51 protein-coding genes and 4 pseudogenes (1 of these 55 only partly in view) are annotated in these 56397 nt (G+C 65.8%); 18 read left to right on the forward strand and 37 right to left on the reverse strand.

The annotated features are described in order from the left end of the window. Positions 1–134: 134 nt before the first annotated feature. From ACH0CP_RS12935 to ACH0CP_RS12950, 4 genes are read right to left on the reverse strand one after another with little or no spacing between them, the layout of a single operon-like run. Positions 135–1277, reverse strand: coding sequence for a hypothetical protein (locus tag ACH0CP_RS12935; RefSeq protein ID WP_144037329.1), 1143 nt, complete (start codon positions 1275–1277; stop codon positions 135–137). A gap of 12 nt (positions 1278–1289) precedes the next feature. Continuing rightward, positions 1290–2015: a TniB family NTP-binding protein gene (locus ACH0CP_RS12940; RefSeq protein ID WP_256926792.1), complete on the reverse strand. Its 726-nt coding sequence runs from the start codon at positions 2013–2015 to the stop codon at positions 1290–1292. Between the two features lie 11 nt (positions 2016–2026). Beyond that, on the reverse strand, positions 2027–2212 hold the full coding sequence (locus ACH0CP_RS12945; protein WP_256926793.1) for a TniB family NTP-binding protein: 186 nt from the start codon (positions 2210–2212) through the stop codon (positions 2027–2029). Then, complete coding sequence (locus tag ACH0CP_RS12950) at positions 2209–3687, reverse strand: Mu transposase C-terminal domain-containing protein (protein ID WP_406889347.1); 1479 nt, start codon at positions 3685–3687, stop codon at positions 2209–2211. Before ACH0CP_RS12950 ends, ACH0CP_RS12945 begins: the two co-directional genes overlap by 4 nt. A gap of 45 nt (positions 3688–3732) precedes the next feature. Between ACH0CP_RS12950 and ACH0CP_RS12955 the strand changes: the two genes are divergently transcribed. From ACH0CP_RS12955 to ACH0CP_RS12970, 4 genes are all read left to right on the forward strand, one after another. Continuing rightward, a complete protein-coding gene (locus ACH0CP_RS12955; protein WP_406889350.1) occupies positions 3733–3939 on the forward strand; it encodes a hypothetical protein in 207 nt (68 codons plus the stop codon). A gap of 384 nt (positions 3940–4323) precedes the next feature. Then, positions 4324–6621 carry an AAA family ATPase gene (locus ACH0CP_RS12960; RefSeq protein ID WP_406889352.1) on the forward strand — a complete coding sequence of 766 codons (2298 nt, stop codon included), beginning with the start codon at positions 4324–4326 and terminating at the stop codon, positions 6619–6621. A 227-nt stretch (positions 6622–6848) separates the two neighbouring features. Then, positions 6849–8096, forward strand: coding sequence for an exonuclease SbcCD subunit D (locus ACH0CP_RS12965; protein ID WP_406889601.1), 1248 nt, complete (start codon positions 6849–6851; stop codon positions 8094–8096). Then, positions 8097–11555, forward strand: coding sequence for an AAA family ATPase (locus tag ACH0CP_RS12970; RefSeq protein ID WP_406889355.1), 3459 nt, complete (start codon positions 8097–8099; stop codon positions 11553–11555). It begins immediately after the preceding gene. A gap of 311 nt (positions 11556–11866) precedes the next feature. Here ACH0CP_RS12970 and ACH0CP_RS12975 read toward each other — a convergent pair whose 3' ends face one another. Then, a complete protein-coding gene (locus tag ACH0CP_RS12975; RefSeq protein WP_406889358.1) occupies positions 11867–12598 on the reverse strand; it encodes a Bax inhibitor-1/YccA family protein in 732 nt (243 codons plus the stop codon). A gap of 347 nt (positions 12599–12945) precedes the next feature. Here ACH0CP_RS12975 and ACH0CP_RS12980 point away from each other — a divergent pair, with 347 nt between their 5' ends. The 6 genes and pseudogenes from ACH0CP_RS12980 to ACH0CP_RS13005 all read left to right on the forward strand — a co-directional run. Next, the gene (locus tag ACH0CP_RS12980) at positions 12946–13419 is read left to right on the forward strand and encodes an Hsp20 family protein (protein WP_406889361.1); all 474 of its coding nucleotides are present in this window, start codon (positions 12946–12948) and stop codon (positions 13417–13419) included. 94 nt (positions 13420–13513) lie between these two features. Next, on the forward strand, positions 13514–14020 hold the full coding sequence (locus ACH0CP_RS12985; protein WP_406889363.1) for an Hsp20/alpha crystallin family protein: 507 nt from the start codon (positions 13514–13516) through the stop codon (positions 14018–14020). Positions 14021–14069: 49 nt separating this feature from the next. Continuing rightward, positions 14070–14627 (forward strand): NADH dehydrogenase ubiquinone Fe-S protein 4, encoded by a 558-nt coding sequence (locus tag ACH0CP_RS12990; RefSeq protein WP_406889365.1) that lies wholly within the window; start codon positions 14070–14072, stop codon positions 14625–14627. A 112-nt stretch (positions 14628–14739) separates the two neighbouring features. Continuing rightward, positions 14740–15018: pseudogene (locus ACH0CP_RS12995) on the forward strand (zinc-ribbon domain-containing protein); the annotation flags it as partial. Then, on the forward strand, positions 15016–15858 hold the full coding sequence (locus ACH0CP_RS13000; RefSeq protein ID WP_406889603.1) for a putative zinc-binding metallopeptidase: 843 nt from the start codon (positions 15016–15018) through the stop codon (positions 15856–15858). The pseudogene ACH0CP_RS12995 and the gene ACH0CP_RS13000, both read left to right, overlap by 3 nt. A 114-nt stretch (positions 15859–15972) precedes the next feature. Continuing rightward, a pseudogene (locus ACH0CP_RS13005) lies at positions 15973–16479 on the forward strand (2,3-bisphosphoglycerate-dependent phosphoglycerate mutase); the annotation flags it as partial. Positions 16480–16491: 12 nt separating this feature from the next. On the opposite strand, the pseudogene ACH0CP_RS13010 reads toward ACH0CP_RS13005, so the two are convergent. Both ACH0CP_RS13010 and ACH0CP_RS13015 read right to left on the reverse strand, forming a co-directional pair. Next, positions 16492–17242, reverse strand: a pseudogene (locus ACH0CP_RS13010) (IS5 family transposase). 167 nt (positions 17243–17409) lie between these two features. Next, on the reverse strand, positions 17410–18666 hold the full coding sequence (locus ACH0CP_RS13015) for an IS701 family transposase (RefSeq protein ID WP_406889367.1): 1257 nt from the start codon (positions 18664–18666) through the stop codon (positions 17410–17412). Positions 18667–18755: 89 nt separating this feature from the next. Between ACH0CP_RS13015 and gpmA the strand changes: the two are divergent. Beyond that, positions 18756–18938: pseudogene (gene gpmA, locus ACH0CP_RS13020) on the forward strand (2,3-diphosphoglycerate-dependent phosphoglycerate mutase); the annotation flags it as partial. Between the two features lie 98 nt (positions 18939–19036). Here gpmA and zwf read toward each other — a convergent pair. From zwf to ACH0CP_RS13070, 10 genes are all read right to left on the reverse strand, one after another. After that, positions 19037–20509, reverse strand: coding sequence for a glucose-6-phosphate dehydrogenase (gene zwf, locus ACH0CP_RS13025; RefSeq protein ID WP_406889369.1), 1473 nt, complete (start codon positions 20507–20509; stop codon positions 19037–19039). Beyond that, on the reverse strand, positions 20506–21492 hold the full coding sequence (gene gnd / locus ACH0CP_RS13030) for a phosphogluconate dehydrogenase (NAD(+)-dependent, decarboxylating) (RefSeq protein WP_406889370.1): 987 nt from the start codon (positions 21490–21492) through the stop codon (positions 20506–20508). The genes zwf and gnd overlap by 4 nt, the downstream gene beginning before the upstream one ends. A gap of 15 nt (positions 21493–21507) precedes the next feature. Next, positions 21508–24312 (reverse strand): bifunctional transaldolase/phosoglucose isomerase, encoded by a 2805-nt coding sequence (locus ACH0CP_RS13035; RefSeq protein ID WP_406889373.1) that lies wholly within the window; start codon positions 24310–24312, stop codon positions 21508–21510. 2 nt (positions 24313–24314) lie between these two features. Then, the gene (gene tkt, locus ACH0CP_RS13040; protein ID WP_406889604.1) at positions 24315–26384 is read right to left on the reverse strand and encodes a transketolase; all 2070 of its coding nucleotides are present in this window, start codon (positions 26382–26384) and stop codon (positions 24315–24317) included. 92 nt (positions 26385–26476) lie between these two features. Then, a complete protein-coding gene (locus ACH0CP_RS13045) occupies positions 26477–27409 on the reverse strand; it encodes a YfdX family protein (RefSeq protein WP_406889376.1) in 933 nt (310 codons plus the stop codon). 355 nt (positions 27410–27764) lie between these two features. Then, the gene (locus ACH0CP_RS13050; protein ID WP_406889378.1) at positions 27765–27962 is read right to left on the reverse strand and encodes a hypothetical protein; all 198 of its coding nucleotides are present in this window, start codon (positions 27960–27962) and stop codon (positions 27765–27767) included. A gap of 93 nt (positions 27963–28055) precedes the next feature. Beyond that, the gene (locus ACH0CP_RS13055; RefSeq protein WP_406889381.1) at positions 28056–31319 is read right to left on the reverse strand and encodes an error-prone DNA polymerase; all 3264 of its coding nucleotides are present in this window, start codon (positions 31317–31319) and stop codon (positions 28056–28058) included. Continuing rightward, complete coding sequence (locus ACH0CP_RS13060) at positions 31316–32854, reverse strand: Y-family DNA polymerase (RefSeq protein WP_406889384.1); 1539 nt, start codon at positions 32852–32854, stop codon at positions 31316–31318. The genes ACH0CP_RS13055 and ACH0CP_RS13060 overlap by 4 nt, the downstream gene beginning before the upstream one ends. 163 nt (positions 32855–33017) lie before the next feature. Then, positions 33018–33776 carry an ImuA family protein gene (locus tag ACH0CP_RS13065; RefSeq protein WP_406889386.1) on the reverse strand — a complete coding sequence of 253 codons (759 nt, stop codon included), beginning with the start codon at positions 33774–33776 and terminating at the stop codon, positions 33018–33020. A gap of 146 nt (positions 33777–33922) precedes the next feature. Further along, positions 33923–34228, reverse strand: a complete 306-nt coding sequence (locus tag ACH0CP_RS13070) for an SOS response-associated peptidase family protein (protein WP_406889389.1) — start codon at positions 34226–34228, stop codon at positions 33923–33925. A 303-nt stretch (positions 34229–34531) separates the two neighbouring features. Here ACH0CP_RS13070 and ACH0CP_RS13075 point away from each other — a divergent pair, with 303 nt between their 5' ends. The 3 genes from ACH0CP_RS13075 to ACH0CP_RS13085 all read left to right on the forward strand — a co-directional run bounded on the left by ACH0CP_RS13075 (position 34532) and on the right by ACH0CP_RS13085 (position 35906). Further along, a complete protein-coding gene (locus ACH0CP_RS13075) occupies positions 34532–35224 on the forward strand; it encodes an SOS response-associated peptidase family protein (protein ID WP_406893919.1) in 693 nt (230 codons plus the stop codon). A gap of 80 nt (positions 35225–35304) precedes the next feature. Beyond that, on the forward strand, positions 35305–35538 hold the full coding sequence (locus ACH0CP_RS13080) for a hypothetical protein (protein ID WP_406889393.1): 234 nt from the start codon (positions 35305–35307) through the stop codon (positions 35536–35538). A 74-nt stretch (positions 35539–35612) separates the two neighbouring features. Next, a complete protein-coding gene (locus tag ACH0CP_RS13085; RefSeq protein ID WP_406889395.1) occupies positions 35613–35906 on the forward strand; it encodes a hypothetical protein in 294 nt (97 codons plus the stop codon). Between the two features lie 848 nt (positions 35907–36754). Here the strand turns inward: ACH0CP_RS13085 and ACH0CP_RS13090 are convergent. The 4 genes from ACH0CP_RS13090 to ACH0CP_RS13105 are packed head-to-tail and all read right to left on the reverse strand — an operon-like array spanning position 36755 to position 42634. Beyond that, the gene (locus ACH0CP_RS13090) at positions 36755–36961 is read right to left on the reverse strand and encodes a hypothetical protein (protein ID WP_406889397.1); all 207 of its coding nucleotides are present in this window, start codon (positions 36959–36961) and stop codon (positions 36755–36757) included. Between the two features lie 41 nt (positions 36962–37002). Continuing rightward, entirely contained in the window at positions 37003–40047 is a 3045-nt protein-coding gene (gene mobF / locus ACH0CP_RS13095; RefSeq protein ID WP_406889399.1) for a MobF family relaxase, read from the reverse strand. Between the two features lie 3 nt (positions 40048–40050). After that, a complete protein-coding gene (locus tag ACH0CP_RS13100) occupies positions 40051–42357 on the reverse strand; it encodes a type IV secretion system DNA-binding domain-containing protein (protein WP_406889402.1) in 2307 nt (768 codons plus the stop codon). Beyond that, positions 42347–42634: a hypothetical protein gene (locus tag ACH0CP_RS13105; RefSeq protein WP_406889404.1), complete on the reverse strand. Its 288-nt coding sequence runs from the start codon at positions 42632–42634 to the stop codon at positions 42347–42349. The genes ACH0CP_RS13100 and ACH0CP_RS13105 overlap by 11 nt, the downstream gene beginning before the upstream one ends. 659 nt (positions 42635–43293) lie before the next feature. On the opposite strand from ACH0CP_RS13105, the gene ACH0CP_RS13110 reads away from it, so the two are divergent. Continuing rightward, positions 43294–43512, forward strand: coding sequence for a hypothetical protein (locus tag ACH0CP_RS13110; RefSeq protein ID WP_406889405.1), 219 nt, complete (start codon positions 43294–43296; stop codon positions 43510–43512). Positions 43513–43627: 115 nt separating this feature from the next. Here ACH0CP_RS13110 and ACH0CP_RS13115 read toward each other — a convergent pair whose 3' ends face one another. Next, a complete protein-coding gene (locus tag ACH0CP_RS13115; protein ID WP_406889407.1) occupies positions 43628–43852 on the reverse strand; it encodes a hypothetical protein in 225 nt (74 codons plus the stop codon). Between the two features lie 664 nt (positions 43853–44516). Between ACH0CP_RS13115 and ACH0CP_RS13120 the strand changes: the two genes are divergently transcribed. Then, positions 44517–44693 (forward strand): hypothetical protein, encoded by a 177-nt coding sequence (locus ACH0CP_RS13120; RefSeq protein ID WP_406889408.1) that lies wholly within the window; start codon positions 44517–44519, stop codon positions 44691–44693. 87 nt (positions 44694–44780) lie between these two features. Here the strand turns inward: ACH0CP_RS13120 and ACH0CP_RS13125 are convergent, their stop codons facing one another. Both ACH0CP_RS13125 and ACH0CP_RS13130 read right to left on the reverse strand, forming a co-directional pair. Then, positions 44781–45359, reverse strand: a complete 579-nt coding sequence (locus ACH0CP_RS13125) for a hypothetical protein (RefSeq protein WP_406889410.1) — start codon at positions 45357–45359, stop codon at positions 44781–44783. Between the two features lie 189 nt (positions 45360–45548). Further along, positions 45549–46526 carry a DUF2493 domain-containing protein gene (locus tag ACH0CP_RS13130; RefSeq protein ID WP_406889412.1) on the reverse strand — a complete coding sequence of 326 codons (978 nt, stop codon included), beginning with the start codon at positions 46524–46526 and terminating at the stop codon, positions 45549–45551. Between the two features lie 479 nt (positions 46527–47005). Between ACH0CP_RS13130 and ACH0CP_RS13135 the strand changes: the two genes are divergently transcribed. Together ACH0CP_RS13135 and ACH0CP_RS13140 are read left to right on the forward strand one after the other, a co-directional pair. Then, on the forward strand, positions 47006–47425 hold the full coding sequence (locus ACH0CP_RS13135; RefSeq protein ID WP_406889415.1) for a DUF2513 domain-containing protein: 420 nt from the start codon (positions 47006–47008) through the stop codon (positions 47423–47425). Next, positions 47425–48888 carry a restriction endonuclease gene (locus tag ACH0CP_RS13140; RefSeq protein WP_406889417.1) on the forward strand — a complete coding sequence of 488 codons (1464 nt, stop codon included), beginning with the start codon at positions 47425–47427 and terminating at the stop codon, positions 48886–48888. The genes ACH0CP_RS13135 and ACH0CP_RS13140 overlap by 1 nt, the downstream gene beginning before the upstream one ends. A gap of 120 nt (positions 48889–49008) precedes the next feature. Here ACH0CP_RS13140 and ACH0CP_RS13145 read toward each other — a convergent pair whose 3' ends face one another. From ACH0CP_RS13145 to ACH0CP_RS13205, 13 genes are all read right to left on the reverse strand, one after another. Beyond that, positions 49009–49329: a single-stranded DNA-binding protein gene (locus tag ACH0CP_RS13145; protein WP_406889419.1), complete on the reverse strand. Its 321-nt coding sequence runs from the start codon at positions 49327–49329 to the stop codon at positions 49009–49011. 557 nt (positions 49330–49886) lie between these two features. Then, positions 49887–50285: a type II toxin-antitoxin system VapC family toxin gene (locus ACH0CP_RS13150; protein WP_406889606.1), complete on the reverse strand. Its 399-nt coding sequence runs from the start codon at positions 50283–50285 to the stop codon at positions 49887–49889. A gap of 11 nt (positions 50286–50296) precedes the next feature. Continuing rightward, complete coding sequence (locus tag ACH0CP_RS13155; RefSeq protein WP_406889421.1) at positions 50297–50563, reverse strand: antitoxin; 267 nt, start codon at positions 50561–50563, stop codon at positions 50297–50299. A gap of 186 nt (positions 50564–50749) precedes the next feature. Next, positions 50750–51250, reverse strand: a complete 501-nt coding sequence (locus ACH0CP_RS13160; protein ID WP_406889423.1) for a DUF736 domain-containing protein — start codon at positions 51248–51250, stop codon at positions 50750–50752. A gap of 171 nt (positions 51251–51421) precedes the next feature. Beyond that, positions 51422–51958, reverse strand: coding sequence for a MucR family transcriptional regulator (locus ACH0CP_RS13165; protein WP_406889608.1), 537 nt, complete (start codon positions 51956–51958; stop codon positions 51422–51424). Further along, positions 51858–52361 (reverse strand): hypothetical protein, encoded by a 504-nt coding sequence (locus tag ACH0CP_RS13170; protein WP_406889425.1) that lies wholly within the window; start codon positions 52359–52361, stop codon positions 51858–51860. Before ACH0CP_RS13170 ends, ACH0CP_RS13165 begins: the two co-directional genes overlap by 101 nt. Continuing rightward, positions 52351–52845 carry a hypothetical protein gene (locus ACH0CP_RS13175; RefSeq protein WP_406889427.1) on the reverse strand — a complete coding sequence of 165 codons (495 nt, stop codon included), beginning with the start codon at positions 52843–52845 and terminating at the stop codon, positions 52351–52353. The genes ACH0CP_RS13170 and ACH0CP_RS13175 overlap by 11 nt, the downstream gene beginning before the upstream one ends. Before the next feature lie 93 nt (positions 52846–52938). Beyond that, complete coding sequence (locus ACH0CP_RS13180; protein ID WP_406889430.1) at positions 52939–53325, reverse strand: hypothetical protein; 387 nt, start codon at positions 53323–53325, stop codon at positions 52939–52941. 173 nt (positions 53326–53498) lie between these two features. Next, positions 53499–53849, reverse strand: coding sequence for a DUF3768 domain-containing protein (locus tag ACH0CP_RS13185; RefSeq protein ID WP_406889432.1), 351 nt, complete (start codon positions 53847–53849; stop codon positions 53499–53501). After that, a complete protein-coding gene (locus ACH0CP_RS13190) occupies positions 53846–54811 on the reverse strand; it encodes a hypothetical protein (RefSeq protein ID WP_406889433.1) in 966 nt (321 codons plus the stop codon). Before ACH0CP_RS13190 ends, ACH0CP_RS13185 begins: the two co-directional genes overlap by 4 nt. A gap of 69 nt (positions 54812–54880) precedes the next feature. After that, complete coding sequence (locus tag ACH0CP_RS13195; protein WP_406889436.1) at positions 54881–55252, reverse strand: hypothetical protein; 372 nt, start codon at positions 55250–55252, stop codon at positions 54881–54883. Then, positions 55245–56069: a hypothetical protein gene (locus tag ACH0CP_RS13200; RefSeq protein WP_406889438.1), complete on the reverse strand. Its 825-nt coding sequence runs from the start codon at positions 56067–56069 to the stop codon at positions 55245–55247. The genes ACH0CP_RS13195 and ACH0CP_RS13200 overlap by 8 nt, the downstream gene beginning before the upstream one ends. Positions 56070–56087: 18 nt before the next feature. Continuing rightward, a protein-coding gene (locus ACH0CP_RS13205; protein ID WP_406889440.1) for a transposase crosses the window boundary here: on the reverse strand, positions 56088–56397 show its 3' portion. The gene runs 14 nt beyond the window's last position; 310 of the gene's 324 nt are visible here — the last part of the coding sequence; the start codon falls outside the window, past its right edge; the stop codon is at positions 56088–56090.

Consider the following 56397-nt stretch of genomic DNA (forward strand, 5'->3'; position numbering starts at 1 on the left):
TGGTGTTGCAGACAAGATACCGGTGGAGAGATGCTCGCTCACAAGAACCGCGGGCGCTTAACATAATGTATATTATCAGACTGGCGGATTTCTGTTCCGCTGCGGGCACTTACCTGCCCTCGCCGCGGTCGCGATCACCCGATCAGCGACGTTCGCTCACGCTGCCGCTGGTCGCGCTCGGTCCGCCACGCATCAAACTGCGCCAGAACGTCGTCCACGTCCATACCCGTCTGTCGGCGATGGGCATCGACGCGCGCGCGCAGCGGCTCGGGCCAAGCCACGCTGCTTCGGATCAGCATCGCTTGCACCCAGCGAGGCACGTAATTGAGCAGCTTCTCAAGTGTCTGGTGCTCGCGGAACGGCAGATGCGCGCCCGACATCAGTCGGCCGACGGGCTCGTCGGCCAGGAGCGCCACCACCGCACTGAGAACCTGAGCTCGAGCGGAGGGTGACAGCTCGTGGTAGGGCTGTTCGTCCCAGGTCTGCGGTTTGTGCTCCGGCATGATCGGCAGCAAGGGGCAGTCGAACAGATTGATGTAACTGGTCCTGAAGAGGCTTGGCGCCAGCAGCGCCCGGGTGAGATCGCGCAGCACGATGAGGAACTGACGGGCCGGCACCGGCTGTACCCCTAACAAGCGTGCCGGATGGCCGAGCAGCGCGTTACGGACCTCGCCGTCGAATGCGAAGAGGATTGAGAGCGCCGCGGCCGTTTCCTCCGGCTCGAAATAGGCCGCTGGCGTCGGCTTTGCCCAGCGGCTCGTCCTGAGCGGCGTGCCGCAATCTTCGCACACGAACTCGATGCCGACTGACCAAGTGAACCGCGGCGAGTGACTCGGCCGGCAACGCCGACAATAGTCCTGACGCCAAGCGCCATGCCGATGACAGAAGACGAGCGGCAGCGCCGCCTCTGCGTCGAGATAAGCCCCGCCGGCCTCGTGCGCTTCGGCAAGGCAATGGCGGCACCAGGCGAGATCGAGCTCACCTCGCGCTCGGCCGAAGCCGTCGGTACTTGGCAACCAGTCGACCGCGAGCCCCGGCCAGCGGCACTTAAGCCCGAGGTTGAGCACGACCTCCGACGCGACCCGTAGACCGGCCACGACGCTTTTCGCCTCGTGCAGATCCCAATGGACATCGGGCCGTCCCTTCATGCTCGGGCCAGCCTTCCATAGAACCTGCCGGAGCTCGGCGACCGATACATCGTAGCAGGCCGCGGTCCGCCCGAGCCAGGACGACGGCAACTCGTCGGGACGAGGACGGGGCGCGATCGGCAGCGCCACCCCAGCCACGGCTCAAGCAGCCGCCTTCGCCCGCCCGCGTCCACGACGCTGGGCCAACGCCTTCATGCTGACAGACGGGAGCACGAGGTCATCGGCGTCCAGATCTCCTACCTCGATCCGCTCGGTGCCGTTCTCGATCGCTCTCACGGCTAGCGTTTCGACGAGCCGGAAGATGCGGCCGGTGTTCCCATCGCAGAGGTCGAGGATGGCGGTCCGGCACCGCTCCTCCTCCAGCTGAGATGGCTTGCGCAGGGGCAGGATCGCGGCGAGCGTAACCATCAGCAGCCGAAATGGCTCGTCGTTCTGCCACCGGACGAGCTCGACCGCGTCAAACCGCTCGGCCAGCGCCGCGTCCGTGAGCAGCGCCGCGCGCGCCTCGTGATTGCCGGTGCAGACGAGCGGGATCTGCAGGTCGTTGGCCAGATACCGAAGCGTGTTAAGGAAGACGCGCTGCTGCCGTGGCGTGCAGGCCAGCATGTGGTTGATCTCGTCTAGGATAAGCATACGAGCACCCACCTGCCCCATGATCCGGCGGGTAAGCTGCCGGGCTCGCTGGACGTCGCCGCGCCCCGCAAAGCCGGCGCCGAGCTTCTCGAGAACCTCCCCGTAGAACTCGCCATCGGTCGGCTGTGGCGGCAGCTGAACGGCCACGACCGGGATCGTCGCCGTTCCCGTTGTGTCGTTGAACCCGCGCGGGTTCTCTGCCTCGAAGCGCTCGACGATGCGGGACTTCCCCATCCCGGTCTGGCCTAGATCAGGAGGCACGGCATGCGCGTGCGCGGCGGGTAGCGTAGCATCGCATCCAAGGTCTTGCGCACGGTCTCCGCCTTCGGGAAGCCAAGCCAACGATCCATGCGGATCCAGGCGATCCGCTCCTCGTCGGCCCACGTCGCGCGCTCGCGGTAGTCCTCGGCAAGATGCGACAGATCGCTCACCTGGGCATCTCCTCGACGAGGTACGGTAGCGCCTGCCGATCACCGCTCTTATCCGTACTCGAGGCGCCCGGCGGAGCTGTGGGTCTGTCGTCCTCGATGGTGGGCTTGCCGCTGCTTCTGGCGCGCCGTGCATCGGCCAAGGCCGCCCTGGTCCTCTGGAGCGCGAGCCGTGCGGCCTTTGTCTTGTGAGCGGCTTCTGCCACGATCAGGCGCTGTGTCTCCACCGCTTGGAAGATCAGCGTTTCATCAACCGCGTGCTGACCACGCTCGCGCAGGGTGCGAACCGCCTCCTTCTGTTCCCAGCGGGTGATCGCCGGCCGCCGGAGGTCACGATAGGGGACCTCGAGGTGCTCGCCATGCGGGAGCTCGAGCCAGATGCGAGAAAGGTCACGCGGATCCCATCGGATCGGCATCGTCTGCCCGGGTCGCGTGTACCAGCAGGACAGCGCGTCATCCCAATAGTGCGTATGGAACAGTTTGATGCCATGCGGGGTCACCGCGCGTAGTTCGCAAGGCAGGAAGTCGAAGAGAAAGCTGGCGCGATCGACCGGCAGCCGCACCAGCTCCGGTCGCCGATCCATCGCTTCGGCCCAGGCGAGCGCCGGCGGGATGCCGATGCCGCGGTGCCGCTCTGCATGGTACGGCCCGATGATCTGCGCGGCGAGCCAGACCTCCAACTCGCCCAGCGTCATGCACGCCTCGGCTTCGGAGTCATAGTCGCCACGCTCCGCCACGTTTGAGAACGTCGTGCCGGGCAGAAGATGGACGGCGCCCATCACCGTCCCGATCAGGCGCTCTATATGACCGCCGAAGTGCGGGCGCCGAACCGGACGATACTCGAGCGAGATCGAGTGGGCACGGCAGCCGCGTTTCAGAGCGTCGGAGCGGTGTTCGCGCGCATTGTCGAGGTGTAGCCGATCCATGAGACCCTGATTGTCCCAAGGTGCCTCCATGCCACGCTCGGCCAACCAGTCGACCTTGGGGAGGACGGCTTGGCGCATGCACATGCCAACCGACACGGCCGAAGGTGCGAGCAGATCGAGGTGGAACCCCGGCACCGTGCGGCTCGCGATATCAACCATCAGCGTGAGCCACGGCCGCCCGATCGGCTTGCGATACAGGTCGTCGACTACGATGACGTCGACCAGGGTGTGATCCGATTGGACGAGCTCCAGCGCATAGCTGGCCTCCAATACACCGCGTGTCGGCTCCCATTTGTCAGCAGCGGCCTTGGACCCTTGCCTGCGCGCCGTGACCGTCTGGGGAGGCAATCTGCTTAATCGCGCTTGGATCGCTTTGGTGCTGGGCACTTTCAGCCCGATCTTCTGCTCCTCATGTCGGAGCCAGCGGCGGAGCGCCTGCACACTCGGCTTCTCGAGGGTGAGGTAACAATCCGCGATGCCTCGAGCGATCAACTGTTCAGCCGCCGATGAGAGCCGCCGCTCTCCCCTCTCCCGCCCCCGCGGGCGCGGCAACAGCGAGGCGGCAACGGGCGACGCACGGTAAAGCTGGAGAAGCTCGTGAAAACGGGCGCGACCCAGCCCGAGCTGACCCAGCGCTTCGGCGGCTGCGTTGCCCGGGATGCGGGCCAGCGCAGCAAGTGGGCGGATGATCTTCTCGCGGCGGTGCGCTTCTGCCCAGTCAGCGTCGCTCGCCGTCTTCAGGTCCGCGGTTCGCATGGTACGACGCCTCGGCTGATCCAGCTTGGCGAGCGTCCGCTCTTTTGAGGAGATTGTCCACTCTTTCAGGTGTGGACGGACTTCAGTCGAGATTTGCCGACTGCGTCCACCTTTTCAGGAGAACCGACAGCCACCCTCCCCGTGCCTTGTCACTCGTGTCCGATAAGGAATGTTATCGGACACGAGAAGCGTGCATAGAGACGGTCCTCGCCTCTTGCCTTTGGGTGGAGCGCAACGCGAAAGCCGTCCAGCGCTGATCTGACAAACGCAGAGGGCAGCGCTATACCCTTGTGGGGCCTGCCAGCTGCGAGGTTGGCGACCGCATCGAACAGGTTGTCGCCACATTCGAGCTGCAGCGCTACCTTCAACTGCGGCCGGTCTCAATATTGCTCCTAGATTGACAATAATCGCAGCGAGGAATGAAGTCCTGCAATGGGGATCCTCACAAACATCAAGTCGCTGCAGGGAATGGGAATCTACGCCGACCGCGGCGCGCGATCGCCGTCCCTGAACTTCCGACGCTACAATCTGATTTACGGGTTTAACGGTTCGGGCAAGAGCACGCTGTCGCGGCTGTTCGCAAGCCTCGAGTCGGGTGGACCGCACCCGAAGCTCCCGCAGAGCGGCACGTTCGAGGTGACGCTGGACGACGGGACGGCGTTCGGGTGCCCGACCAATCCCAAAGGGTTCGAGCAACGGATGCTCGTGTTCAACTCGGACTACATCGAGCAGAACCTTCAATGGGCCGCCGGGCGCGCGAAACCGGTGTTTTACATCGGCGCGGACCAGGCGGAAGCTGCCGCCGAGCTGACGAGGATCGGGGGCGACATCGTCAAGGCGGAAGCGAAGAGCGAGGCGGCGGCTGCGACCGAGAGGGCCGCGGACAAGACCTTCGCCAGCTACAAGCGCGAGCGCGCCAAGTCGGTCGCGTCGCGCCTCCATCTCGGTAGCCGCAAGTACGAGGCGCCGGCGCTCGCGAGGGACTTCGACACCTGGAAGGATCATGAAGGACCCAGGTTGACGGATGACGAGCTGAAGGCCGCCGAGGACACCCGCAGGATGGACGAGCCAATGCCCGGCCGCGACCCGCTGTCATTCGAAAAGAGCACCATCGAGACGGCCTACCGGTTCATCGCCGAGGTCTGCGGCCAGTCGCTCGCGACCGTCGCGCTCGAGGAGGTGCGGCGGCACCCAGACATGCTACTCTGGCTGAAGCGCGGCCACGAATACCACGACGCCCACGGGCTGGCCGACTGCCTTCTGTGCGGGAACGAGATCCCGGCGGAACGCCGCGCCTTGCTGGCGGCGGCGCTCGACGACAGGGTCGATCAGTTCGTCGCCCGCCTGAAGAGAACCGCCGAACGTCTCGACGGTCTTCTAGGGTCGATCAACCAACTGGCCGCCCAGCTGCCCGCGGTGGACGACCTGGCCAGCGAACTGCGGCCCGGCTTCAGGGACCTGAGGCAGGACGCGTCGAAGAACGCGCGCCAGCTCGCGGAGCAGTTGCGCACGCTGCAAGGCGTGCTGTCCGCAAAGCTGGAGCGGCCCGCCTCTCCCGCGGATATGAAGGACGTCGCCGCCGAGGCGGATGTGCTCGCCACCGCCGAGCGCCTGGCGGCAAGCGTCGCGAGCGTCAACGAGACGATCGCAGTCCACAACCAAGGCGTCGCCGACTTCGCGAAGCGGAAGGAGGATGCGGAGACGTCCATCCGCCGCCACTTCATCGTCGACTGCCGCGAGGAATACGCCAAGACGGCGAATGACGTCGGCGACGCCACCGCCAGGCTGAAGGTCGAGACCGATGCGCTGTCCGCCCTGCGGGAGAACGCACGCGAGCTGCGCCAGCGCATCCGGACGCACGGCCCCGCGGCCGCCGTCATCAACAAGCTCATCGCGGCCTACCTCGGCCACGGCGAGCTGACCATCAACCCCGTCGACGAAGGCTATGAACTGCACCGCCATGGGACGCCGATCACCGGCATGCCGAGCGAGGGCGAGAAGACAGCCATCGCGATCTCCTACTTCCTCTCCTCCATCGAGGCGGACAACCGGAAGCTGAAGGACGTCATCGTGGTGGTGGACGACCCGGTCTCGAGCCTCGACACCAAGGCGCTAAACTTCGCCTGCTCCCTCGTGAGGACGCGGCTCGAGAAAGCCGCGCAGGTCTTCGTCCTCACGCACAATCTCCAGTGCATGAACGAGTTCCGAAAGGCCTGGAAGGGCAAGGCACGGCCTCCCGCCGGCAAGGATCCGACCGCCACATTCCTCTACATTGACGTCACGATCCCCGAGGGAGAGCACCGCCGCTCCTCCAGGATCATCGAGATGTCGAAGCTGCTCCGCGAGTACGATTCGGAGTACCACTTCCTTTTCAGTCACGTGCTGCGCTTCGCCGAGCAGCCAGACGCTTACGACGACCACAGCTACATGATGCCCAACGTGATCCGCCGGGTGCTCGACGTGTTCCTCGCCTTCAAGAGTCCGGGTGGTGGAGGACTGCCTGGCCAGCTCGACAAACTGTGCGCGGACTATCCGGATCTCGACAGGGAGAGGCTGGCGGCGCTCGAACGGCTCACCCAAGTCGAATCCCACTCCGACAACCTCGACGACCTGCTGTCCTTCTCAACGATGACCCTCGAGGAGACGCGGGGAGCGGCCGCTGCGCTCTTCGCCATGATGGAACACGTCGACGGGAACCACCTAAAACGGCTGAAGGGCCTCTGCACCTGATACCTTCTGGCCGTCGAAAGCCTGGGGCATTCCGCCGGAGGACGCCGAGGATTGTTGGCAACACAGACCGCAAACCTGAGAGCTATCGACAACGTTTGCTCATAGGAGCGCGTGCAACGACACCGAGTTGTCGGCATCAAAACTGTGCTGCATGTTGGCGCGCGCGATGTGATGATGAAGATTGCGCGGCCGACGCTTGGGGGTGAGCCATTACAGACTTCCGTTTCCTGCATGCCGCCGACATCCACCTCGACAGCCCGCTGCGCGGCCTGTCGAGATACGAGGGACTTCCGGAGGAAGACATCCGAGGTGCGACCCGGGCGGCATTCGACAACCTCGTCCAACGGGCCCTCGACGAGGAAGTCGACTTCGTGGTGATCGCCGGCGACCTGTTCGACGGGGACTGGAAGGACATGGGTACCGGCCTCTACTTCGCGCGGGCGATGGGTCGGCTCGCCCAGGCTGACGTCCCGGTCTTCCTGCTGTCCGGCAACCATGACGCGGAGTCGGTGCTGACGCGCAGCATCCCTTGGCCCGACAACGTCAAGCTGTTCGGGACGAGGCGCCCGGAGACTCATGTCCTGCCGGAGTTCGCCGTCGCCGTGCACGGCCAGAGCTTCGCAACGCCGGCCGTTACCGACAACCTCGTCCTCGCCTATCCCGACGCGGTCGAGCACCACTTCAACATCGGCGTGCTCCACACCGCGCTAGCCGGCCGCCAGGGCCATGCCGCGTACGCCCCGTGCAGCCTGGAGGACCTCAGGTCCAAGCACTACGACTACTGGGCGCTCGGCCATGTCCACGAGCACGAGGTCGTCTCAGAAGACCCATACGTCGTCTTCCCGGGCAACACGCAGGGACGCACGATCCGCGAGACCGGGCCTAAGGGCGCGGTAATAGTGGCGGTGGAGGACGCCCAGATCGTCAACATCGAGCACGTCGAACTGGACGTACTGCGCTGGGCGCACGTCGAGGTCGACTGCACCGGGGCGGCGGCAGACGCGGTGGCCTCGCTCATGCGCGCATCACTCCTCTCCACTTGGCAGGCCGATGCGGCAGGCCTGCCTCTCGTCGCACGAGTGTCGCTCACCGGCGAGACCGCGGACGCCGGCGCACTACACGACGGCGTGTCGTCGATCCGCGACGACGCGCGCGCGGTCGCCGCGTCAATATCGCCGGACCTGTTCATCGAAAGGGTGAAGGTGCTGGTCGGACCGCCCGCGCAACCGCAGCAGATCCGGATTGGGGACGACCTGTCGTCCCTCATCGGACAAGCGGCTACCGACCCGGAGCTCGCCGCCCTCCTCGCCGAGGACCTCGCCCCGTTCATGCTCGCCACGCAGACCGCGATCGGCCAGTCGCCGGACGATGCCGACGACGAGGGCCTGCGGCGATCCGCGGGCGACGGGGACTGGACGGCGGTGCTCCAAACGGCGACACTCGCGCTGCGGTCGCGCCTGACTGGGGAGGCGTAGGTGCGCTTCGTAAACCTGTCGCTCGAGCGCTACGGCCACTTTGAGGACTGCTCGCTCTCGTTCCGCAACGGCCAACCGGACCTGCACGTCATCTACGGCGCGAACGAGGCCGGCAAGACCACGTCGCTCGCCGCGGTGTCGGATCTCTTGTTCGGCTTCCCAGTCCGATCGCCCTACAACTTCATGTACGACTACTCGCTCCTGCGGGTCGGCGCCGTGCTTGAGGACGAGGGGGCCACGCTCGCCTGCCGCCGCAAGAAGGCCCCAAACGCCTCGCTCGTTGGTCCGGACGACCGGCCGATCGACGAGGGCGCGCTCCTCGCGATGCTCAGGGGACAGACGAGGGAGACCTTCGGCCTCTCGTTCAGCCTGGACCAGGAGGGCCTGCGGGCCGGCGGCAAGGCCATGGTCGAGGCCCGCAATGACCTTGGCCGGGCGCTGTTCGCGGCCGGCTCCGGCCTTACCGGAGTCTCGGACGAGCTGGCGCGGCTGGAGGAGGAGGCGGACGCCATCTGGGGTCCACGCGCGTCCAACAGACGCTCCTTCACCGTCGCCCAGCGGGAACTTGAGGCCGGCCTGCGTTCCATCCGCGACAGGTCGCTCCGACCGAGGATCTGGACCGACGCGAGGGCGGCGGTGGCGACCGCGCAGGCCGCATTGGACGAGGCCCAACGTCGGCGCGACGAGTTGCTCGCCGAGATGAGCCGCGCGGAGCGGATCCGCCGGATCGCGCCGTCGGCGCGCCTGCGGGCGGAACACCTGGCCGCCCTCGAGGCACACGGTGCGACTATCGAGCTGGCTGCGCAGCGCGAGGAGGCGGCAGAAACCGCGATGGGCGAGGCCGCGTCCGCGGGCCGCGCGAAGGCCGCCGCGGCGAAGCTGGCTGAGGAAGCAGCCGAGCGTGTGGACGCGCTTGTGGCGGACGAGGCGATACTGGCTCAGGCGGATCTCGTCGACACGCTCGTGAGCGCCTCGGGGGCGGTCGCGAAGGCGAGCAGCGACATGGTCCGACTCAGGACCGAGCACGCTACGCGGACCGGCCGGATCGAACGCCTACGGGAGGAGGCTGGCGCGCTGGCCGCCGATCCACCGTCACGGATCGCCAGCGCGAGGCTGCGCGAACTCGCGCTCTCGCACGTCGAGGACAGGTCGGCGATCGCCCAGATCGCGCAGAGCGAGGAGGAGCTCGACGAACGGCGGAGGGCGGCCTCGGGTCTCCCGCGCAAGACCGACGATGAGCCGAATAGCGACCTGGGGCCGGTCATCGCCGCCGTCGACGCCGCGCGCGCGCTCGGTGCCGACTTCGACGCCCGCTGCCAGTCCCTGCGGAGGACGGCCGACACAGCCTCGACGACCCTGGCGCAGTCGCTTTCGCGGCTGGCGCCGTGGAGCGGCGACGCCGCGACGCTCCTGGAGCTCCCCCGAATCGAACAGGCGGAGATCGATGAAGCGCGGACGGCGATGGCGAACCTCTCGGCCGAAGCCGAGCGGGAGTCCGCCGCCGCCGGGCGCGCCCGGGAGGAGGCCGCGGCCCTTTCCCTCCAAATGGAGCAGCTCGCCTCCGGGAACGCGGTCTCCGCGGAGGAGATCCAGAGCGCGCGCACCGCCCGCAACGAACACTGGCACCCGCTCCGCGATCACATTCTGACCGCGGCGCCAATCGCCGCGCCGGGCGAAGCTGTCACCGTCTTCGAAGCCACCCTGGCAGAGGCGGACCAGCTCAGTGACCTGCGGTTCGCGGCGGCCGACGAGTCGAGCCGTCTTGCCGACATGCAGAACCGGGTCGCGAAGCTCATGCTCGATGCGGAGCAGGCGGAGCTTCGCGCGAAGGGCGCGGAGGAGCGCGTCGACACCAAACGAAGCGCCTGGCGGGAGAGGCTGGAAGCGGCGGGCCATATCGATATGGAGCCGACGCGCCTTGTCGGCTGGAACGCCGCGAGGGATGTCGCCGAGGCGGCGTACGCCGCCTCCGTCGCGGCGATGGCGGAAGCCGAGGCGGCCGACGTCCGCCGGGCCAAGGTACGACAGGCACTCGCATCATGTCTCGCCCAAGGCGCCGCCCCGCCGGATGCCGCCGAGATCGCGCCCATCCTGGCGATCGCCGGGCGACTGCGGGCCGACCTTGAGGCGGCCGAGCAGCAGAGACGGCTCGACGAGGCCGCCGCGGCGCGTATCGAGCAGGACGCCGACACCCTCAGACGACGCAGGAAGCGGCTCGAGGACGTGGCTGCCGTCCGTGAAGCTCAGTGGCGCGAGCAACTAGACCAGACCGGGCTCGACCTCGAGCTCGGAAACGCGATCGCCGCGCTCGACATACTCGACGAGCTGCGCGTCGAGATCGAGGCGCTGTTGGACCTGCAGGGACGGCTCGACGGGATGGAAAGGGACGCGGCCGACCACGGCGCCAGGGTCCACGCGGCCGGCGACGCCGTCGGCATCCCCGCGTCCGAAAATCCGGAGGAGCGGCTGACCGCGCTACGGAGCCGCCTGACCTCCGCGCGCGCCACGGCCAAGGTCATGGACGCCCTGAAGGCCACCATGGAGGCCCGCAATGAAGAGGTGGAGGCCGAGGAGGCGAGGTTAGCGGCGGCCATGGGTTCCCTCAGGAGCCTGATGGAGGAGACGGGTTCGGAAGGCGTCGACGAGCTCGCGGCCGCCATCGCGCGATCTCGCGCGGTCAGAGCGCTCCGGGAGGCGGTCGCGGATGCCGAGACGGCGATCACATCGGCCGGCGACGGCAAAGGTCTTGCGGAACTCCTCGGATCCCTCGACGGCGTCGATCCGGACGGCCTGGCGGCCAGGACACAGACGCTCGAATCCCAACTGGCGGACCTAAACGCCGAGGTGGATGCCGCGGCGGGCCGGCTCGGCGATGCACGGAGGGCGTTCGCCAATCTCGAGCAGGAGGGAGACAGCGCCATCGACGCTGCCACGGACGCGGGTCAGGCCCGGGCGGAGCTGGCGGTCCTTTCAGAGCAATATATCCTGAAGCGGGCGCAGGCGGTGACGCTGCGTTGGGCAATCGAGAGATATCGCGAGCAACACCAGGATCCGATGCTGCTTCGCGCCTCGGAGCTCTTCTCGGCCCTGACGATCGGGCGATACGCCGCGCTGCGGATCGACAGCGACGCCGCCTCGCCGCGCCTCCTCGGGGTACGTGACGACGGCAGGACCGTCGTCGAAGTCGGCGCCATGAGCGAGGGTACCACCGACCAGCTGTTCCTCGCATTGCGCCTCGCCGCCGTCGAGCAGTCCGTCGCCGCGGGCGTCCGTCTGCCGTTCTTAGCCGACGACCTCTTCGTCAATTTCGACGACGACCGGTCCGAAGCGGGCTTCCGCGTGCTGGCGGAGCTCGCCAGGTCGACGCAGGTCCTCTTCTTCACCCACCATCCCCATCTCAAATCGATCGCACGCTCCGTGGTGGGCGCCGATATCCACTCGGAGTGCGCGCTGGGTTGAAACCCGCGCCGCCGGGGCATCTCCCCGCGCTGAGGCCGCACTGGGCCGCCGCTCAGGCTCTTTCGGAAGACCTAAGCTACCATGGGCGGTCCTGAGGGGAAGACGCCTGATCGGATGCGGTCGGTCGGCCCCTATAGAGCCCGGCTCCATTTCCCAAGGCCCCCACAGCAGGTCCGAAGAGACTGCGCGAGGTGGAAACACAACCTGCACCGCTCGCGACGACGTTCATTCGGAAACGCGGCGGCCGGCAGCGCCGATCGTCGAGACGACGGCGCTGCCCAGTCCGGCGACCGCGTCGGTCTACACCTCCCTTACTCGTCCCGCTGGCCAAACAGGCTGAGCAGCAGCTGGAACAGGTTCACCAAGTTGAGATACAGCGACAGCGCGCCCATCACCGCCAGCTTCTCTGCCCGTTCGGTCCCGGCATAAGCGAGATACTCGCTCTTGAGGCGCTGCGTGTCCCAAGCCGTCAGGCCAGTGAACACCAGCACGCCGACTACCGAGAAGACGAGCTGCAGCGTCGATGAGCCGACGAACAGGTTCACGAGGCTCGCGATTACGACGCCGATCAGACCGACCATCAGGAAGGTCGACCAGCGCGACAAGTCTACGTTCGTCGTGTAGCCCCACAGGCTCATAGCCGCGAACACGGCCGCGGCGCTGAAGAAGGCGAGCGCGATGCTGGTGCCTGTGAACACCAGGAAGATGCTCGCCATCGAGAGACCCATGACCGCAGCAAAGGCGAAGAAGGCCGCCCGCGCCTGTGCGGTCGTCATTCGCTCGACCCTGAAAGAGAAAAACAGGACGAACGCCAGCGGCGCGAAGATCGCAACCCACTTCAGCGGTGTCCCGAAGATCGGCTGGTACAGCGCTGGCACGCTCGCGACGAGAGACGCCACCAGCGCGGTGATGCCGAGGCCGACAGCCATATTGCGATAGACGCCAAGCATGTGCCGGCGCAGGCCTTCATCATACGCGGCCGTGCTCGCAGCTCGGGCCGAGGGAAAAGGCCGATAGGTATTCGGTTCGAACAATCTGTTCATGCCTCACTCCATTGCTCCAATGTCAATGAGGCACTCGGCCGGCTCCACAAGGGAGCTCGCGATCCTGCACCGAGCGCGCTCGATGCGGTCCGATATCACGGGGGCAAGACTGCCTCCGTCAGAGGGGCCCGGTCCGCAGAGACAAAACTATAGTTGGCCGCATAAGTTTCAAGGGGTGATCACTCGATCAGATGTTGGACAATCTCGACGGTCAACTCTTGAAACCGACCCAGCCCTGACTAGTTTTGGTCGTGCCGGACGCCGTTCGGGTCCGGTGGACATAGAGGGCGTCGGCTCTCCGTTTCCGACGCTTCTCATGCCCAGATTGCTCACAGGAGGATTTGGAGATGAGAACCAACTTCGACTTTTCGCCGTATCGGCGATCGACGGTCGGCTTCGACCGTCTCTTCAACCTGCTCGAGTCAGGTGCCCGCGAGGATGATGGCTATCCGCCCTTCGACATCGTGAAGGACGGGGACGACAGCTACCGCATCACGCTCGCGGTCGCGGGTTTCCGCCCTGAGGACATCGAGATTGTCGCTCAGCAGAACCTGCTCACCGTCACCGGCAAGCGCGCCGAGGACGACACCAGGGGCGAGTATCTGCACCGCGGTATCGCTGCTCGTTCCTTCGAGCGGCGCTTCCAGCTTGCCGACTTCGTCGAGGCGGGCGATGCCCGGTTCGAGAATGGCCTGCTGTCGATCGCGCTGAAGCGCGTCGTCCCCGAGGCCATGAAGCCGCGCAAGATCGAGATCGCTGGCGGCAGCGGCGACGGCGATCGACTCGAAGCGCCCAAGGGCGACGACCGCGCAGCGGCCTGATCCCCGCGACAATGAAAGGCTCTATCGGCGCGCCGCGACGCGGAGCGGCCGATGGGCCATGTTCAACACCTGCCAGGAAAGGAGGTAAACCATCATGGCAATTCGTGATCTCATTCCATGGGGCCGGCAGGAAAGCCGTGCTCCCGTCCGAACCGACCAGGCACCCGACCAGCAGCATCCGCTTGTGTCGCTGCACCGGGATGTGAACCGCTTGTTCGACGACGTTTTCCGCGGCTTCGGCGTGCCCGCGCTGAACGGCTGGGGGCGTAGCCTCGACTGGCCCACCGTGGAGCTTTCGGAGACGGACAAGGAAATCCGCGTCACCGCCGAACTGCCTGGCATCGACGAAAAGGACGTCGACATCAGGGTCGAGGACAACGTCCTGTCGATCCGCGGCGAGAAGCGCGCCGAAACCGAGGACAAGGAACGCGGCTACTCAGAGCGAACATATGGCCGCTTCGAGCGCCACATCGGGTTGCCGCGCGGCGTCGAGGAAGACCGGGCGAGCGCGACCTTCAAGAAGGGCGTGCTGACGATCGTCTTGCCCAAGACAGCAGAGACGATCGAGAGCCGGCGCACCATTCCGATCAACGCTAGCTGATAGGACGTGGGGTAGCCGCCAGGAGCGGCTGCCCCTTTCGGAGGCGAACATGGCAACGAACCCGATCTTTGCTTCATCCTGGGAGGCGGAGCCTGTTCAGGCCACGCTGCCCACACAGATCGCGAACGACAACGAGGCGACTGAGGCGGCCTCGTCGTACGACGCCCAGTGGAGGCGCTACGCGAGCGCGATCCCGACAGGCGCGGTCGCGATCATCGAGCCCGATCCGCTTGGCAACCGCTCCGGCGGCCGAGCCCGTGAAGGGCTGTGGCATCTTCGGTTCCGCGTACGCGCGCGCCCTTTCGTCGATCCGCTGACCGGCTGGACCGGTGGGTGCGATCCCCTTACCCATCTGGACCTCAGCTTTCGCTCGCGGGAGGCAGCCGAGGATTACTGCCGGCGATACGGTATCCCGTACGAATGCCTCGGGACCACACGCAAGGCAGAGCCTCGTCCGCAGGAGACGCTGCGCTTCGACCATGTCGGCGTCCCGACCTGCTGCATGCCGGCCGGGCCGCATCCTGTTTGCTGCGGTGAGCCGAGCTCTTGGCATCTGTTGGAGGTCGGAGGATCGCACCCGCAGGATCGCTGCGTTTCCCGAAGCTGACGCGCTTGCTGAGCCGGAACGAACGCGCGCCGCTCTCCCGAGCGTCCGCGATCGGAGGCGCGCTGCTCATCTCCGTGTGCCGATCTCCACATGAGACTAAGGGGACCGATCCTTGCCCTTCACCTGCCCCAACTGTCGGCAACAGCTTCACCTCGAGGAAAGCGCCTGCCCCAGTTGCGCGCGTCCGGTCGGCTTCGACTGGCGGATCGACGCCTTCAGATATCTCGACCCCCAATCAGGCGAGTGGCAGGATGCAAGAGGAGCGCGAGCGGCTCTGAAGCCCTGCGCCAATCAGCGTTATGGCGCGTGCAACTGGCTCGCAGACGTCTCGGGAGACGGCGCGACGGCGCGGCCAGCGATGTGCCGGGCCTGCCGGCACAACCGGATCATCCCCGATCTCGCCGTCCCCGGCGTCCTCCAACGTTGGCGACGCATCGAGGAGGCCAAGCGTCGTATGATCCGAAGCGTGATCAAGCTCGGCCTGCCGCTCGAGACCAAAGCTGAGCGGCCGGACGGTCTCGCCTTCGACTTCCTCTACGACCCTGCCGCGGAAAACGGCTACGTGCCGCAGCTCCTCACCGGGCATGCCGACGGGGTGATCACCCTGAACGTGATCGAAGCGGATGACGTGGCGCGCGAGCGAATCCGACACGAAATGGGGGAGCCGTATCGGACCCTTCTCGGTCACTTCCGTCATGAGATCGGCCACTATTATTGGTATAGGCTCGTTGCCGGGACCGACATGCAGGATCGCTTCCGAGCGCTGTTCGGGGACGAGCGTACCGATTATTCGGAGGCGGTACGTCGCTACTATGCTGGCGGCCCTCCCCCCGCTTGGGCCGACGGCCATATCAGTGCCTACGCCACAGCCCATCCTTGGGAGGACTTCGCGGAAACCTTCGCCCATTACCTCCATATCGTCGACACACTTGGGGCGATGACGGACTTCGGCGTCGCACTCAAAGCGCAGGTCGGGACAGGGGACGAGATCGATGCTTACAGCGCTGACACCGCCGCGCTTGTCGGGCGCTGGCTGCCCACCTCCTTCGCCCTCAACGCGGTCAACCGCGCGATGGGGCACCCCGACCTCTATCCTTTTCGGCTCAACCCCGGGGTCGTCCTCAAGCTCGATTTCGCCAACCAAGTGGTCGCACGAGCCGCTGCGCGCCAGACGGGGCAGGAAGCCTCCGATCTGACCGCGCTCATCGCGATGTTCGGGCACGGGGTCTAACGGCGAGCAGAGCAACGGAGTGGCCCAGATGAGGGACAAGGCACTCGGCTTCCAAGCGGGTAAAGAGACGGGCGCGTGTGCTCCAGCTTCTACGCGCGGGCGCGGGGCGTAGCGGTGCCCACTCTCGTCCTGCTCCGCCACGGCCAGTCGACCTGGAATCTTGAGAACCGGTTCACCGGCTGGTGGGACGTGAACCTGACGCCGCTGGGCGAGGCTGAGGCCAGGGCGGCGGGTGAGCTGTTGGCGGCGAGAGGGTTGGATTTCGACCTCTGCTTCACGAGCGTGCTTACGCGTGCAATCAAGACGCTCAACCTCGCGCTCGAAGCCATGGGGCGGCTGTGGTTGCCCGTCGAGAAGCACTGGCGGCTGAACGAGCGCCACTACGGCGCCCTCACCGGTCTCAACAAGGTCGAGACTGCGGCGGCGCACGGAGACGAGCAGGTCGTGCTCTGGCACCGCTCCTTCGACGTCCGACCGCCGAACCAAGAGCCGGGGGGGCCGTATGATCTGGCCGGCGATCGCAGGTATGCCGGCATGGCGGTCCCGAAGGCAGAGAGCCTCAAGGACACGGTCGCGCGGGTGCTACCCTACTGGGAAACGCGGATCGCGCCCGAGCTTAGGGCTCAGACTCGTTCACAGCCAGAAGGCGACGGCGGCTGCGAGGGCGACGCCTGACAGGAAGTTGGCGGCAAGCTTGTCGTAGCGGGTGGCGACGCGGCGGAAGTCCTTGAGGCGGCAGAAGGCATTCTCGATGAGATGGCGGGCACGGTAGCGCTGCTTGTCGTAGCGGATGGTTCGCTTGCGGTTGCGCCGGCCCGGGATGACGGGAACGATGCCGGCATCTCGCAGCGAGCGCCGCAGATGATCGGCATCGTAGCCCTTGTCGGCGAGCAGGTAGCACATGCGCCCGGCACGTTCGAGAAGCGCAGGTGCTGCCCTGATGTCGCTGACGTTGCCGGCCGTAAGCGTCAGTGCGTAGGGGCGACCGATGACGTCGGTGAGCGCGTGGACCTTGGTCGTCCAACCACCGCGCGAGCGGCCGATCGCTTGCGCCGAGCGCCCCCTTTTGCGCCGAACGCCGCTCGCTGCGCCTTCACATAGGTGCTGTCGATCGCGGTACTCCTCGTCACCGCACCGGCATCCACCAGCGCATCGAGCAGCTTCAGCCAGAAGCCCCGGTGCGACCAGCGGTTGAAGCGATTGTAGACCGTCGTCGACGGGCCGTACTCGGCCGGGCAATCACACCAGCGGCACCCGACCTTGAGCACATGCAGGATGCCGGAGATTACCCGCCGGTCGTCTACCCGCCGCGCACCAGGCTGGTTTTGGGCAGGTGCGGTTCGATCGCTGCCCATGCCTCATCCGACAACCAGAACAGCGCCATCGCACACCTCCCTCGATCCACACCGCTGTGAATCAGGAAAGCCTCTCCACCTCAACCCGCTGATTGAGTTTGGCCCCTAGCACTACTTTGGCAGAAGAGCGTGGGGAGGTCTGTTGAGGCTGCATCCACAGTGAGGGCAGTGGTGCGGCGGTGAGCGGAACAGGCGGTCAAGGATGGCCTGGCGCACTGCTGGCAGGCTGGGATGAGGAGGCGGGCCGAGTGCTCTTTTTTTTCCGCCCCGCCTGAGCGAGCCTTCGGGATTGCAAGAAGGCGTAGGCCATCATCGACATCAGGGCATGGCGGTGAAGTCCGGTCCATGATCGGCCCTCGAAGTGATCCAGCCCCAGTTCTTCCTTGAGTTGCTGATGGGCTTGTTCGCAGATCCAGCGCGCCTTGATTGCGCCGGCGAGAGCCTTGATCGGGGTGTCAGCGGGCAAATTGGAAAGATAATATTTGCGCTCGCCATTTGAGCGATGTTCACCCACCAGCCAGGCTTCCTCGCCCGGCATGTGCTGAGCTCCGGCGGAGCCGATCCGCTGGGGTGCGCCATCCGCAATGCGCACACGCATGGCAGCAAAGCGGGCGGTCAGGCGTCCCTTCGTTCCCTTTCGCCAACTGACCTGTCGCCACTTCGCGCCTTCAAGCATGGCATGCGCAGCCATGGATTTGACGTCCGGCACGTGACGCACCCTTGGGCGACCACGCCCCGCGACTGGGAAGATCAGTTGCACGTCGGCGGGATAGACCTTCTGGTGCCGGGGAATGCCGACGGCCCAGCAAAGGCCACGTGCGCTCAGCGCCTGCCGGAACGGAGCGGACAGCCCGTAACCGGCATCAGCCAGCACACAGCCAAAGCGTACTCCGGCAGCCATGACACGGTCGATCTCCTCGATCGCAATCTCGGGCTTTGTCCGGCATTGCTGTAAAGGGGCAGGCACGCCCGCCTTGTCCATCCTTGCGACATCGCTCGTCCAGCTTTCCGGCAGGAACAACCGCAAGCTCAGCATGAGGGGAACTTCGCCCGAGGCCAGCGTCACCGATACCATGGTCTGGCAGTTCGCATTCTTGCCCAGCGCCGTGGCGTACTGGGGCGCAACCCCAACCGAGGCCTTGCCCTTCTTCGGCAGGGCTGTGTCATCGATGATCAGCCAGGCTCCGTCACCGCCCACCAATTCGTCGGCCTGCTGCCACAAGGTCGCTTCCAGCGGACTGCTATCCCACAGGCCTGCCCCGATGAAATGATGCAGTCGGTCATAGGGTATCGCATCTGAGCGGGCTGCCATGGGCTGGATGCTCTTGCGATCGCCTGGCCCAATCAGGCCCGCGATGTAGGCTGGGCACATCCGACGACGCGTCTTGTTACCCAGACCTTCCAGATACGGCCCAAGCCATCGCTCCAGATCCGTCTGCCAGTCCTCGTCCATCGCCAGCCTCCGTCAAAGCTGGCTCCCCATGAATCACGCAATCAGCGGTGAGGGAATCCCTAAACTCATGCTTCTGCCAAAGTAGTGCTAGAGGCGGCAGGCGCGTGATGATCTCGGCGCATGGCAACTCTCTGCGGGCGCTCGTGAAGCATCTGTCTGCCATGTCTGACGCCGAGGTGTCCCGTCTCGAAATACCGACGGGGCAGCCGATCGTTTATGACCTAGCGGAGGATCTCACGGCACGAGATCGCTACTATCTGGCGGAACGATAAAGCGAGCGGTCCAACAGCGTCGGGCCCTGCTTCTGCTCGGCTGATGGTCAAGCTTGGCTCACGAGCCCCAGATAATAACCACACAGCCGGACGCCGGATCAGAAAGTCCCTCTGCCAAGCTTATGCCACTGCCTGCCGTCACGGGCGATCAGTGCCTCGGCTGCCGTCGGCCCAGCAGTACCGGGCGCGTACTCCTCGAGAATGCCGTCTCCAGTTGCCCATGCGTCCAGCAGCGGCTGGACAACAGCCCAGCCCGCCTCGATCTGATCAGCACGCTGGAAGAGCGTCTGGTCACCCATCATCATGTCGTACAACAGCGTCTCGTAGCCAGTCCGGTGCTCAACAGTGAACTTCTCAGCATAGGCGAAGTCGAGCGCGACCGGGACCGCCTCGACCTGTGGGCCAGGCCGCTTGACGAGGAAATCGAGATCGATCCCCTCGTTCGGCTGGATCTGGAACACCAGCTGATTGGCCGGGAGGTGAGCGACAGGCGCCTTTCGAAACGTCGCATATGGCACCGGATTGAACGTGACCACGATCTCCGTGTCCCGGGCGGCGAGCGCTTTTCCCGTGCGCAGGTAGAATGGCACACCCGTCCAGCGCCAGGTGTCCACCATCAGCTTGAGCGCGACATATGTCTCGGTGGCGCTGTCGGGCTGGACGTGCGGGGTCTCAAGGTAGGCGGGGATGCTCTGGCCTTCCACTGCGCCGGCCGTATATTGCCCACGCACCGCATCGCTCCTGGCCTCTTGCGGCGTGATATGGCGAACCGCCCGGAGGAGCTTTGCCTTTTCGTCGCGGATGACCTCGGCTTCGAAGCTATAAGGTGGCTCCATCGCGATCATCGACAGAAGCTGCATCAGGTGGTTTGGCACCATGTCCCTGAGGGCGCCGGTGGTGTCGTAGAACGCGCCTCGGGTGCCCACGCCGATCGCCTCGGCGGCGGAGATCTGGACGTGGTCGATATACCGGTGGTTCCAGACAGCTTCGAGCCAAGCGTTACCGAAGCGCGCGACGAGGATGTTCTGGACCGTCTCTTTGCCGAGGAAGTGATCAATCCGATAGACTTGGCTTTCGTGCACCCGGGCCAGGATGCGCCGGTTGAGCGCTCGTGCAGATTCGAGATCGTGCCCGAAAGGCTTCTCGATCACCACCCTGCGGAAGTGCCCACCGCTTTCGTCCATGAGACCGGCATCAGCCAGCCTGTCGACAATGACACCGAAGAACTGCGGGGGCGTTGCAAGGTAAAAGGCTGCGTCCGCGTCGCCCAGCCGCTGTTTGAGCTGGCGGAAGACACTTTCGCGCGTGAAGTCGCCGGAGAGATAGGTGGTGTGCCGACGCAGCCGCTGCCAGCACTGGGTAAGCGGCGCGAACTCGTCGAGCGTTACGCGGAGGCTTTCATCATCTCCCTCGTGCAGCGCGACGCCAATAACCCTCAAGTCTTCGCTCAAGAGCCCGTCGAAGCAGAGGTTGGCAAGCGCTGGGATCAGTAGGCGGCGCGTGAGATCCCCTGTCGCTCCGAAAATGACGATCGTCGCGGCAGGCGCCGGCGGAACTGAACCTCCAGTCACTGCGGAATCTCGACGTGCCCGCCGAAGCCATATCGCATCGCGGAGAGAACCTGATCGCCAAACGTGTGCTCAACCCGGCTCCGGTAACGGGCAAACAACGCTGCGGTGAGGACGACGGCGGGAACCGCCTCTTCCATGGCCGCCTCGACCGTCCAGCGGCCCTCACCGGAATCGGCTACCCGCCCCGAGAACTGTGAAAGCATCTGATCCTTGGCGAGGGCGGCCGCGGTGAGATCGAGCAGCCAAGAGGAGATGACGGAGCCTCGACGCCACACCTCGGCGATGTCGGTGAGATTGAGAACGTAGCGTTCGTCTTCGGGCAGCCTGCTGGACTGCTTCGACTTCAAAATATCGAAGCCCTCGGCGTAGGCCTGCATGAGGCCATACTCGATGCCGTTGTGGACCATCTTGACGAAATGACCCGCCCCAGCGGGGCCGGCATGGATATAGCCCTTCTCTGCACGGGGGTCCTCCCCCTCGTGTTCCATGCGATTGGGTGTTCGAGGGATAGTGCCGATGCCAGGGGCGAGCGCATCGAAGATCGGGTCCAGACGATCAACGGCCTCCTTCGGGCCGCCGATCATCATGCAATAGCCGCGCTCCAGGCCCCACACACCGCCTGAGGTGCCGACGTCGACATAGTCGATGCCACTCTGGGCGAGCAGCTTCGCCCGCCGGATGTCATCCTTGTAGAAGCTGTTGCCGCCGTCGATCACGATATCGCCGGGGTCGGCGATCATGCGAAGGTGCTTGATCGTGTCCTCCGTCGGATCGCCCGCCGGCAGCATGACCCAGAAGGCCGCCTCCCTTCCGAGGGCTTCCTTCATCGCTCCGAGAGAACCGGCCGTCTCGAACCCGTCTGATTTGAACTGGGCGACGGCGGCTTGATTGCGGTCGAACACCACTGCCTGATGCCCTGCGCGATGAAGCCGACGGGCTATGTTGCCTCCCATACGGCCAAGGCCGATCATTCCGATCCGCATGTTGCAGACTCCCGCTCAATCCCGAAGGGCGTGGTTGAGAAGTTCTCCGAGGTCGCCCAGGTGGCCGGATTTCAGGTGAATGCGCAGGACACGCTGGCCGCGGGCGGCGAGCACATCGAGATCGCCGCGCGCCTGAGCGAGTTGGACCATCCCGAAGCTTGCCTTGCGTCCGGGTATGGCGAGATCGGGATCCGGCGACCGGGTGATTTCGATGAAGACACCGGAGCGCGGACCACCCTTGTAGGCCTGGCCCGTCGAATGGAGATACCGGGGACCAAAGCCAGCGACGGTGGCGACCTTCCGCGCCTTGATGACCCGCTCGCGCATCCGCGCGATCGCCGCTTCATGCTCGGCGTCGCGGCTGAGATATGCAAGGAACCCGATGTAATCGCCGGGACCGGCACTTCCGATATGAGTGCGCAGGATCGCGGCCGCATCGGTGGCTGTATCGTCTCGCTCGCGGGGTCCGAAAAACGCCATCGTCCGATCTTCGAAAAGCGGGCGCTCCGGCGCCAGGATGCCGGTCGCCTCGTAGCTGTCGATCAGCAGACGCGTCCTGATCTTGGCGTCCTCGACGTCGGGCTGATCGAACGGATCGATCCCGATCACCGCGCCGGCAATCGCGGTTGCGATTTCCCAGCGAAAGAATTCCTGACCGATCATGGCCCGCTGCGGGAGTGCAATCCGCACCACGGGGTGACCCGCGGCAGCGAGGGCATCGGCATGGGCGCGGAGCGGGGCGTCGTCGTCGCCGTTGAGCGAAAGCAGCACGAAGAGGCGGTCTGAACCATAGTTTTCGGGGGGGACCAGCGGCTCCAGGTCGACCGGGACGAGGCCCCTGCCCTCCTTGCCGGTGGACTCCGCGAGGAGCTGCTCCAGCCATGCCCCGAACGGGCGAAGCGCAGGTGAGGCAAACACCGTCACCTTGTCGCGACCGGCGTTCGCCGCTTCTCCTAAGATGGCGCCAAGGCGTGCGCCGGGGTTGGCAGCAGGTGGGACGTCGGGCGCGCAGCTCTGCACCATCGGTGCCACGCCGGCGAAGAAGCCGCCGACATCGAGACCCATCAACGCCGCGGGAACCATCCCGAAGACGCTCAGAACCGAATAGCGCCCGCCAATCTCCGGGTCGCCCAGGAAGACGTGTGCATAGCCGTGATCCCGGGCGAGCTTTTCAAGCTTCGAACCCGGATCGGTTATCGCGACAAAGCGGCTGCCGTCCCGACCGGAGAGCTCCCAGAAATAGGCACGCAGCAGCTCCGGCTCCATTGTTGAACCGGACTTCGAAGCGACCAGGAACAGTGTTTCCTGTGGAACGATCATCGCCGCGACTGCTGCGATTTGCTCGGGGTCGGTAGAATCGAGCACGTGGAGGACGGGCTGCCCATCCCGGGCTCCGATGGTGCGTGCCAGAACTTCCGGGCCCAAGCTCGAACCGCCCATGCCGAGAAGCACCGCAGAACGGTATCGGCCCGCCTTGGCGGAGAGCGCTTTCAGCGCGGCGGCGTCGACCTGCTCGCCCCGGCCAGCCTCGAGCCAACCGAGCCACTTTGCTTCGTTCCCGCCCGTCCAGAGTGTGGCGTCGCCAGCCCAGAGACGCCTGGACCACCCATCCTGACGCGCTTGCTCGAGCCTCGCCTCCACCTTCCTGGCAAGCTCCCCGGGCAGCTGCTCGCGCATGAGGTTGAGCCCATCTGCGAGAATGGCGGCGCGCTTCACCGCAACCGCACCGAGAAGCGCGTCGGCGGCATCGGAGAACTGGCTGACGCCGTCGCGAACGAGCCCGTTTGCGACTGAAGCGAGGTCCAGTCCGAGCCGCTCCGCCTCCGCGAGGGTTCGACGAGCGCCATCGACGTCGGCGGTCAGCGACGGGACAAGCGTGCCATGGCTGCGGAATGCGTCCAACGTCTTTGGGGGCAGCGTATTGACGGTGTCGGGGCCGATCAAATTGTCGACATAGAGCGTGTCCGGATACGCCGGGTCCTTAGTGCCCGTGGACGCCCAAAGGAGCCGCTGCGGCATCGCACCTTGCGCTGCGAGGGCTTTCCAACGCTCGGACGCGACAAATCCCAGATACCATTGGTAGGCGAGCTTGGCGTTGGCGATTGCCACTCTGCCGCGCAGCATCTTGAGTGCCTCGGCCTCGGGATCGCCGGCTTCGACGCGTTGGTCGATCTTCGCGTCGATCGCCGAATCGATGCGGCTGACGAAGAAGCTCGCGACAGACGCAATCCTGTCGATCGGCTCCCCTCGGGCGAGGCGAGCCTCAAGGCCCTCAACGAACGCCATTGCCACGGCAGTGTAGCTTTCCTGGCTGAACAGCAGCGTGATGTTGATGTTGAGGCCGTCCTCGACCAGCCGCCGAACGGCGGTCACGCCGGCCTGTGTGCCCGGAACCTTGATCATGAGGTTAGGACGGTCGACTTGGCACCAGAGTCGCTGAGCTTCCGCAATCGTGCTTTCGGTGCTCTCCGCCAGGTAGGGCGAAACCTCCAGGCTGACATAGCCGTCCCGCGCGCCCAGCTTGTCATAGACGGGCCGCAGCGTGTCGGCGGCGTCCTGGATGTCCTTTATCACAAGCGCCTCATAGGCTTCGCTGATGCTCGCGTTGCGCTGGGCCCTGAAGAGCTCCGCCAGCTGCGGCTCGTAGGCGTCCCCCTTGGCGATCGCCTTCTCGAAGATCGCGGGATTCGAGGTGACGCCGGTGACGCCATCTTCCTCGACGAGCTTCGCCAGACCGCCATCCTGCAGGAAGCGGCGCTCGACGAAATCAAGCCAGGGTGCCTGGCCAAAATCATGCAGCTTCTTGATCTGGCTCGCCATCTTCAAACCTCCCGGCCGACCAGCGCGAGCGCGGCCGCCACCACATGTCCGACGGTGAAGCCGAACTTCTCCTGGAGCTTGGAAAGCGGGGCCGATGCCCCGAACGTCGACATGGTAATCGTGCGGCCGCGCGCGCCGACATAGCGGTCCCACCCGATCGCCCCGCCCTGCTCGACCGCCAGTCGCGCCTCCACGCCCGGCGTCAGGACGCTGTCTCTGTAGTCCTGGTCCTGCTGCTCGAATCGATACCAGCTCGGCATCGAGACGACCCGTGCCCGAACCCCTTGCTCGGTCAGCCTTTCATACGCCTCGGCGACAAGCTGCACCTCGCTGCCGGTGCCGATCAGGATGAGTTCCGGATCGTCCTCGCCGGCGAGCACGTAGGCTCCTTTCGCGACCCCCGCGGCCGAGGCATATTTGTCGCGGTCGAGCGTTGGCAGCGACTGGCGGGAGAGGATCAGCGCGGTCGGGACATGCGTCTGGGTCACCGCGAGCTTCCACGCCTCGACCGCCTCATTGGCGTCGGCCGGGCGAATGGTGTCGAGCCCCGGGATCGAGCGCAGCGTCGCGAGATGTTCGATGGGCTGGTGGGTCGGCCCGTCCTCTCCGACACCAATCGAGTCATGGGTGAAAACGAAGGTGACCGGCAGTTCCATGATCGCCGCCAACCGCACCGGCGCGCGCATATAGTCGGCGAAGACCAGAAAGGTGGCGGTGAACGGCCTGAGGTAAGAGAGAGCCATGCCATTGGCGATCGCTCCCATGGCATGCTCACGCACGCCGAAGTGCAACGTGCGCCCGCTGGGGTTGTTCGCCTGGAAAGATCCGTAGTGCGTGAGGTCGGTCTTGGTCGAAGGCGACAGGTCGGCCGCTCCGCCGATCAACCAGGGGATTCGCGCGGCAAGCGCATTCAGCGCCTTCCCCGCCGAATCGCGCGACGCCAGACCCTTGGGGTCGCGAATGAAGGTCGGCAGGCGATCGTTCCAGCCTGGAGGGAGCTCGCCACGGCGCATGGCCTCCAGCTCGGCCGCAAGCGCTGGATGGCTCTGGCGGTAGCGGGCAAAGTCGGCTTCCCACTGCTCACGGAGCGGCCGTCCGCGCGATGCTAGCGCCTGGTTCAGATGCTCCGCGACGCCGTCGGGGACGCGGAACTGGGCGTCCGCCGGCCAGCCATAAGCCTTCTTGGTGGCGGCGATTGCGTCGGCGCCAAGCGGCTCGCCATGCGCCTTCTCGCTGTCAGCCTTCGGGCTGCCCCAGCCGATGACCGAGCGCACAATGATGAAGGTCGGCTTGTCGGTCGTCTCCTTGAACGTGTCGAGCGAACGAGCGAACGCCTCGGTATCGTTGGCGTCGTCGACGCGGAGCACGTTCCAGCCATAAGCGTCGAAGCGCTTGGCGACGTCTTCGGTGAACGCGAGGTCGGTGTGACCCTCGATGCTGATCCGGTTCGAATCGTAGATCCAGCACAGATTGGCGAGCTTGAGGTGTCCCGCCAGGCTCGCGGCCTCGGCCGACACGCCTTCCATCATGTCGCCGTCGCCGCACAGAACATAGATGTCGTGGTCGAACAGCGTGTAGCCGTCGCGGTTGAAATGGTCGGCGAGCCACCGTTCGGCGATCGCCATTCCGACCGAGTTGCCGCAGCCTTGGCCGAGAGGCCCGGTGGTGGTCTCCACGCCGGTCGTGACCCGATATTCGGGATGGCCGGGCGTTTTCGAACCCAGTTGGCGAAAGCTCTTGATATCGTCGAGGCTCACCGCGGGTCTGCCTGAACTCCTCCCGTCGGCGTCGATCTCCTTCAGCCCGGAAAGGTGGATGAGCGCGTAGAGAAGCATGGAGGCGTGGCCTACCGAGAGCACGAAGCGGTCCCGGTTGGGCCAGTCGGGCACATCGGGATCGATCCGCAGGAACCGTGCCCACAGCGTGTAGCCGACGGGTGCCAGCGACATAGGCGTGCCGGGGTGCCCAGACCGGGCTTTCTCCACTGCATCCATGGCGAGTGTGCGGATCGTGTCGATGGCAAGACGGTCGAGCGCTTCGTTGGCGCGAGATGCGCTGGCGGGCTGGCGCAACAAGTTACCCTCCATCCGGATGTACGCCCGGGAGGCGTCCCTTCTTCTTTGATTGAGCCAGCCCGCTTCGCAGGTGACGGTCGATCGAGGTGCTACCGCGGACGCTGGCTTGACCGCCGAGCCTCGTCGAACTTCGGTCCGAAGGGATCGAGCAAGCCCTTGGCGGATTGCGAGCCTGCGGTCTTGCGCTCGAGTTCGTCGACCGACGCGATCAGGTCGGTCATCTCGCTGTCGGTGGCATAGCCGAGTGCCTTGCCGAGCTGGAGCTGGGTACGGGCCGTCGCCAGAAGCTCACGCATGCGGGCACTTTCCGCATCCGTTCGCTTCTTCTTTTCCAGCAGGCTGCGTGCGCCTTCGAGAGCGAGCTGCGCGCGGACGAGAGGCAGCGGGATGATGATGTCCTCCACCACGATCGTGCTCAACGCCGTCTCGAGCACTGCCTTGGCTTCCTGAGACTTGCCTTGGTGGAGCAGAGCCGCCGCCTGCTTGAGGGCGGCAGGATAGGTGCCGAGCGGGAGCTTGCTGACGCTCACCACCGTTTCGGAGCCGAGATCAGAAATCAGCTTGCGCGCGAGTTGCAGGCGCCCCTGAGCAAGCGCTGCGGCTGCCTCACCGCGAATCTTGTCGACATCGGGCTGGGCTGCGATCACGTCGTGCGTCATGACGCTCACGTCCACTGGAGCGAGCGCCAGCGTCGGGGTACGTGCGAGAACAATCTCGAGCTTCCCGGTCGCCCGCTCCAGCGCCGCATTCGCCTCATCCGTCTTGTTCTGGTCGATCGCCTTCAGCGCGTTCTGCGTCTCGCGGAGGGCCGCGACAGCCTCATCGACGAGCTTATCGCGCTGCGCCTCGGGTGGATTGGTGGCATTGGACTGGGACTGATTTCCGGTCTGCGGAGCAGTCGAGGTCCGGGACTGCGCACTCTTCGGCTGGGGCGCTGGTGAAGTTTGGGCCGCCGCGGCGCTCGACCATGTCGAAATGGCGAGCGCGCCAAGGGCTGTCGAGATGATTAGGTTGTTCCGCATCGTCCATCCTCCGTTGATCTAGAAGTTCGGATTTCTGAACGCGTGCTGCTGAGTACGGTGAGGACCTCGCGAGGAGCTTGCGGCTGCCGCTGCCGATTCACGCCGACAATCTCCCGTAGGCCATCACTTATTCAGCACCTGCTTTTTTACTGCAAAGCATCGCGCGAGGGTCGATATGGAGAGACGGATTGCTAGCTGCGCTGACATATCTCAGCCCGATGGCGTGATTTCCGCCATCTCTCGGGACGGCGCCGAGCTGGTATCAATGCCGATTTGGTTGGCCCACGCTGATCAGTTGTCGGCCGACAAGCGAGGTGAATGAGCGGCCGGCACAATTCGGGCAAAGGACAGGAGGTCAATCAGGGGACGAGATCTCATAGCGCCCTGCCCTTCTGAGCTGTCGCACGATGCCGTTGAAGGCCGCGGTCACGCCCTGTGCACGCCCGATGTCGTTCTCCTGCTTCGCCGCATCCCAATAGAGTTCTAGAGGCCATCGTTCCGGGCAGTGCTGGAGAAGACAGCGCAGCGCGAGCCGAACTTCGATACCGTCCACTCGGCATTCAGAGGATCGTGTCACGCCCGATCGTAGAATTTGAATCGAAAGCGCAATGACGACGCGCTGGTGCCGCGAGGGAAGAGCCACGGTTCAACGGAAATCGTGCGACTTGAAACGCACAACCTCTTCGGGATCTAGGCCGTCTGCGTGCGGCGGCCAGTAACAGTTGCGAGGGTCCGGATCCCAGGCCTTGTCTCCACGATCCGACGTAGCCGCGTGACGCGCGCCATCGCCGCGTCCCGTTCGATGCGGGAACGACATCTCGCCTACCCGGTGCAGCAGGTCGCCATGGTCGATGATCCGATCGCAGATGATATGGATCACCTCGCCTTCCTTCTGAACGCGGCCCTTCATCCCGATCATTGAGGCCGACATGACGGTGCGGCGCTGCGCTTCGAAGCGGTCGGGCCAGAGAATGCCGTTTGCGATCCCGGTCTCGTCTTCGATCGTGATGAAGAGCACGCCCTTGGCGCTGCCGGGCTTCTGTCGAACGAGGATGATGCCGGCGACCTCGACATGGCGCCCGTCGCGAATGCCGGCGAGATCGGCGCAGCGGGTCACGCCGCGACGGCGGAGCTCATCACGGACAAAGGTAAGCGGGTGCGCGCGCAGCGAAAGCTGGAGCGTGCGATAATCCTCGATCACTTCCCGCCCATCGGTGAGCGGGCGCAGGTTGACATCAGGCTCGCGCCCCTCCGCGCTGAAGGTCTCCGCCTCGCGGTCCGCAGCGGCGAAAAGCGGCAGCGGCGCCTCGCCAAGTCCCTTCACCTTCCACAGGCCGTGGCGGCGATCAGTGCCAAAGGTGTGGAAGGCGTCGGCATCGGCGAGCTTCTCGATCGCGGCGCGTGGCACGCCCGAGCGGCGCCAGACGTCCTCGACGGACTCGAACGGGATAGTCGAGCGGGCGCCCACGATCGCCGCGCCATCAGCATTGGACAGGCCTCTTACCTGGCGCAGACCGAGCCGCACGGCGAAATAGCGCCCGCTCGTGGGCTCGAGCGTGCAATCCCAACGGCTGGCGTTGACGCAGGGCGGTCGGACCTCGACGCCATGCTCGCGCGCGTCGCGAACGATTTGGGCGGGCGCATAAAAGCCCATCGGCTGCGCGTTCATCAGGCTTGCGCAGAACACGTCGGGATGATGGTGCTTCATCCAGGCCGACGCGTACGCGATCTTGGCAAAGCTGGCGGCGTGGCTCTCAGGAAAGCCGTAGGAGCCAAAGCCTTCAAGCTGGCGAAAGGTTCGCTCGGCAAACTCGCGCGGGTAGCCGCGGGCGACCATCCCCTCGATCAGCTTCTCGGAGAAGTGCGATACCCCGCCGGTGAACTTGAAGGTCGCCATCGCTCTTCTGAGCGCGTCGGCTTCCGCGGGCGTGAACCCCGCGCCCACGATCGCGACTTTCATTGCCTGCTCCTGAAAGAGCGGGACACCCAGCGTCTTCTCGAGCACGGCACGGAGTTCGGATCGTGGATATTCGGGTCGCTCCAGCCCCTCCCGCCGGCGCAGATAGGGGTGGACCATATCACCCTGGATCGGGCCCGGACGCACGATCGCAACCTGGATCACGAGGTCGTAGAAGCGACGGGGCTTCATACGGGGCAGCATCGACATCTGCGCCCGGCTCTCGATCTGGAAGGTTCCGAGGGTATCCGCCTTCTGGATCATGTCGAATACGGCAGGATCGTCGTCTTGCAGGTCGGCAAGCCCGATCCGCTTACCCTTGGCCTCCGCGAGGAGGTTGAAGGCCCTGTTCATGCAACCCAGCATGCCCAGCCCAAGCACGTCGACCTTCATGAACTTGAGCGCGTCGATATCGTCCTTGTCCCACTCGATGATCTGGCGATCCTCCATCGCAGCGGGCTCGATCGGCACCAGGTCATCGAGTCGATCATGGCTGAGGACGAACCCGCCCGGGTGCTGGCTCATGTGGCGCGGCACACCGATCAGCTTGCGCGCGAGATCGAGGGTGAGCCTCAACCGCCGATCCGCGATGTCGAGGTTGAGCTCCTCGACCTGCTTCTCGCCCACCCCTTCCGCGGACCACCCCCAGACGAGACCGGCGAGCGAGGCGGTCAGGTCCTCGGGCAGACCCATCGCCTTGCCGACGTCTCGGACGGCACCGCGGGCTCGGTAGCGGGTGACGACCGCGGTCAGCGCGGACCGGTCACGGCCGTAGGTCTCGTAGATCCATTGGATGATCTCCTCCCGCCGCTCGTGCTCGAAATCGACGTCGATGTCGGGTGGTTCGCGGCGCTCGCCCGAGACGAACCGCTCGAACAGCAGCTCGTGCTTGATCGGATCGATGCTGGTGATCCCCAGCACGAAGCAGACGCAGCTATTCGCGGCCGACCCCCGCCCCTGACAGAGGATGCCGCGCCGTCGCGCCTCGCGCACGATCGAGTGGACGGTTAGAAAATAGGGCGCATAGCCGAGCTCGCCGATCAATCGCAGCTCGTGGCCGATCTGGTTACGATAGGCCTGCGGGATCGCGCCGTTGAACATCTGCTCGGCCGCGTTTCCTGCCAGCTGCTTCAGCGCCTGCTGCGCGTTCAAGCCGTCGATCACGCGCTCGTGCGGGTACTGGTAAGCGAGTTCGCCAAGGTCGAAGGTGCAGGCCTCCGCGATATCAACGCTGGCGCGTAGCGCGTCCGGGTAGGCGCGGAAACGCCGGACCATCTCCTCTGGTGACTTCAGCGCGCGGTCGGCATTGACCTCGCGCCGGAAGCCCAGCTCGTCGACGGTACACTTCTCGCGCACGGCGGTGACCACATCCTGGAGCAGCCGCGCTTCGGGTGCATGGTAAAGCACATCGCCGGTGACGACCGACCGCACGCCGGCCCCACCCGCCTGGCGTGCCAAGGCATCGATGCGGACGGCATCGTCGGGACGGCGGCGCTGGAACAGAGCCATGAAGCCGCGTCGGCCATAGACCCGTCTGAGGTCGCCCAGTGCCGCCAGGTTGTCCTCGTCAGCCTCGTGAGGCAGCAGGATGGCGATAATTCCTTCAGACCAGGGTGGGAGGTCGTGCCAGTGAAGGAGGCAGCTGCCTTTCCCCGCCCGCTTCTTCCCGACAGTAAGCAGCCGTGTCAGCCGCGACCAAGCGCGACGATCGGTCGGGTAGAGGATCAGGCGCCGCCCGCAGGAAAGGTCGACGCGGGCCCCTGCGATCGAGCGCACAGCCGTCACCTTCTGCGCCTCCCAGGCACGCACGACACCCGCCACGGTACCGATGTCTCCGACGCCTAGTGCGGGGTAGCCGAGCAGCGCCGCGGCCGAGAACAGCTCGTCAGGGGAAGACGCGCCCCGAAGGAGGGAGAAGTGGGTCAGCACCTGGAGTTCGACATAGGGGCTCATGCGAACACGCCGTGGATCCACCAGCTGAAATCGCCGGTGTCGTCGTCCACCCCGTCACCCCGCCGGAACAGCCAGAAGCGCCCGCCTTCCTCATCCTCGACCCGGTAATAGTCGCGGACGGCCCAGACTTCCGCGTCGCGGCGCCACCACTCGCCATGGATTCGCTCCGGACCATCGCCGGCTACCACACGATGTGCCCTGCCCCGCCACTCGAAGCGGCGAGGCGGCTGGTCGGGAAGCAGCGCGATGACGCCCCAAAGGGGCTCGGGCCGCGTGAACAGGCGGACCGGGCGTTGCCAGCCGGGCCACCTCCCCGGCATGCCCACGGGGTCGGAACGAGTGACAGCCCGTTCCGGCACATGGCTCTCAACGGGGGCAAGCCGGAACACCGCGCCCGGACCGATCCGTCCCGCGACGACATCGACGAGCCGCGCCGGGTCCCGCACCTGGGTATCGCCTGCGAGGACCGCGCCGAGTGCGATCGCATCGAGCGGCTCGGTATGGGGGGCGGCCAGCCAGAACTGCTCGAGCCCCATCCCGGGATCGATCCGCTCAATCCGGAGCTTCAGCAGTCGCAAGAGGTGCGACACTTCGCGCGTCGGTCGCGACGTGCCGATACCTACGACCTGCTCGCTGCCGTCGACGCGCAGCCCGCAGAGCCGCAGCGATCGGGCGCCGAGTCCCCTCGCCTGCAGCTGCTCGGCCAGGTCGCGGAGCAGGTCGTCCATGACCTGTGCGATCGCTTCGGCGGTGCCAACCGGTTCGAGCAGTCGGCGCTCGACAATCGGGACGACGGCATCCTCGCGCGGAGTGATCGGCTCGGCGATCGATCCAAGGGCCTGGTCCAGCCGGGCGATCGCGGGCAGGCCCAGCCGGCGCGCGAGCGGCCCGCGCGCGACCGGCAGCAGGTCGGCGATGGTCTCGAAACCAAACCGGCGCGCAGCGCTCAGCGCTGCGCCTCTTAGGCGCAACGCGGCTGGCGGCAGCGGCGACAGCTCGCGAACTGTCTCGCCAGGCGGGACGATCGTGAGGTCGCGCGCGCCAAAGCGCGCCAGCGCATGCGCCGCGCCAGGTGTGTCGGCGAGCGCAACGCGCGCGGTGAAGCCGGCACGCCGGCAGAAGGCGAGAAGCCGTCGGCAGAACCGCTCCTCGCCGCCGTGAAGGTGATCGCAGCCGCTGAGGTCGAGCCAGATCCCGTCCGGCGGGGTGGCCGCGGCAATGGGCGACCAGCGCCGCACCGCCAGCAATGCAAGCCGGTCGAGCAGCGCCAGGTCCGCCGCCGGCTCGTGGGGCCGGAAGTCGAGATCGGACGCCAGTGCACGCGCATGGGTCCCGGGCATCCCAACGTGGATCCCCAGCGCTTGGGACCCGACGCAGGCGGCGACCACTTCCTCTCGCCGGCCGACCTTTGCGACGAGCGCCAGCGGCGCATGCTCACGGGAAGGCGCGATGCCGATCGAGGTCGCGCGCGCCGCGCGTGCCGGTTGCTTGAACGGGTGCTCAGCCGCCTCCGACCGCCGGCCAAGCTCGCGCATGGCAGGTTGAGCGTGGGTCGGCAGTGCTGCGATCTGCTGCTCTACCTCTGCGCGCGTCGCCTGCTTCGTCCGTGCCCAGCGCGCGCCCGGCCGCCAGCCGCCGCCCCGCGGGACCGAGCAGGCGCCGGGATCGTCGTCAACGCCACGCTGGAGCGGAACGCGGTCAGGCGGCCGCGAAGCGGGCCGTTCCATCCGCCTCAGCCGTTCCACGGCCAAGTGCGGCAGGAACAGCGAGACAACCCGTCTCATCGCAGCCCTCCACAATCAGGGAGAATTGTTCGCCACCGCGCTGCCGTGCCAGCTCCACCGACCAGCGCGCCCGGCCTACACCCTGAACCGAGAGACGCTCGGATGGCGCGCTGGCGATGCGCCAGCGCGTCCAGGCGGCCGATGACTCCCCTAACGGATCCTGCTCGCGACGCCGACGCCGCCGGAGCAGCAGCACCGGAATGTCGGCATCGGCGGCGACGAGCTGGAGCCGGCGGGTGGCCACCATCGACACCTTGGCAGCTTCAGCAACGATGGCTGACGGGGTGCCGTCACGAACAGCGTCTTCAACGACGGCCAACAAGGTCTCGTCGTCGCGGGGTTGGGCGTGGATCACGTCTGCCGCGTCGAGGCCGGCCTGAGCGATCCCAGGGGCATAAAGATCAACCCTGGAGCTCGCCCATAGAACGGGCCCGCCGGCGTGGCGGGCTTCCCGCGCAGCGATACCGACAAGGAAAAGCGTTGCGGCCGCATCGTCGGCTAGTGAGCACGTCCGGGCGGCGACCTCGTGAAGTGCCCCGGCCCGCAACCCGCCCCCGGCCAAACGCCGATCCAAGGCGGAAAGGTTGAAGGGGATGGTCCTGTGGTCGGCAACAGGAGTCGCGATCGCTCGCAGATGCGTCAGGTCGGAAATCGGGAAAGCGGCGGCAGGCATGATTGTCTAGACTCGGGATGTTCCCCGTATGTTCCGACAATCACCGGGACTGGTCAAGACGCTGATCGTAGCGGCGCGATGCCGCACCGCTAGCACTCCTCCCAACTCGCCCCCTCTCGAATGGACAGGCGAACCGCCAGAGAGCGCTAAAGCAAGTCGGCCTGTGCCGGGGCCGGCGGATAGACGCGCACAACAGGCAAACTGCCCTTGGGCAGAGCGCGAAGCACTTCGTGCGCCGGTACTGCGGGGTCGAGCCAGTCGGCCCATCGATGACGCGTCAGAGGGATGACCTGACGGTGATGATAGGGTGCGACATCCTCGCCGGGCGCCATCGTCAGCATCGTGAACGCTTCACCGACCTTTGGGTCTGCCCGCCAGATGCCCGCAATGCAGAACCAGTCGTGATCCTTGAGCGTGAACAGCCATTTGGTCTTGCGCTTCTGCCCTGGCAACGGGTCCGTGAACTCATAGAAGCCGTCCGCCAGTATCAGGCACCGACCGGACGAGAACTCGCGATTCTCGGAGATGAAGTTGTAGACCGGTTTCCCGGTCGGGCTGGGCCAGCTCCATCGCCGGTTGACCAGCTCACCCGCGCCACGATCCCCGTCGATCGTGCGGACAATCGGCGCGACTTCGGTGATCTTGATGTCCTCGCGCGCAGCGACGTTCGGCGTGCCCTCGGGACTTTGATCTTGATCTTGAGGTCGGAGAAGTCCTCGACGATCGAGGCAATGTCGGTCTCAAGACGATAGTCGTTGCACACGTTAGCTGCAGCCTTTCTTGCGACTCGACCAAGTTCCTATTGTGTTCTTGGGATGGACTCGCCCACCCCCTTCGATCCGAACGCTCCGATCGGCACCCGGCGCGCCATCATCCGGCGAAATCCCGACGATGCCAGCGAAATCGAGATGGTCGAAGCGGTATGGGGGTCCAATCCCCGCTTCAGCGACGGCGAGACATATCGCTTCGTACGTTCGGAAGGCCGGACGTTTCCGAGCCACCGCTGCCTGGTCCCGGCGAGCGAATTCCATATGGCGGTCGGACAGAAGCGCTATCGCGTGATGCTCGATGGCGGCAATCACTTCTATCTCGCCGCGGTGTGGGAGGCCGCGATTGGCGACTGGCCACTGTGCTACCGCGTCGTGACGGTCGCCGCGAACCGTGAGGTGGCGCGCTATCAGGAACGGCACGGCGCGATCATCCATCGCCGGCAGGTCATGCAAATGGCTCGACCATGGCATTCCGGAGGGCGACCTGCTCGACACTCCGCCGGCGCGGACGTTCATCATCGAAGAGCTCGGGCCGGGTGCGTCCCAGCGGACGCTCGCGCTCTGACGCCGAGGCCCTCGGCTGTCTCTCTCGCCTGTTCTTCGCGGGAAGAATGTGGCCGTAGCAGACCGAAGGCAAAGATGATCCCGGCGATGTCGCAGGTGCGCGGTGCCTCTTGATCCCGTTCAGATCAAAACCAAATTTCCCGTCGATCAGCAGTGCCTGAAGCATAGCCGCGACTGAACGAAAGGAGGCAGTCATGTCGCAGCCTGTTTCCCGATATCTCCATCCCTTCGAGGTTGCAGGGCACCCGACCCTCGAACCCGAAGTGAAGCGCGCCATTCTCGCATCCTGGGCATCCGATCGCGTCGCGGTCGAGGGCCAGCCGGCGCTTCGCAGACCGCCGGGAGCACAACATCCCATCCCGGTTGACGAGATCCTCGGCGCCTTGAGGTCGCTCGATGGCGAGGACGCGGGGCCGACACTGCAGTGAGGCGTGGTCCCCTTCGCCGTTGGCGTGCGCGCGGCGGTCGGATCGTTCGCGTCCTGCTGCCATTCGAAGACATCATGGACGTCGCGCTGGCGCTGCTGTCCTTACAGCCGGATGAGCTTGCCAGGCTCGGCTGGAGCTTCGCGGCCCGCAAGCGTCTGCTCGAACACTTCCTTGTGGCCGGCAAGGAGGCCGATGCCATCGCCCCTTCGGCGCTGGACCGGACGATCCTGACATTGCGTCTGCCATTGCGCGACGTGCGCCGCCTTCAGGACTTCACTCGCCGTGAGCTCCCCAAGATGGCGAGCCGGGCCGCGGTGATCGATCGGCTGGAAGCGGCGCTCGATGCTGCCGTCGGGGAGGAACGCTGACGCGCGCTGACACCGGATCACTCCCCCTCTGCTTCCCGGAGAGTAGCGGCGGCGGGTCACCGATCTTGATCCGGGTCTTCAATGTGCCGTCCGGACGACGATGTAGGTCGATTCCGGTAAAGTGCCGGCGCGTGAACGTCATCAGCTTCACCACGCTCTCGTAAGTCGTCGATGGTCCGAAGAACTTCACGGGTCCATGCCATTTGTCGCCCTCAATGACCCGCATCCGATAGGTGCCGGGCGGAACCGGGACAGTGACGTCATCGTCGCCATGAACGTAGACGGAGATGACGTGGTGGTCGGATCCAGGATCGAACAGTTGGACGACAGCATTGGCCGATGAGGTCACCACCCGCATGCGTGATGTGGCATCGTCGGGGTCTACGGCCGCGTTCACCGTGACGCTCCCCGAAGGTGGAAAAGGCAGGGCTGCCTCCCGGTCGGGGAGCCAGCCACTTCGCTTTGCTTCCCGATACATCGGGTAAAAGAATGAGACGGCCGACAGAAGAAGGATCCACTTCTGCATGGGGTGCGGAACCAACCGCACCTTCCGACCCTTCTGATAGTCGAACCCCCGGTTCTTGGCGTCGAACCAGAGCCCACTGCTTTCGCCCCTGCTCTTGGCGTCGATCCATGAGGCGCTCCCGAGCGGGACGGCCTTATCCGTGCGAGCTCTCTCGGCTCGAGCTTGGCGCGCGGCCTTGCCGAAGCCCCAAAGACGCTTTCCCGCCGTCAAGCCTTGGCGCTGCCGATAGCGCTCCTTCATGTAGTCGCGATCATCTATGCCCATGATGCTGGTCCCCCCGTTTGCCGGCGCGGCCCATGTGATTGATCGGCCGGCTGTGATCTCATCCGCTCCAGCCGTCGCGGCGGCCCTCGCCGTTGTCGCGGAGGCCGCGGCGGTCGAGGCTTGAGCGCCGGATCTCCAGCTCGACGCCGTCCCGGGTCTCGCGCGTGCGAATGTCCCGCGGGTCCACATCATTGCGCTTGGCAAAGTCCTCGGCTGCCTTGGTGCTGCCGAACTTCCCCACCTCATCGAAATCCCATCCACTCATCGTTGTCTCCATCATCAAGCCCCGGCGTCCGGCCGGTCGGTTCACAGGTCGAGCCCCAGGCTCCGCTCCGGCAGCGGCGGCAAAGCATCGCCACGATCGGGTTTGAGCTCCGGCGGTGCCTTGGGGATGCTGGCGGCGGCTTCGCCGCGGGTGTTGGCCGGGGACGGATGGTCGCCGGGCAGCGGCGGCAGATCCGCCAGGTCGATCGGACCGACATGGAGCTTGTCACGCGGGCTGCCGCTCTTGCCCCCCGTGCGTTCCTGATCGATGTCCAGGCGACCGACGGTCTCGAGCGCCGACGTCTTGTTGCCCGGGCTGTTGTCGAGCTGCCGCGCGAGCTTCTCCTTGTCGTCAACCACCATCGTGAGCTCGTCGCGCACGCGCGTGACTCCGACGTTGAACAGGCGCTGATTGGAGAGATTGCGCTCCTGGCTCGACATGACGGTGATCGCCCTGTCCGTCGTGATGCCCTGCGCCGTGTGCATGTTGAGCGAGTAGGCAAGGTCGAGGCGCGACAGCATCGGGTCGCCGAGATCGAGCGTCAGCCGGTCCTTGCCGGCGATTTCGACGGTAACGCCGCTGGCGTCGACCGTGAGCACTCGCGCCAGCGCCGAGTTGTGCAGCCCACGATCCTTGTCGTTGGCGGTCCAGCGGATGCGGTCGCCCTCGCGAAGGTGAAGCTCCTTTTTCTCACTGAGCTGCAGGCGATCCCGCTTTTCGGTCGGCGAGAGCCTTTGCGGGTCGAAGCGGATGGACTTGTTGCCGAGCTTCAGGTCCACCTTGCCGTTCGGGTGGACCTTGCCGACCTCATAGCGGCCCGCTGCCAGGCCAACGTCCTGCCCGCCGCCGCGGCCGACCTCGAGCGTCTGGCCGGCCTGATAGGTGGAAGCATAGCGCAGTTCCTCGCGCGTGGTGTTGACGCGCTCGTAGACCGTGAGTTGGATGCCCTCGCCGCGCACGCTGCCTTCGGAGGCCAGGCCATCCTGGATGCGCTGGTTGATGATCGCCCGCGCCGCGCGCCCCGACGCGAACACGGCCGTCGCCTCGCGCTCGGCCGACGGCAGGCCGAGCCACATCTCGGCCGCGTGCAGCGCAGGACTCTGGTGCTCGACGACGCTGTCGCCGAGCACCTTCATCGCCTTGGACGCTTCGCCGACATTCGCGAGCGCCGCGACGGTGCGCAGCTGGTCGGTGCGCTGGCGGATATTCTCGTCCATCCGCGCCATCGTCCCCCCGCCCGCCTGGATGAGCGCAAACGACTTGCCGGCATCGATCGAAGAGAGCTGCTGTCGGTCCCCCACCAGGACGAGCTTATCGACGCCGAGCACCGAGGCGATCCGGTGGAGCTTCAGCATGTCGTCGGACGAGACCATCGAGGTTTCGTCCACAATGAGCATCGAGCCGGCGAGCGCGGCGCGGGCCGCGTCGTATGCGGGGCCGTCGGTGTGAAGATGGCGTTCGTTGGCAAGGATGAAGGAGGCGATCGTCTGGGACTTGATGCCCGCCCCTTCCGCGAGATCGGCGACCATCTTGTTCTGGAAGGCAAGGCCCGTGACAGCGCGGCCCTCGGCTTGCGCGACGCGCGCGACCGCCTGCAGCATGGTCGACTTACCGGCCCCGGCGATGCCCTGGATGACGACAGTGCTGTCGTTGGAGGACAGGATCAGCGCCGCCGCGCCGAGCTGGCCGGCGTTGAGCTCCCTGTCAGCCGCCGCCTGGAGCCGGTGTGGCGCGTCCTGCGGGGCGAGGACGGGCGAGGCGCGCCCCCTCCCTTCCTGAACCGCGTCCAGGATCCGCTCCTCGGTGCGAAGCGCTTCCTGGGTGGTGACCAGCCGGGGCCGCGTGTCGCCGATCCGCGCCTCGCCCGCGATCAGCTGCCCCCGCCCGACGAGTTGCTCGATCCGCCGCTCGACATGATCCACGGTCACGCGCTTGAGGCCGAGATCGAGCGCGGTCTTGCCGAGCTGGTGCACGCTGAAGGCAGCCTCGCGCTCGGAGAGCATTCGGACGGCTGAGGCGACAGCCAGTTGCGCGCGCGCTTCGGCCGGCAAGGCCGTCACCCGCCCCAGCCCGCGGTCGACGAGAGGATCATGCGGGCGCAGGACAGATCCCAGCTTGTCCCATGCCGCTGAAACGGCATCCGAGACCGCGCGGTAGCCGCGCTCGAGTGCGCTGCCTGGGTCGCGTTGCGCCGATCGCGCCAGAGCTGCGTCCAGGAGCGATTTGCCGTCGAACCCGAGTGCCGCCGCCTTGTCGATCCAGTCCTGCCGCAGCGCCTCCCGGTCCTCGACGTTGAGCTTGGGATCGCGCGTGTTGGTGGTGACGCCGTCGCGCCCCTTCGGCGAGAAGATGCCGAGCTCGGCGGCCTTCTCGAGAATGGCCTCGCGCCGCTGGCTGAACGCGTCGAGCACCGGCTTGGGCACGCCGGCGATCTCGAACGTGCCGTGCTTGCCCTTGAGCTCCACCTGGTAGCCGAGCTTCTCGAGCTCCTCGCGGAGAAAGGCATGGTAGATCGAGCCGATCACGGAGTTGTTCGACCAGATCTTGTCGGCGTGGAGCGCCTGCCACTTGCCGTCGGGCATCCTGGTCAAGTTGGCGATGACGGCATGGGCATGGGCCTGCGGGTCGAGGGCGCGGCTCGTGTCATGCTGGAAGAGAGCGTAGACGAGGTTGCCGCTCCGCACCGGCACCTTGCGCCCCTCTACGTCCTTTCGGCCCTCAGCGAGGTTGCTCTCGACCCAGGTCATCGCCCGGGTGACCGCCATCATGTTGGCGCCATCGGGACCCAGTATCCGCTTGTCGCCGGCAACATAGGCGAGGACGGAGACCGATTTCGGCGCCGAGAAGGTGAGGTCGACGCCGGCGCGTCGATTCTCGACCTGCGCGACGGCCTCGCCGTTCGGCAGGATGCCGTTGAGCACCCCTTCGAAAGCGTCTTTCGACACCTCGCCCGAGAGGCCTAGCTCGGCCGATCCCTCGCCCGCCCAGACGCTGACTTCAGACGATCCCTCGACCGTGTAATAGTCGTCTTTCGCGAAATAGCCGGCAGCACCGGATGCGGAACGGACCGATGCGACGGAAAGCATGGGTCAGATCCCCATGTCCGCGCCGTCATGATCGCGGCCGCCGGAGAAATCCTGGCGAAGTTCCACCAGTGTCTGATCCTCGCGCGCGAGGGCCGCGCCATGGCCGCGGCCCTCACGGCGGCCATCCCGGTGCTCCGTTGCTGCCTGCGGCTGGTCGGGGGCGGCACGGGCGGCCTGAGCCCGGTCCGCCGCATGTTCGCGCGAAGACGGCTCGTCGCCTCGATCTTCGCTCCGTTGGGCTGACGTGCGGGTTGCCGGGCTGCCCTCCTCTATGGTCTCGGCGGAGAGGATACGCGCCGCCATTTCCGTCGCGATATTGACCGGCTCGACGACCTCTTCCGCGATCTGGCCGGCGCCGTCCCTCCCGCCCGCTTCGCCGCCCCCTTCCTCGTCGAACACCTCCTCTCCGCGCCTTGATCGCACCGGTTGGAGGTCGGGTCGCGGGAGGAAGCCTTCGGCGACCTGGGGATAGTCTTTCCAGACGAGCTGGATGCGCGCGGCGGGGAAGCCGTCGGGGAACTTCACGAAGCCATGCATCGAGGGCAGGTTGGTGATGTCGTCGGCTATGACGAGCGGCTCGACCTGCTTCCTGGGCGTCAGCGTCGAGGCATCACGGGTGTTGTTGTAGCCATAGCTGTAGGCTTCATCCATCTGCCGCACTTCGCGGTTGCCGATGTAGCGGGCGCACTGCTCGGCCGTATCGAGGTCCGCGGTCGCCAGGATCAGCTTGGAGCGGGCGAGCGAGGCGAGGTTGCGAGCGCCTTGCTCCCCGTAGACCTCGATCAGTTTCTCGAAGCTGTGGATGCCCAGAATCATCGCCCCGCCGAATGCGCGGGCGGTCTGGAGACCGTTCTCGATCGCCGGCAGCTTGTGGAGCGCACCGAGCTCATCGAACATGAACCAGGTCCGCAGGTCGCGTGTGCGCGGCAGGGTCATGAGGCGGTTGATGGCGAGGTCCATCCAGAGCGTCAGCAGCGCCCGGTTCATCGGGAGATCGACATAGTTGGACGTGATGAAGAGGATCGACCCGGGCTGCTTCTCGCCCGTGATCCAGTTCCGGATCGAGAAGGGTTCGCCGGTATCGGGAAGGAAGCGCAGCACCTGCGCATTGGTGTTGAAGACGGCGCGGATCGACTCCGCCATGCGCGCCGCTTCGGGCGCGGTCAGCGGGTCGGCGATCGTGTTCTGGAGGAAGCGATGAACGCGCTTCAGATCGGCAGTCATCAGGTTCTCGGCGAGTGCCAGATTGGTCGTCTGTCCCCGCTCGACCAGGCGGATGCACATCTCGATGAACAGGGTCCGTGCGGCGAGCGCCCAGAAGGGTTCGGACGAGCCGCCATCGGCGGGGATGAGGGCGGCTGCTGCCGCCGTAAACTCGCTGTGTGTGCGGCAGTCCGAGAAGATCGACCAGGCCGGGCAGCGGCGGTCCATCGGATTGAGGATCGTGTCGCGCGCGGGGTCGTAGAAGGCCTCCACATAGGCCCCGGTCAGATCGAAGATCACGGCGCTGTCCTGACGCTCGCGCATCTGCCGGACGAGGCTTCTAAGCTCGGTGGTCTTGCCTGATCCGGTCGTGCCGATCAGCATCGTGTGCGATTGCTCCATCCGATGCGGAAAAGGGACTCCGGCGAGCGTGTAGGGATGATGGATACCGGCACGTTTCCGCTCCACGAATGGGAGCGCGAGAACCTGCTTCGGCGAGAGGCTGGGCAGGCATTTGCGCGCGTCGCTCTCGAAGGCGGCTGCGTTGTGCTGCGAGACCTCGGCGACGAGCACGTCACAATCAACCAGCATCGCACCGCGCTCGTGGCGCTCCTGCAGGATCGTCTTGCCGCGACGACGCGAAAGATCGACGAACCAGATCGACACCGGGATGGTCAGGAACACCGAGAAGAGCAGTGCGCCGAGAAGGCCACGCATGGCGACGCTCCAGGCGCGCTGGACCTCGGGCATCAACGGGACCACCGTCATGATCGTGCGATGTAGCTCGCCGCTCGGAAGCGTTACGTTGACCCGCTTCGTCGGGTCGAGGCCGACCCAGTCCCACAGCAAGGCGTAGAGCTTCATGCAGACGAGCTGGAAGCCATGCTCGTCCAGCTTCAGCGACATGATGATGAACCACGCTGCGAGGAACACGAAGAACCAGACGACGAAGGGCAGTTTCGCGCCGGCGAACCACATCAGCAGCTCGTGGGTGAGGAGCTGGCTGCCGCGGGTGAAATTGCCCGAATTGCGTTGGACTTTTCCGCGCGCGGAATGGTGGGTCAGCGGGATCGGACGGCCATCGGTCCGGATGTCGTTACGCGCCATGGTATTGCTCCAGGCGCTTGTCGGTGTTGGCAATGATCCGGTCGCGAAACTCGGGATATTGCTCGCTGATGATGACGTCGAGTGCGAGCTGCATGAACTCGCTGATGCGCGCGAGGCGGCGGTGGCTCGAAGCCAGGAGCGTGGCCGTGCCGAGATAGGCCTCGATGGCCGCTCTGATCACGTCTGACGGATTGCAATTCTGCTCGCTGGCGAGCGCGACAATTCGATCGTGCTGCTGTCGGTCCAGTCGAACCGTGCAGTGCCTGGTAGTGGACAAACCAGCCTCCTAGCAGAGAGGCTGGTGGGGATCGAAAGAGGCGACGAGCCTTATAGTCGATCGCCGCACTCCTAGCAAAGGCTATTGCCGACCCGGTAGCAGCGTGTGGCGATGTGTGACGTTCAACCCATTGTAACTACCCGACTTTCGGGCGTGCGCCGAGACGTCCCACAAGGTCGCACCGGACCACCTCCCGGTAAGTCATTGATTTCATCGGAGAGCCATGCACCGCCAGGTGCGTAGGGTGTGCTAGAATCTATCAGGATTGCTCCAGGTCCCGGGTGGTCCTGGTCATCAGCGTTTCGGGGTGGGTCCCGGCTCCGGCCGGGAACGGGGCCGCGCATTGCGCGGAAGAGGCGCCGCCGAAGATAGCTTGCGCGAAGGGGACGCCGGCGGTCGCTCCCGACAGGCATCTTGGGGATCCGGGGCTCGGCTGCACAGTCGTTGTTGACCCGGCAGGAATCGTCACCCGGGAGGGCGAAGACGGCGAAGCCGGCTTCGTGAGCGCGTCGCGCACGCGCGAATAGAGCCCGTGCGGCGGCGCCGGGAGGAGCCGCCGAGCCGCCCACAGCTTGCCAAGGCCCTTGAACGCTTGGCCGATGCGCTTCAACAATAGGTCTGCGTTCACGGCCCGATCAGCTTTGAACAGCGAGGCCCTTATGGCACGGACGTTGGAACAGGAACGACAGGCGCTCGAAGAAGAGGAGCGTCGGTTGGCGGAGCGTCGCGAACAGCTCGCGAAGCGCGAGCGCGAGGAGGCGATCAGGACGATCGAGAAGGCGGGGCTGCTCAAGCTCCCCGCCGGTCGGTTGGAAGCGCTCACCAAGCGCATCAAGGCGCTCGGTATCGAGGAAGTGGAGCGGCGGCTCGCCGCCTGAGCGGGACCCGCCGCGACGTCAGTCGCGGCACGGGCATGGGGGGCTCGATGCCCCTCATGCCCGTATGCCCCAACAGCAAAAAAAGGGAGAGGCGGTCCCGCCCCTCCCTGTCGTTTCAGAACTCGTCCGACATGCCGCCCGGGACCGTGTGCACGACCCGGTCGATGAGTGCCATCGGCAGCGCGCCATAGTCGCCCTCGTCGATGGCGACGTAGCCCTTCATCTCGTCCTCGATAACGTGCTGGTCGAAGAAGCTGTGGAGTGCCCGGCGCTCAGCGAAGGCAAGCGCGGCGAGGTAGGCGGCGGTGTCGTTGTAAGCCGTGGTCGAGTTGGTCTGCATGTGAGCCTCCTGTCGTCTTGAATGACAGGGGAATGACCGTCGTTGAGGGAGATGCCGGGTCAGGAACGGAGGCGAAGCCGGAGCCGCGAAGCGGGGAGCGGGGGTGCCGATTTTGTCGTGGCTGGAGCGGAGCGCAGGCCGCGGCAAAATTGGGGGCACCGCTCATTCTTGACGCGGCATCTCCCTCAACGACATCCTGGGATATCTGTGAGAGATTTTATCCTCTGATCGAGGCGCAACGGCGGCGGCCGGGACCCTTGACAGCCACGCTTGATTTGACAGCCGAGGGGTCGTCCGGCCACGGGCGGCGGGATCGCGACATCTTATCGAACCCGGGCGGCCACGCTTGCGCCCGAACTCATTGACCGGGAGGCGATTTGGGCCGGCCCACTGTCGCGGGTTGGTTCGCCGGTATGCCTATGATAGTCCGCAAGGGCGCTGCAAAGCGGCAGCGCCGGGACTGGTAATCCCGTCGAGAACGGCAACCTGGTGTGGTCTCACGCCGGGGTGCCTGCGCATATGTCCAGGTGCCCCGGCACTAAAAGCGTAGGCGCATGTCTCGACGTGTTACCAGCCCCGGCTCCCGCGCCCAGCGCGCGCGGGAGTTCGTTGGCAGGGCGCTCCGACGTGACCGCTGGCAGCAGGTGCGCCCCGGGCAAGCGGAATGGACGACCTGGACAACGATCCGATCCTTCAAAAGGCGATGGCGCTCGCGCTGATGCGGCAGGCGCTCGAGTGGCTGGAAGCTGCCGACGAAGAGAGGGCTGCGGCGCACCTGCGAGATGCGGTGGACGCGGTCCTGGGGCGGGCTTCGGAAATGGGGCGTTCGGCCGCATCCTGACGCTCAAACGTGGGGCAGGCGCACAGTGAGGTGGGGGCGCGCCAGCGAACTGGCGCGCCCCGCCTGCCGACCTGTTCTGGGTGGAGGCTAGGCCCATTCCAGGCGGCAGGATTCGTCGTTCGCGACCACCGCAACAAGGCGGTCGAGCCGCTCGATATAGTCGGCGATGCCGTGCTCGGCGGCGTGGCGGCGAACGTCAGGACAGGCGAGGCGGTCCCGGATCGTTTTGATCGTGGTTTCGCCCACGCTTGCGGCGTCCAGGCCGAGGCTGTCGAGCAGCGCGAACGCGTTGTTCGAGGCAAGGTTGAGCTCAAGTCCCAGGTCGGACGTGAGAGCTACCGCCAGGTTGATCGTGCCGGGCCCTTCTTCTCGAAAAACGCTCACGCGCCGCCCGCGAAACTGCGCTTCCTCGACGACGCTGATCACATCCGTGGCATAGTCGAAAAGGCGGGCAATTGCGGCGAGCGCGAGCGGGCAGATGCGGGCCTCGAAGCGGTAGGAAAGGAAGACATCGTCGTCGGCGTCCGGATCGAGCAGCGCTGTTCCGGTGCGCTCGCCTTCTGTTCGCAAAAACCTGCGGAATGCGGCGAGCTGGCGGGCGGTAATGATGGCCGTTGGACGGGCCTCGTCGTCGGCGGCGGTGGCGATGCGGAACGTGATGGACATCTCGTCCTCCCCTGTTGAACCGCTCGCTTTCATCCCCCCTCTTCTTGGCTGCATGACGGGCCGCAGGGCAGCGGCGCGGCGGCGCCGGCACCTCGCGGCGCGAGGGGGCTCGATGCCCCCGAGCGCCGCTCACCAGGCGGAAAAGGGAGGAGAGGCCCCGGCCGAAGCCGGAGCCTCTCCGCGAGGGCGTCACGCCCGTTGTGCTTTGCGCTGATGCGCGAGGCGGACGATGTGCAGCGGCACGCCGGCCTGCCGCAGCTTCTGGGCGAGGTTCTGCTGGATGCCGGAGCCTTCGCAGATCACCGCTTCGACCGGCTTGAGGTTGAGGATGCGGTCGTTGCGCACGAACGCGGCGCGGTTGCCCTGGCTGCGATCGAGGCGGAACTGGATGACCTTCACGCCGCGCGATGCCGCCCATGCGTGCGCCACCGCGTCGCAACCCTTCGCCTGGGCGGTGGTCGCCAGGATCATCTCCGGGATGCGGGCCTTGATGCTGTCGAGACCCTTCCAGAGGAGGTCGCCGTCTTCCCAGACCTGGCCGCCGGAGAAGGCAACCACGGGACCTTCGGGGGCGAACTGCTCGCGGCGCTCGCGGGCGCGTGAGGCGAGATAGTCGCGGGCATCGATCATCGACGCATTCAGCGCGCTCGACACCCGGCTTCCCCGAACCGGCGAGAAGGGCTTGCCGGTCTCGACCCGGTACACCTCGGCGGCGTGGTCGCGCATGCACTCCATCGCTTCCCGGCACCCCTGCAGCGTCTGGCAGAGGAGCTGCGTATCCTCCAGTTCGGTCGCGTAGATCTCCGACGGATCGTAGGAGCGCGCGAGGTCGCCGAGCTTCTTCGCTGCGTCATCCTCGCGACCCTCGATCCGCTTCGCCACGACGTGGAAGCTGTTGGCGAACCCCCAGGCGAGATCGGTCGCGAAGGCTTCCATGCGCGTGTCGCGCAGCACATCGAACATCGTCTGCATCATCATCTCGACGGCGGCGCGCACCTGCTCGGGATCGGGCATGTCCAGCGCTTCTGGCGCCTCGACGATGCTGAGCTTTGCCATCTCGCTATGCTCGATGAACGCGCCTTCGTAGGTCTGGGTCAGGTCCTCGTTCTCGCGCGCGGCTGCGATGTGGCTGGCGAGGTCGGCGAAGTTGGTGAAAGTGGTCTGCATGATAGCCTCCGTTGGATCTCATCCACTCGATGAGGCCTTTCATTCGACGTGCGGCGGTCGTGCCGGTCAGGGACGTTAGCCGGGAAGCCGGCGCAAGCCGGACCCCGGTTAACGCCGCGCCAGCGGGGAGTGGGGGAGCCGATTTTCTCGGGCCCAGAGCGAAGCGGCGGGTTCGTGAAAATTGGGGGAACCACTCATCCTTGACGGGCTCGGATCCCCGCACGTCATATCTAGGAAGTCATAGAGAGAGAGTTTTTTTGGGCACTCCCTTGCGGCCTGGCGCCACCGCAAGGTGATCGTCACCCGAGGGGCGGAGACCCGGGCAGCGGGGCTCCGGGAGCCGCAGGCGAGTAGAGCGCCGGTCCCGGCTCCGCCGGGATGCGCAGAAACTGCTGTGGGATGCCTTTGAGCGGTGGCGAAGGTCAATCGTGCCGGCAGCCGGGCATTGAGAGGCCACCGGCATCCGCTAAGAGTCCAGGATGACCACTTCCTACAAGCGCGACATGAACGTGATCCGTGACCTTCTTCTTGAGATCGAGGGCGGGCGGAAGGTGTTTCACCTGCTCGATCAGGAGATGGCTGACGCTCTGGGGTTACCCCTGGCCGACGCTTCACTCTCTGCCGAGGATGTGGCGAAGCTGGAATATCACCTGACCTTGCTTTCGGAAGCGAAGTTCATCTCCCTCACTCGGCGGTCAGGCGGTTATTGGGTGATCGAAGGCATCACCTGGGAGGGGCATGATTTTCTGGATTCGGTACGCGATCCGCGGATCTGGAAGCTCACCAAGGCGGGCGCTGAACAGGCCGGCGGCTTCAGCGTGGAAATGCTCAAGGCTTTGGCGAAGGGCATTCTGAAGACCCAGGTCGAGAAGCACAGCGGCATCGCGGTCGAGTTCTGATGGCCAGTTTCCTATCGCGCGAGGCGGTCGAGCGGGAAATCGAGCAAGCGGCTCACTGCGCGGCGCCGACGACAGGGTCGGCGCGGCAACCTTATGAACGTTTGGGGTCCGATGATTTCGAGCGTCTGCTCTATGCGCTGTTCGAGCGCCAGCGGCCCAACGACGACTTCGACCGGGTCACGCTGATGATCACGGGCGCGGACCGCGGCAGGGACGTCTGGCTCACCAGGGCCGAGAAGCCTGCCGGCCTGGTGCAATGCAAACGAACCGATGGCATGACCGCTCCTGCCGCTGTCCGGGAGGTGATCAAGTATCTCCTGTTCGCAGAGCTCGATCCGAAGATCGCCCCAAGGAAGGACTTTCGCTACACGCTGGCGGTCTCGGGCGATCCCACCGGCAATGCGGTGGAGTTCTTCGACGCTCCGAAGATGTGGTTCGCCGACAACAAGACGGCGATCGGCGGTCACCTGAACGCTGTCATCAAGGCGCATCGGAGCTTTGCCAAGCTCGATGCCACAGCGCTCCTTCCGACGGTCACGGCGGCGCTGGAAGCGCTCGAATACAAGCTTCTCCGGCCTGTCGATCTGGATGCGATGCTCCACGATGCGCCGGGGGTTGTGAGCAGGTTCTTCCGAGTCGAGCGGGTCATCGACTTGGATGGCGCCGCCAAGCTGTTCGAGCATCATCTCGGAGCCGGCGGAGGACCTGCGGATCGCGCACGATCGGCCAGCCCATCGAAGCCGACTGCCGGCACGGCGCCTGTATCTCGCCTGCAGTTCTGCGAGGAAAAGGGCTTCGCCGACCAGAGCGACGAGGAGCTCGGGCTGTTTTGCGCGGAGTTCGTGGCGGCGCATCGGCGCGATCCCGGCGCCACGATCGTGATCGAGATGGTGGACGATTACGGCTTGGTCGGAGAACTGGGGGCACTGAGGCAGGCGGCGTCGCTGGACGCCGAGCAGCGCAGGCACAAGCTCGCGCTGGAATCGATCGACCTGCGTTACCGGCAGACCGAACGCGCGCTGGCCGAGCAGCTGACCTTCATGCTCAGCAGCGAGGAGATCGGCACGATCTGGTTTGGCGGGCAGGATTTCGAGGTCCAGGGCCAGGCCGTCCGATCCTTGGGTCAGTCGTTCCAGCTGTGGGATGCGAGACCCAGACGGACCTGGGCTTTGAACGCGTTCCCCAATCCAAGGCAGATGGAGCCGGCGATCAAGGTCATGCTCGATGAGGATGAGCGTGCGGCGTTTTACGCCGCCAACGAGATCACGCATCCGCGAGCGCAGCTATCTGCGCATGGCGGGCTCTCGGTGTACGACCTCGCTTACCGCCTGCGGGTATCGCGGTACGTGCCGGCCCTTGTCCACCGCATCCATGGGATCGCGCGGAAGCGCGGGATCAGCATGAGCGAGGTGCTTGCGGCGTGCGAAGAGCCCGTGCACGCCTGGACCATCGCCGGCGATTGATCTTGCGCGATAGCGCCGTTGCCAGGAGAATCCGCCCGGCATGGCGAGCGGGTCGGCGGACGGAGCGGCGTGCGGCGCGAGAAATCAGCGGGCGGCGCCGAAGCGCCGCCCGGCCTGCGGTCAGAAGAAGTCGATCTTGTCGGCGATGATCTCGCAGCCGTAGCGCGTCACGCCGTCGCGGTCCTCCCAGCTCGAATAATGCAGGCGGCCGGTGATCGCGACGACGTTGCCCTTCTCCCGGCTCGCGGCGGCTTTGCCGAGACCGTTGAAGCAGGTGACCTTGTCAAACTCGGTCTCCTTGGCGGTGTAGCCGGTGGCCTCGTCGACATAGGTCTTGCCGTCCCTGAGCTTCACGCGATCGGTGGCGACGATGAGGGTGGTGACACTGCCGCGGGTGTCGGGATCCTTGGCGACCCGGCCGGTGATATTGACGTTGTTCATGGGACTGCTCCTCTGATGCTGCCAGCGGGCTTTTCCGCCGGTGACACCGAAGAGCGGCGTGCGCGCGCGACCCACACCGGAGCGCGCAGCGCGAGGGGGAACCCCTGGAGCGAGCTGGCGCGGGCAGCCGCGTGAGCGGCAACACGGGTGAGCGTACGGGGTTGTGGGGCGCGATCGTCTCGCCGCAGGTGTCAGGAAGCGGCGACGAAAAGCCGAGGGCTTAGTGCATGGAGCAAGCCGAGATCGGCGAAAATCGGCCGCAGTCAGATAGGAGCGACCCTGTCGCCTGTCGCTGGATCGAGCGCCAGCCGGAATGAAAAGGGAAGGATCGTCCTATAGCGGCTGCCGTCACTGACATCGGGGGGCGGCTGCATGCCGATTGTCGCGGCGCGGCCAGGTTCAGGAAATAGGCGCGGGCATTCTCTCAGGCCGCGACATCGTCGTCGAACGTGGCGGCGTCGGCGGGCGCAGATGAGGTACGAACCAGTGCCGCGAGATCGTCGGGCACTTCGTCGAGGGTATAGACTTGGCGTCGCCTCGCAATGATCTGCGGAAGTTCAATGGAGATCGCTGATCCAGTTTTCGACCTTGAGCGCCCGGATGCGTGAGAATTCACCGGTGTTCGCGGTGACCAATGTCGCGTCAAGCGCGTAAGCATGGGCCGCGATGAAAAGGTCGTTGGGGCCGATTGGCTTGCCGGCGCTTTCGAGTTCGGCTCGAATGCCGCCATATTCCGTATCCGCAGGCACATCGAGGGCCAGGACGGTTATGCTGTCGAGGATTGCTTCGATCTGCGCCAGGAGCCTCGGCGATCCCTTCTTGGCGCAGCCGTAGCGCAGTTCCGCTGCGGTAATGATGCTTACGCAGATTGCATCGGCACCGACCTCCCCGATGCGCGTCGCGACAGCGCCTTGCGGATTCCGCGCCAGTTCCGACACGATATTGGTGTCCAGCATGTAGAGCTGAGTCACAGATCCACGGCCCTGGCGGGCAGCAATGTGCTGTCGACATCGGGGAACTCATCATCAGGGCCAAGAGGCTTGAGCCCTGCGAGAACCTCGACGATGTTCTTCCGTCGGATCGGTTCGATGACCAGCCGATCGCCTTCGCGGTGGATCATGACGCGATCGCCGGGCAGCTCGAAGTCGGCGGGTATCCGCACAGCCTGGCTTTTGTTGTTCCGGAACAGCTTCGCCTCTCGGCTGATCGCTCCCTCGGCGTGCTTGGGGATCATATCCGCCTCCTTTGCATATACACCAGCATATACATGATCCGCTTTTCTTCAAGGCGGCACGGCGTCCCGAGTTCCTCCTGCTTCGGTATGGCGAACGAAAATAGGACCCGCTGCGCGGCATCGGCAGCGGGTCCCGTGGGGGTGTCCGCGCGCGAGCGTGAGACGCGCGGACCGAAAAGAGGGAGGTCAGTCGACCGCCTCGGGCTGACGGCGGCGGCGACCGCCGGACGCGGGCTCGCCGCCAAACGCGCCTTCGGCCGATGACTCGCCCAGTCCATCGGGTTCGGCCGGTGCCACCGGTGCATCAGCACCCGGCAGCGGCGGCAGGCCGTCGTCGGCCGCGACCGTGTCCGTCGGCGCCTCGCGACGGCGCGTGGGCCGCGACCAGACGATGTTGTAGGAGCCGTCCTCCTGCCGGAAGGCCGAGATGTAGAGCGGCTTGTCCAGGCTCGGGTCCTCGATCTTGCCGTTGAGGAAGGTTTCGCCGGTCGAGTTGGACGCGAGTTCGAAGAGCGCCCCGACCTGCACCCACTGGCGGGCGGCGGACAGCGCGAGGATCTCGAACTTGGGCGCGCGCGGGTTGGTTGACTGGACCGTCCGAAGCGCGATCACGATGGCAACGGTGAGCGTCGAGATCTTGCCAGTGTAGGTGCCGCTGGCGTTCTGGGTGATGGTGCCGATGTTCATGGGAAGTCTCCTGAGATTGTGCGCTCGAACCCCTTGTCCGAACACACTCTCTCACCCACTCAGCTCCTCGGCCGTTCGGCCGAGTAAGGCGCATCAGCGCCGCTCCGACGAGCGCCTCTTCGGCGCTGTCGGGAACGTCGCGTCCTTCCCAGGCGCCAGCCGCTTCAGGCGTCAGGCTTCGCCTTCCGGAGCTTCCGCGGACTTTGCCTTGCGCCGCCGGGGTGCCTTTTCGCTGGGCGGGGGGGCAGGGTTGTCGTCGGCCTTGGCACGTCGGGCGCGGGGCTTCGGCTGCGATGCCGGCGCGGCATCGCTGGGCGTCGGCGCAGCTTCGGCCGGCGCTTCCTTGGCCTTGGGCTTGCGCCCCAGGCCTAGACGCTGCGCGACCTCGCGGCGCTGCGCCGAATAGCCCGGCGCAACCATCGGATAATCGGCCTTGAGATTGTAGCGCGCGCGATATTCTGCCGGGGTCAGGCCATGACTGCCCAGATGCCGCTTCAGGGACTTGTAGGGCTTGCCGTCGATCATCGAGAGGATGTGGTCTGGCGAGGCGAGGCTCTTGCGCACGGAGACAGCGGGCGTGAATTCGGGCTCAGCCGGCGGCGTCTCTTCAGCCGGCGCTTCTGGTTCTTTCGCGATGCCGCTGATCGCCGCATGGGTCTTGGCGATGAAATCTGGCACGTCTTCCGGCCGAAGATTGTTGTGCGCCACATAGCTCGCGACGACTTCGATCGTCATCGCGACGAGGTTGTTCTCTTCCGGCAACCAAACCTCCCACGAAAGGATACGTCATGGCGCTGCTCGCCTGACGACTTTCCGTTATGGCGCACGATGGGTGCCGTGCAAGCGGCGTGCCGAAATCGACGTCGAAATCGAGGATCGGATGATTCTCGTCCGGGAACAGGTCGAGCAAGCCGTCAAACGGACTGTCCAACGTTCGCGGAAAGCGCTCGACGAAATCGTCGCCGAGGGCGCGATAATGGGCCTCGAGCGCGTCGATGCTGGTCTCGGCATCGCCGATCAGCTTAATCGCGCCGACCACGCGGCGCAGGAGGTCGGCCTCGGCGAGGCTGACGGAGATGCCGAACGCGGCCTTGATGTAGCTATTGGACATGGTGGCCTCCATCGGTTGCCAGCGTGATGCCGGCCTCCCCTGGGTCGCGGACAATGAGCGGCGGCACCGCGAAGTCGGCGGCATCGAAATGGGCGACGACCGCCTCTATCGAACCGAGCGCTTCGAGGGTGCTCCGGCTGATGACCACCTCGTCATCTTCGGTGACCGCGTAGGACTTGGAGCCGCCGTCGCCCGTCGCAACCACGCGCTCGGGGCCCCACTGACCGGAATAGCCACCGCACCAGCGCACAAACGGCAGTCGGTGCGAGCGACACCAGTTCTCGAGATCATCGAAGCTGCCGCCAGCCACTTCGTGGGCGAAGAGGCGAAGCGGTTCGCCGGCGACATGGTGGTGGGGTCCGAAGGGCTCACCGTCCCATTCGACCGCGAGTCCCTCGCTCGCGATCACGGCGGTGAGTTCCTCGAATTCGTCGGCATCGACGGTGCCCCCGACGCTGATCGACGCAGATACGCGGTCGGCCATGTTGATCTCCTCTGGTTGGCCGCGCGGCGGGCGCGCGGAACGGCCCGGCGGCGCGTGCACGCGCACGCCGCCAGGGATGAAGAAGTGCAATTGCTAGTGGGTAGAGCCGAACAGGCTTCGCTTGGCGGCGACCTGATGCTGGCCGTCTTCGATACCGATCGTTGCCTGCATGTCCGCCGTGAGCCGATCGGGAAGATCGGCGGGCACCACGGCATAGGGAGCGACAATCGCGATCACGGCCTCGGCTGTAAGCAGTTCGCCGGGTTCGGTACCAACCCAGATCCGGGCCTCGCCCTCCTCGGGTTCATCGTCAGTTGCGAAGAAGACCTGCGCAAAGAAGGTCTGCAGCGGACGGTCCCAGCCGACCACAGCGCGGACCATATCCTTGCGACCAGGCTTGGGCTGTAGGTCGTGGCGGCTCACGCGTTGATCCTCCGGATCCGGTCTTGGACGTGAGGCAGCGCCATCGGCGATGCTCATCACCCTGCCTGTCGCCGAACCTGAGTGACGGGGTCCGACCTGCCGGAGCAGACTACGGGCTTGGCGCAGCCGCTCAACCGCAATTGCGATGTGCTGCTGGTGCCGGGTCAGGGGCGGGACGATCCGACGCATGACGTCCATCCGACAGTGTTTGTGCGGGCGCGAGACGCACCCTAGTCGTCCTCCGGCAGCATGATCGTCATCACGCGGATCGTAATTTCCGGGTCGGCTGGATCCTGGGAACCGCATTCGAGTGCACGATCATAATAGTCGATCGCGAACCGGATGGGCCGGCCCTGAAACATGACCTCGCCGCGTCGGCGCTCCGCGCGCTCATCGGGAGCGAAATCGCACCGATGGATCGCCATCAGCAATTCCGCCTGCGCGTGGAGCATGGCATCGGGGCTGCTGCGCTCAGCAAGCGCGGCGACACACGCGGCGGTGATGACGACGCGCGCCCTCGGATCGAGACCTTGCCGGACGCGATCGTTGAGAGCGGCAATACGTGAAAGCTGGTCGGTCATGCTGCCTCCATCTGGCCGGCGTTGAAGGTCTCGATCCATGCTTCCATCGTCGGCCGTTCGGAGAGCGGCACGATGCTGGCAGCATCCTGGAAGCGGATCAGGTCGGTGGGCGCGTCGCGGCGGATCGCCGTGATCTCGGCCTCGGGGAGCAGCCGTTCCGCCCGGATGAAGTCGGTGATCTTGCCGGGCTTGGTCTTGGTCGAGCGACGCCAGAGACCCTCGACCGTCCGAAGTCGGGGCTCGGCCCGCGCTTCGATCAGGACAATCAGCCGCAGGCACCAGGATGGCAGCGCGCGAACCTCGTCCGGCCTGATCGCGCCGCAGAAGAAGCAGCTCGATTTCGGCGGCACCGGAAGGCCGGCGGCGACGATGCGCGCTACGCAGCGATCACGGGTCCACCCCCATTCGCGGAGCGGATAGCGGCACTCGAACAGCGGATCGTCGATCGTGGAGGCGTGCGCGTAGCGGCGGCTGTCGGCCGGCGATGCGTCATAGCCGATCAGCCGGACGACCTTCTGACCTCGCGTCCAGGCGGCTTGGGCAGGCCCCCACTCGCGAAGGAACGCGTCCTGGGGAGCAACCTTCCATTTGAGCGAGCAGCTATGCCGGCCCAGGCTGATGCTGGGGAGCGTCCCGTTGGTGAGCACATTTGTCAGGATCGAGTAATAAGGCGGCCAATGCTTGAAGCGCTGCGGGACGTAACGGACGACCTCATAGGGGATGCCACGCGCCGCCATCCAGGCCGCTATCATCTCCTGATAGGCATAGGTCTCCGGCTTCTCGGCCCCGGGATCGGCGGACAGGACAAGGTCTGGAGCTTCGCCGCGGGCTTCCAGCTCGACGAGCAGCGCAGTGGAATCGACACCGATGCCGTAGGCGAGGACAACGGGCGGCGGTGCGGAGACCAGGATGGAGTCGGGTGACCGGGCGTTCCCGGCCTCGGTGCGTGGACGTGCGGACATGGATGGCGGCCTCGGGTCTCGAAGGCGTTCATCGCCTCCGACCCTGCACACCCCCTCCCCTCATCCTCGTTAGCTGGGCTCGCCCATCAGAATGACGGCGATCGACGGCTTGTCGTCGGCGCAGAGTTTGCGGCTGTCGAAGACCTGCCGGCCGCCGAGGCCGATCGTCAGCATGTCGAAGGTCGGCGATGTGCCGCCGTTGGCGTTCGCGATCCCGGTGCCGTTATCGTGATACTGGATGTCTACGAAGCTGGGCGGCGAGCCGCGCTTGTACTCGCCGAAGAAGAAGGTGACCCGGCGTCCGTCCGACGTCTTTGCGCTGATGGTGAAGTTCCCGTCCGGAACGTCGATCGGAAGCGTCGGCACGTCGTTGAACCGGGCAAAGCCGATGCTCTCGGCATCGGCCGCGGTCATGACGGGTAGGGTCGTGATGTCAGCCATGATGGGCCTCCGGGTCGGTGAAGAGAAGCGGCAGCGTCGGGTGCTGTGGCGGCAGCGCCTTCGGATAGGGCAGCCGCGGAAGTGCCCGGCCGCGGCGCCGGGCCTCGCGGGTGAGCTCGAAGCAATAGGCGTAGAGGCCGGCTTGCTGGTGTGCGAGAAGATGGCGCTCACGTTGAAGCCGCCAGAGCCAGCGGCGCGGCTCCTCGCCGATCGCCGGCCTTGGGACGCCCAGGGCGACGAGCTGGTCGATGGCGCCGGCATGGCCCTGCTCGCCGAGGCGGATCTTCGAGAGGGTGCGACCCGAGATCGTGACGTCGCCGACCCGCAGCACGGTTCGCGGCCTCGTGACCGTCCGGTGCGCCGCCGAAAGCGCGCAATAGACCCGGCCGATATGCCCGGCACCCGGGTCGCTATACGACACCACGGCCTCGATTGCCGGCCGTTCGCGCCGGAGGTGCCGGAAAGCCCGCGACACGAAGAAGCTCTCGCCGTTCTGTGGCACCGCATCGGTCAGAGTGAGCCGGGCGAGGACGCAGCCGCGCGCCGGATCAGCGAACCCGGTATGGCGGGAGATGACCGCGCCGGTGGTGGGGACCGCGAAGACCGCGACGCCCTCGAGCACGCCGCCGCGACCGAACAGGCCGACTGCGAGCTGCGCCGCCGGATAGCTTGGGAGATAGTGATGCCGGGCGATGAAGGCGCGCGCTACGGCATGATCGATAACTTCGACGCAATAGGCTGTCGGATCGATCAGTTCGAGGTCGCGCGCCCACAGCGCGCGCCGCTCGCGCCATCGCTGGCTGCGATTGGTCTGCATGGGATGAGGATCCGGAAGTCAGAGCAGCCGAGGCTGACGCGCGTGCGCGTCGAGCACTTCCCGGGCAAAGCGCTCCGCACCCGCCTGGTCGGCGGACGGGAACAGATCGTGGGTGCACAGCAGCTGGAAACTGTGATCGAGCTCCATCGCGCAGAGCCATCGATCGCTGCCATCAACATCCACCATCGCGAGGGCGAGGCACCTGGAGCCCGCATAGGGGTCGGGGTCGAGAGGGTCGCCCGCGAAACCGGCGAGCGACCAGAAGCGCCAGCCCAACGGAGGCCGATCCGCTATGTCGGCAACGAAGGCACATCGGCCGACCCGGACA

Origin of the sequence: Sphingomonas sp. 179-I 2A4 NHS (genome assembly GCF_045369135.1) — a bacterium.
Taxonomy (GTDB): Bacteria; Pseudomonadota; Alphaproteobacteria; order Sphingomonadales; family Sphingomonadaceae; genus Sphingomonas.

What these genes read in the sequence shown, in the direction of transcription:
- ACH0CP_RS12940 (WP_256926792.1), bottom strand. Translation starts at nt 2,015, where the DNA reads ATGGGGAAGTCCCGCATCGTCGAGCGCTTCGAGGCAGAGAACCCGCGC.
- ACH0CP_RS12960 (WP_406889352.1), top strand. Translation starts at nt 4,324, where the DNA reads ATGGGGATCCTCACAAACATCAAGTCGCTGCAGGGAATGGGAATCTAC.
- ACH0CP_RS12975 (WP_406889358.1), bottom strand. Translation starts at nt 12,598, where the DNA reads ATGAACAGATTGTTCGAACCGAATACCTATCGGCCTTTTCCCTCGGCC.
- ACH0CP_RS12980 (WP_406889361.1), top strand. Translation starts at nt 12,946, where the DNA reads ATGAGAACCAACTTCGACTTTTCGCCGTATCGGCGATCGACGGTCGGC.
- ACH0CP_RS12985 (WP_406889363.1), top strand. Translation starts at nt 13,514, where the DNA reads ATGGCAATTCGTGATCTCATTCCATGGGGCCGGCAGGAAAGCCGTGCT.
- ACH0CP_RS12990 (WP_406889365.1), top strand. Translation starts at nt 14,070, where the DNA reads ATGGCAACGAACCCGATCTTTGCTTCATCCTGGGAGGCGGAGCCTGTT.
- ACH0CP_RS13015 (WP_406889367.1), bottom strand. Translation starts at nt 18,666, where the DNA reads ATGGACGAGGACTGGCAGACGGATCTGGAGCGATGGCTTGGGCCGTAT.
- gnd (WP_406889370.1), bottom strand. Translation starts at nt 21,492, where the DNA reads ATGCGGATCGGAATGATCGGCCTTGGCCGTATGGGAGGCAACATAGCC.
- ACH0CP_RS13035 (WP_406889373.1), bottom strand. Translation starts at nt 24,312, where the DNA reads ATGGCGAGCCAGATCAAGAAGCTGCATGATTTTGGCCAGGCACCCTGG.
- ACH0CP_RS13045 (WP_406889376.1), bottom strand. Translation starts at nt 27,409, where the DNA reads ATGCGGAACAACCTAATCATCTCGACAGCCCTTGGCGCGCTCGCCATT.
- ACH0CP_RS13055 (WP_406889381.1), bottom strand. Translation starts at nt 31,319, where the DNA reads ATGAGCCCCTATGTCGAACTCCAGGTGCTGACCCACTTCTCCCTCCTT.
- ACH0CP_RS13060 (WP_406889384.1), bottom strand. Translation starts at nt 32,854, where the DNA reads ATGCGCGAGCTTGGCCGGCGGTCGGAGGCGGCTGAGCACCCGTTCAAG.
- ACH0CP_RS13065 (WP_406889386.1), bottom strand. Translation starts at nt 33,776, where the DNA reads ATGCCTGCCGCCGCTTTCCCGATTTCCGACCTGACGCATCTGCGAGCG.
- ACH0CP_RS13080 (WP_406889393.1), top strand. Translation starts at nt 35,305, where the DNA reads ATGTCGCAGCCTGTTTCCCGATATCTCCATCCCTTCGAGGTTGCAGGG.
- ACH0CP_RS13085 (WP_406889395.1), top strand. Translation starts at nt 35,613, where the DNA reads ATGGACGTCGCGCTGGCGCTGCTGTCCTTACAGCCGGATGAGCTTGCC.
- ACH0CP_RS13090 (WP_406889397.1), bottom strand. Translation starts at nt 36,961, where the DNA reads ATGAGTGGATGGGATTTCGATGAGGTGGGGAAGTTCGGCAGCACCAAG.
- mobF (WP_406889399.1), bottom strand. Translation starts at nt 40,047, where the DNA reads ATGCTTTCCGTCGCATCGGTCCGTTCCGCATCCGGTGCTGCCGGCTAT.
- ACH0CP_RS13100 (WP_406889402.1), bottom strand. Translation starts at nt 42,357, where the DNA reads ATGGCGCGTAACGACATCCGGACCGATGGCCGTCCGATCCCGCTGACC.
- ACH0CP_RS13110 (WP_406889405.1), top strand. Translation starts at nt 43,294, where the DNA reads ATGGCACGGACGTTGGAACAGGAACGACAGGCGCTCGAAGAAGAGGAG.
- ACH0CP_RS13115 (WP_406889407.1), bottom strand. Translation starts at nt 43,852, where the DNA reads ATGCAGACCAACTCGACCACGGCTTACAACGACACCGCCGCCTACCTC.
- ACH0CP_RS13120 (WP_406889408.1), top strand. Translation starts at nt 44,517, where the DNA reads ATGGACGACCTGGACAACGATCCGATCCTTCAAAAGGCGATGGCGCTC.
- ACH0CP_RS13125 (WP_406889410.1), bottom strand. Translation starts at nt 45,359, where the DNA reads ATGTCCATCACGTTCCGCATCGCCACCGCCGCCGACGACGAGGCCCGT.
- ACH0CP_RS13130 (WP_406889412.1), bottom strand. Translation starts at nt 46,526, where the DNA reads ATGCAGACCACTTTCACCAACTTCGCCGACCTCGCCAGCCACATCGCA.
- ACH0CP_RS13135 (WP_406889415.1), top strand. Translation starts at nt 47,006, where the DNA reads ATGACCACTTCCTACAAGCGCGACATGAACGTGATCCGTGACCTTCTT.
- ACH0CP_RS13140 (WP_406889417.1), top strand. Translation starts at nt 47,425, where the DNA reads ATGGCCAGTTTCCTATCGCGCGAGGCGGTCGAGCGGGAAATCGAGCAA.
- ACH0CP_RS13145 (WP_406889419.1), bottom strand. Translation starts at nt 49,329, where the DNA reads ATGAACAACGTCAATATCACCGGCCGGGTCGCCAAGGATCCCGACACC.
- ACH0CP_RS13150 (WP_406889606.1), bottom strand. Translation starts at nt 50,285, where the DNA reads ATGCTGGACACCAATATCGTGTCGGAACTGGCGCGGAATCCGCAAGGC.
- ACH0CP_RS13155 (WP_406889421.1), bottom strand. Translation starts at nt 50,563, where the DNA reads ATGATCCCCAAGCACGCCGAGGGAGCGATCAGCCGAGAGGCGAAGCTG.
- ACH0CP_RS13160 (WP_406889423.1), bottom strand. Translation starts at nt 51,250, where the DNA reads ATGAACATCGGCACCATCACCCAGAACGCCAGCGGCACCTACACTGGC.
- ACH0CP_RS13170 (WP_406889425.1), bottom strand. Translation starts at nt 52,361, where the DNA reads ATGTCCAATAGCTACATCAAGGCCGCGTTCGGCATCTCCGTCAGCCTC.
- ACH0CP_RS13175 (WP_406889427.1), bottom strand. Translation starts at nt 52,845, where the DNA reads ATGGCCGACCGCGTATCTGCGTCGATCAGCGTCGGGGGCACCGTCGAT.
- ACH0CP_RS13180 (WP_406889430.1), bottom strand. Translation starts at nt 53,325, where the DNA reads ATGAGCATCGCCGATGGCGCTGCCTCACGTCCAAGACCGGATCCGGAG.
- ACH0CP_RS13185 (WP_406889432.1), bottom strand. Translation starts at nt 53,849, where the DNA reads ATGACCGACCAGCTTTCACGTATTGCCGCTCTCAACGATCGCGTCCGG.
- ACH0CP_RS13190 (WP_406889433.1), bottom strand. Translation starts at nt 54,811, where the DNA reads ATGTCCGCACGTCCACGCACCGAGGCCGGGAACGCCCGGTCACCCGAC.
- ACH0CP_RS13195 (WP_406889436.1), bottom strand. Translation starts at nt 55,252, where the DNA reads ATGGCTGACATCACGACCCTACCCGTCATGACCGCGGCCGATGCCGAG.
- ACH0CP_RS13200 (WP_406889438.1), bottom strand. Translation starts at nt 56,069, where the DNA reads ATGCAGACCAATCGCAGCCAGCGATGGCGCGAGCGGCGCGCGCTGTGG.